This window comes from Streptomyces sp. NPDC091377 (assembly GCF_044757045.1).
Classification (GTDB): Bacteria; Actinomycetota; Actinomycetes; order Streptomycetales; family Streptomycetaceae; genus Streptomyces.
The window spans coordinates 1-40,833 of record NZ_JBIVUE010000032.1 but is presented as its reverse complement, the minus strand read 5'-3'; the positions used below and the strand labels follow the sequence as shown (position 1 = coordinate 40,833).

The 40,833-nt window shown below is 71.7% G+C and carries 36 protein-coding genes, 1 pseudogene and 1 riboswitch; of the genes and pseudogenes, 18 read left to right on the top strand and 19 right to left on the bottom strand.

The features are described from left to right. Window positions 1–417: 417 nt before the first annotated feature. Window positions 418–2,061: a DNA repair helicase XPB gene (locus ACIQNG_RS37710; RefSeq protein WP_401428197.1), complete on the top strand. Its 1,644-nt coding sequence runs from the start codon at window positions 418–420 to the stop codon at window positions 2,059–2,061. Here the strand turns inward: ACIQNG_RS37710 and ACIQNG_RS37705 are convergent. After that, entirely contained in the window at window positions 2,019–3,137 is a 1,119-nt protein-coding gene (locus tag ACIQNG_RS37705; protein WP_401491568.1) for a glycosyltransferase 87 family protein, read from the bottom strand. The two genes, ACIQNG_RS37710 and ACIQNG_RS37705, sit on opposite strands and share 43 nt — an antisense overlap. 101 nt (window positions 3,138–3,238) lie before the next feature. After that, the gene (locus tag ACIQNG_RS37700) at window positions 3,239–3,418 is read right to left on the bottom strand and encodes a hypothetical protein (RefSeq protein WP_401491564.1); all 180 of its coding nucleotides are present in this window, start codon (window positions 3,416–3,418) and stop codon (window positions 3,239–3,241) included. Window positions 3,419–3,728: 310 nt separating this feature from the next. On the opposite strand from ACIQNG_RS37700, the gene ACIQNG_RS37695 reads away from it, so the two are divergent. Further along, window positions 3,729–5,786: a HelD family protein gene (locus ACIQNG_RS37695; RefSeq protein ID WP_401491562.1), complete on the top strand. Its 2,058-nt coding sequence runs from the start codon at window positions 3,729–3,731 to the stop codon at window positions 5,784–5,786. 289 nt (window positions 5,787–6,075) lie between these two features. Here the strand turns inward: ACIQNG_RS37695 and ACIQNG_RS37690 are convergent, their stop codons facing one another. Both ACIQNG_RS37690 and ACIQNG_RS37685 read right to left on the bottom strand, forming a co-directional pair. Continuing rightward, window positions 6,076–6,771: a copper homeostasis protein CutC gene (locus ACIQNG_RS37690; RefSeq protein WP_401491560.1), complete on the bottom strand. Its 696-nt coding sequence runs from the start codon at window positions 6,769–6,771 to the stop codon at window positions 6,076–6,078. Window positions 6,772–7,024: 253 nt separating this feature from the next. Next, window positions 7,025–7,708, bottom strand: a complete 684-nt coding sequence (locus ACIQNG_RS37685; RefSeq protein ID WP_401491558.1) for a maleylpyruvate isomerase family mycothiol-dependent enzyme — start codon at window positions 7,706–7,708, stop codon at window positions 7,025–7,027. A 46-nt stretch (window positions 7,709–7,754) separates the two neighbouring features. On the opposite strand from ACIQNG_RS37685, the gene ACIQNG_RS37680 reads away from it, so the two are divergent. Both ACIQNG_RS37680 and ACIQNG_RS37675 read left to right on the top strand, forming a co-directional pair. Continuing rightward, entirely contained in the window at window positions 7,755–8,429 is a 675-nt protein-coding gene (locus ACIQNG_RS37680; RefSeq protein WP_401491556.1) for a hypothetical protein, read from the top strand. Window positions 8,430–8,438: 9 nt separating this feature from the next. Beyond that, on the top strand, window positions 8,439–9,599 hold the full coding sequence (locus tag ACIQNG_RS37675; RefSeq protein WP_401491554.1) for a GNAT family N-acetyltransferase: 1,161 nt from the start codon (window positions 8,439–8,441) through the stop codon (window positions 9,597–9,599). A 3-nt stretch (window positions 9,600–9,602) separates the two neighbouring features. On the opposite strand, the gene ACIQNG_RS37670 is transcribed toward ACIQNG_RS37675, so the two are convergent. Further along, window positions 9,603–9,872 carry a DUF4031 domain-containing protein gene (locus ACIQNG_RS37670; RefSeq protein ID WP_401428182.1) on the bottom strand — a complete coding sequence of 90 codons (270 nt, stop codon included), beginning with the start codon at window positions 9,870–9,872 and terminating at the stop codon, window positions 9,603–9,605. Window positions 9,873–10,046: 174 nt separating this feature from the next. Continuing rightward, window positions 10,047–10,418: a hypothetical protein gene (locus ACIQNG_RS37665; RefSeq protein WP_401491552.1), complete on the bottom strand. Its 372-nt coding sequence runs from the start codon at window positions 10,416–10,418 to the stop codon at window positions 10,047–10,049. Window positions 10,419–10,472: 54 nt separating this feature from the next. Here ACIQNG_RS37665 and ACIQNG_RS37660 point away from each other — a divergent pair, with 54 nt between their 5' ends. From ACIQNG_RS37660 to ACIQNG_RS37645, 4 genes are all read left to right on the top strand, one after another. Beyond that, window positions 10,473–11,492 (top strand): MurR/RpiR family transcriptional regulator, encoded by a 1,020-nt coding sequence (locus ACIQNG_RS37660; RefSeq protein WP_401491550.1) that lies wholly within the window; start codon window positions 10,473–10,475, stop codon window positions 11,490–11,492. 234 nt (window positions 11,493–11,726) lie between these two features. Next, window positions 11,727–12,662, top strand: coding sequence for an N-acetylmuramic acid 6-phosphate etherase (murQ, locus tag ACIQNG_RS37655; protein WP_401491548.1), 936 nt, complete (start codon window positions 11,727–11,729; stop codon window positions 12,660–12,662). 166 nt (window positions 12,663–12,828) lie between these two features. Then, a complete protein-coding gene (locus ACIQNG_RS37650) occupies window positions 12,829–14,247 on the top strand; it encodes a PTS transporter subunit EIIC (RefSeq protein ID WP_401491566.1) in 1,419 nt (472 codons plus the stop codon). Continuing rightward, on the top strand, window positions 14,244–14,813 hold the full coding sequence (locus tag ACIQNG_RS37645; protein WP_401491546.1) for a hypothetical protein: 570 nt from the start codon (window positions 14,244–14,246) through the stop codon (window positions 14,811–14,813). Before ACIQNG_RS37650 ends, ACIQNG_RS37645 begins: the two co-directional genes overlap by 4 nt. Before the next feature lie 81 nt (window positions 14,814–14,894). Here ACIQNG_RS37645 and ACIQNG_RS37640 read toward each other — a convergent pair whose 3' ends face one another. From ACIQNG_RS37640 to thrC, 6 genes are all read right to left on the bottom strand, one after another. Next, window positions 14,895–16,406 carry an MFS transporter gene (locus tag ACIQNG_RS37640; protein ID WP_401491544.1) on the bottom strand — a complete coding sequence of 504 codons (1,512 nt, stop codon included), beginning with the start codon at window positions 16,404–16,406 and terminating at the stop codon, window positions 14,895–14,897. A 126-nt stretch (window positions 16,407–16,532) separates the two neighbouring features. After that, entirely contained in the window at window positions 16,533–17,417 is an 885-nt protein-coding gene (locus tag ACIQNG_RS37635; protein WP_401491542.1) for a metallophosphoesterase, read from the bottom strand. Between the two features lie 395 nt (window positions 17,418–17,812). After that, window positions 17,813–19,435 (bottom strand): chaperonin GroEL, encoded by a 1,623-nt coding sequence (gene groL / locus ACIQNG_RS37630; RefSeq protein WP_401428167.1) that lies wholly within the window; start codon window positions 19,433–19,435, stop codon window positions 17,813–17,815. Between the two features lie 493 nt (window positions 19,436–19,928). Continuing rightward, the gene (locus ACIQNG_RS37625; protein WP_004986573.1) at window positions 19,929–20,132 is read right to left on the bottom strand and encodes a cold-shock protein; all 204 of its coding nucleotides are present in this window, start codon (window positions 20,130–20,132) and stop codon (window positions 19,929–19,931) included. Window positions 20,133–20,530: 398 nt separating this feature from the next. Beyond that, window positions 20,531–20,806, bottom strand: a complete 276-nt coding sequence (locus ACIQNG_RS37620; RefSeq protein WP_401491539.1) for a MoaD/ThiS family protein — start codon at window positions 20,804–20,806, stop codon at window positions 20,531–20,533. 79 nt (window positions 20,807–20,885) lie between these two features. Continuing rightward, the gene (thrC, locus tag ACIQNG_RS37615; RefSeq protein WP_401491537.1) at window positions 20,886–22,175 is read right to left on the bottom strand and encodes a threonine synthase; all 1,290 of its coding nucleotides are present in this window, start codon (window positions 22,173–22,175) and stop codon (window positions 20,886–20,888) included. A gap of 18 nt (window positions 22,176–22,193) precedes the next feature. After that, window positions 22,194–22,351, bottom strand: a riboswitch (SAM riboswitch). A 193-nt stretch (window positions 22,352–22,544) separates the two neighbouring features. Here thrC and ACIQNG_RS37610 point away from each other — a divergent pair. Both ACIQNG_RS37610 and ACIQNG_RS37605 read left to right on the top strand, forming a co-directional pair. Then, window positions 22,545–23,489 carry a glucosyl-3-phosphoglycerate synthase gene (locus ACIQNG_RS37610; protein ID WP_401428161.1) on the top strand — a complete coding sequence of 315 codons (945 nt, stop codon included), beginning with the start codon at window positions 22,545–22,547 and terminating at the stop codon, window positions 23,487–23,489. 128 nt (window positions 23,490–23,617) lie between these two features. After that, complete coding sequence (locus ACIQNG_RS37605) at window positions 23,618–25,015, top strand: trehalose-6-phosphate synthase (protein WP_401491535.1); 1,398 nt, start codon at window positions 23,618–23,620, stop codon at window positions 25,013–25,015. 617 nt (window positions 25,016–25,632) lie between these two features. On the opposite strand, the gene otsB is transcribed toward ACIQNG_RS37605, so the two are convergent. The 3 genes from otsB to ACIQNG_RS37590 all read right to left on the bottom strand — a co-directional run bounded on the left by otsB (window position 25,633) and on the right by ACIQNG_RS37590 (window position 28,170). Further along, window positions 25,633–26,490: a trehalose-phosphatase gene (gene otsB, locus ACIQNG_RS37600; protein ID WP_401491533.1), complete on the bottom strand. Its 858-nt coding sequence runs from the start codon at window positions 26,488–26,490 to the stop codon at window positions 25,633–25,635. Window positions 26,491–26,545: 55 nt separating this feature from the next. Continuing rightward, window positions 26,546–26,857 (bottom strand): DUF3263 domain-containing protein, encoded by a 312-nt coding sequence (locus ACIQNG_RS37595; protein ID WP_401491531.1) that lies wholly within the window; start codon window positions 26,855–26,857, stop codon window positions 26,546–26,548. Between the two features lie 77 nt (window positions 26,858–26,934). Next, window positions 26,935–28,170, bottom strand: coding sequence for an extracellular solute-binding protein (locus tag ACIQNG_RS37590; RefSeq protein ID WP_401491529.1), 1,236 nt, complete (start codon window positions 28,168–28,170; stop codon window positions 26,935–26,937). A gap of 138 nt (window positions 28,171–28,308) precedes the next feature. Between ACIQNG_RS37590 and ACIQNG_RS37585 the strand changes: the two genes are divergently transcribed. The 3 genes from ACIQNG_RS37585 (at window position 28,309) to ACIQNG_RS37575 (ending at window position 31,519) form a co-directional block, all read left to right on the top strand. After that, entirely contained in the window at window positions 28,309–29,250 is a 942-nt protein-coding gene (locus tag ACIQNG_RS37585; RefSeq protein ID WP_401428151.1) for an ROK family protein, read from the top strand. After that, window positions 29,247–30,491 carry an N-acetylglucosamine-6-phosphate deacetylase gene (gene nagA / locus ACIQNG_RS37580; protein WP_401428149.1) on the top strand — a complete coding sequence of 415 codons (1,245 nt, stop codon included), beginning with the start codon at window positions 29,247–29,249 and terminating at the stop codon, window positions 30,489–30,491. Before ACIQNG_RS37585 ends, nagA begins: the two co-directional genes overlap by 4 nt. A 98-nt stretch (window positions 30,492–30,589) precedes the next feature. After that, window positions 30,590–31,519 carry a 1-phosphofructokinase family hexose kinase gene (locus ACIQNG_RS37575; protein WP_401491526.1) on the top strand — a complete coding sequence of 310 codons (930 nt, stop codon included), beginning with the start codon at window positions 30,590–30,592 and terminating at the stop codon, window positions 31,517–31,519. 126 nt (window positions 31,520–31,645) lie between these two features. Here the strand turns inward: ACIQNG_RS37575 and ACIQNG_RS37570 are convergent, their stop codons facing one another. Both ACIQNG_RS37570 and cdgB read right to left on the bottom strand, forming a co-directional pair. Then, window positions 31,646–32,602 (bottom strand): CBM35 domain-containing protein, encoded by a 957-nt coding sequence (locus tag ACIQNG_RS37570; protein WP_401491524.1) that lies wholly within the window; start codon window positions 32,600–32,602, stop codon window positions 31,646–31,648. 121 nt (window positions 32,603–32,723) lie between these two features. After that, the gene (gene cdgB / locus ACIQNG_RS37565; protein WP_401491522.1) at window positions 32,724–34,388 is read right to left on the bottom strand and encodes a diguanylate cyclase CdgB; all 1,665 of its coding nucleotides are present in this window, start codon (window positions 34,386–34,388) and stop codon (window positions 32,724–32,726) included. Between the two features lie 445 nt (window positions 34,389–34,833). Between cdgB and ACIQNG_RS37560 the strand changes: the two genes are divergently transcribed. Next, on the top strand, window positions 34,834–35,352 hold the full coding sequence (locus tag ACIQNG_RS37560) for a flavin reductase family protein (RefSeq protein ID WP_401428141.1): 519 nt from the start codon (window positions 34,834–34,836) through the stop codon (window positions 35,350–35,352). Between the two features lie 204 nt (window positions 35,353–35,556). Continuing rightward, window positions 35,557–35,991, top strand: a pseudogene (locus ACIQNG_RS37555) (GNAT family N-acetyltransferase); the annotation flags it as partial. Between the two features lie 56 nt (window positions 35,992–36,047). On the opposite strand, the gene ACIQNG_RS37550 reads toward ACIQNG_RS37555, so the two are convergent. Beyond that, a complete protein-coding gene (locus ACIQNG_RS37550; RefSeq protein WP_401491520.1) occupies window positions 36,048–36,947 on the bottom strand; it encodes a sigma-70 family RNA polymerase sigma factor in 900 nt (299 codons plus the stop codon). Window positions 36,948–37,050: 103 nt separating this feature from the next. Further along, complete coding sequence (gene arfB, locus ACIQNG_RS37545; protein WP_401491518.1) at window positions 37,051–37,485, bottom strand: alternative ribosome rescue aminoacyl-tRNA hydrolase ArfB; 435 nt, start codon at window positions 37,483–37,485, stop codon at window positions 37,051–37,053. A gap of 226 nt (window positions 37,486–37,711) precedes the next feature. Here arfB and ACIQNG_RS37540 point away from each other — a divergent pair, with 226 nt between their 5' ends. The 3 genes from ACIQNG_RS37540 to ACIQNG_RS37530 all read left to right on the top strand — a co-directional run bounded on the left by ACIQNG_RS37540 (window position 37,712) and on the right by ACIQNG_RS37530 (window position 40,718). Beyond that, window positions 37,712–38,287 carry a TerD family protein gene (locus ACIQNG_RS37540; protein WP_401428133.1) on the top strand — a complete coding sequence of 192 codons (576 nt, stop codon included), beginning with the start codon at window positions 37,712–37,714 and terminating at the stop codon, window positions 38,285–38,287. 735 nt (window positions 38,288–39,022) lie between these two features. Next, window positions 39,023–40,237 carry a helix-turn-helix domain-containing protein gene (locus ACIQNG_RS37535; protein WP_401428131.1) on the top strand — a complete coding sequence of 405 codons (1,215 nt, stop codon included), beginning with the start codon at window positions 39,023–39,025 and terminating at the stop codon, window positions 40,235–40,237. Window positions 40,238–40,379: 142 nt separating this feature from the next. Further along, window positions 40,380–40,718, top strand: a complete 339-nt coding sequence (locus ACIQNG_RS37530) for a hypothetical protein (RefSeq protein WP_401491515.1) — start codon at window positions 40,380–40,382, stop codon at window positions 40,716–40,718. Window positions 40,719–40,833: the final 115 nt, after the last annotated feature.

Genomic DNA, 40,833 nt, shown 5'->3' with positions numbered 1-40,833 from the left:
CCCCCAGGTCATCCGTTCGACAGGGGGCAAAAGTCATGCCGGGCCCGGAGGCCAGCGGTCCTATTGCAGGACCGCGGAAACCATAACGGGGCGGGCCGGCGCGGCAGGTCGGGGGGCGGATCGGCGGCGCGGTCGGGAGCGGGGCGGTGGCGTAGGTCGGGGGCAGGGCGGCGGGCGCATCGGCGGCGCGGTCGGGAGCGGGGCGGCGGCGCAGGTCGGGGGCAGGGCGGCGGGCGCATCGGCGGCGCGGTCGGGGACGGATCGGCGGCGCAGGTCGGGGCGGATCGGCGGCGCAGGTCGGGGCGGATCGGCGGCGTGGTCGGGGGTGGGGCGGTGGCGTAGGTCGGTCGGGGGCGGGATCAGGCACACTGGACGTTTGGCCGAACCGTCCGGCCGCCGCACGGAAGGGTGCCGCGCGTGAATGGTCCGTTGATCGTCCAGTCCGACAAGACCCTGCTCCTCGAAGTCGACCACGAGCAGGCCGACGACTGCCGTCGGGCCATCGCGCCGTTCGCCGAGCTGGAGCGGGCGCCGGAGCACATCCACACCTATCGGGTGACCCCGCTGGGCCTGTGGAACGCGCGCGCCGCCGGGCACGACGCCGAGCAGGTCGTGGACGCGCTGGTGCAGTACAGCCGGTACCCGGTGCCGCACGCGCTGCTGGTGGACGTCGCCGAGACGATGGACCGCTACGGACGGCTCACCCTGAGCAAGCATCCCGCCCACGGCCTCGTGCTCTCCAGCACCGACCGGCCGGTGCTGGAGGAGGTGCTGCGGTCCAAGCGGATCGCCCCGCTGGTCGGCACCCGGATCGACCCCGACACCGTCGCCGTGCACCCCTCCGAGCGCGGGCAGATCAAGCAGGTGCTGCTGAAGCTGGGCTGGCCGGCCGAGGACCTCGCCGGGTACGTCGACGGCGAGGCGCACGCGATCGCGCTCCACGAGGAGGGCTGGGCGCTGCGCCCGTACCAGCGGCAGGCCGTGGAGAACTTCTGGCACGGCGGCAGCGGAGTCGTCGTCCTGCCCTGCGGCGCGGGCAAGACGCTGGTCGGCGCGGGCGCCATGGCCCAGGCCCAGTCCACGACGCTGATCCTGGTCACCAACACCGTCTCGGCCCGGCAGTGGAAGCACGAACTGGTCAAGCGGACCTCGCTCACCGAGGAGGAGATCGGCGAGTACAGCGGTACGAAGAAGGAGATCCGCCCGGTCACCATCGCCACCTACCAGGTGCTCACGACCCGGCGGAAGGGCGTCTACCCGCACCTGGAGCTGTTCGACTCCCGCGACTGGGGGCTGATCCTCTACGACGAGGTCCATCTGCTGCCCGCGCCCGTCTTCAAGTTCACCGCCGACCTCCAGGCCCGCCGGCGGCTCGGTCTGACCGCCACCCTGGTCCGTGAGGACGGCCGCGAGTCCGACGTCTTCTCCCTGATCGGCCCCAAGCGGTTCGACGCGCCCTGGAAGGAGATCGAGGCCCAGGGCTACATCGCGCCCGCCGACTGCGTCGAGGTCCGCGTCAACCTCACCGACACCGAGCGGCTCGCCTACGCCACCGCCGAGATGGAGGAGAAGTACCGCTTCTGCGCCACGACCGAGACCAAGCGCAAGGTCACCGAGGCGATCGTGCGCCGCTTCGCCGGTCAGCAGATCCTCGTCATCGGCCAGTACATCGACCAGCTCGACGAACTCGGCGAGCACCTCGACGCCCCCGTGATCAAGGGCGAGACCTCCAACGCCCAGCGCGAGCGGCTCTTCGGCGCCTTCCGCGAGGGGGAGATCAGCGTCCTCGTCGTCTCCAAGGTCGCCAACTTCTCCATCGACCTGCCGGAGGCCACCGTCGCCATCCAGGTCTCGGGCACCTTCGGCTCCCGCCAGGAGGAGGCCCAGCGCCTCGGCCGGGTCCTGCGGCCCAAGGCCGACGGCCACCAGGCCCACTTCTACTCCGTCGTCGCCCGCGACACCATCGACCAGGACTTCGCCGCCCACCGCCAGCGCTTCCTGGCCGAACAGGGCTACGCCTACCGGATCATGGACGCCGACGAACTCCTCGCCGAGAGCTGACCGGCCGCCCCCGCCGGCATCAGCACCGCCCCCACGGCCAGCAGGGCCAGCAGTGCGTACGGTGACGCCAGTGGCTGTTGCCACCACGGCAGGCGCAGGTCCAGCGCGCCCTCGTGGGGCACCAGCCACATCGTGCGGGCCGTGAACAGGAGCGTGACGCAGAGGGCGAGCCGCCCGCGGCCCCGCGCCAGGAGCAGGGCGATCAGCGGGACGCACCACACCCAGTGATGGGTCCAGCTGATCGGTGAGACCAGCAGGGCCGTACCGGCGGCGAGCAGCACCCCGGTCCGCTCGTCGGCGGCGCGGCGGGCCGCCCACAGCCCGGCCACCGCGATCAGCCCGGCCGCCCCCAGCCAGGCCGCCCCCGGCCGGGCCTCACCCAGCGCGCGGGCGATCAGACCCTGCACGGACTGGTTGTCGACGATCCACGGCTTTCCCACCCGGTCGGTCTCGAACAGACGGCGGCTCCAGAAGTCCACACTCGCCGCGGGCAGCACCAGCGCCCCGACCGCGACCGTCCCGGCGAACGCCGCCACCGCCGTGGCGGCCTCCCGGTACCGGCCGCGCAGCAGCAGATACGCGATGAACACGGCCGGGGTGAGCTTGACACCCGCCGCGATCCCGAGCGCCACGCCGGTGCCGCGCGCGCCCGGCGGCCGGGTGAGGTCCCACAGCACCAGACAGATCAGGGCCAGATTGATCTGCCCGAAGAGCAGCGTCTGGAAGACGGGTTCGAGCCAGAGGGCGAGGGCGGTGGCCGCGACGAGGGCGGGCGGGGCGAGCGTCCGGCCCGCGAAACGGGCCGAGAGCCGGATGAGGCAGGCCAGCAGAACGAGGTTGCCGACGAGGAACGCGGCCTTCAGGACCGGGACGGGCGGCCAGGCCAGCGGGGTGAACAGCAGCGCCGCGAAGGGGGGATAGGTGGCGGGGAGATGCCACTCGGTGACGGTGAAGCCGTACAGATCACGGCCGTGGAGCACCGCCGCGCCCTCGGCCCGGTAGACCAGGACGTCCGCCATGGGCAGACCGCGCACCGCGCACAGGGCGGCGAACGCCGTCAGGGAGAGCACGGACACGAAGGCAAGGAGGGAGGGGGCGAGGAGAGGTGGGGGTGGGTCGGGGGTGGACCGGGGGGTCACCTGGCGTGAGGTGCTGATCACGTGGTGACACTAGGCGGTCACCTACGGCGTACGCCCGCCTCCTCGCCGTACTCACCGAGGAGGACGATGTCGAACGCCGCGCCCGCGAACACCCGTAGGGCGTGCAGGGCTTCGCCTATGCGATGCCGGTGGCTGCCGGCGACGGCGGTGGCGCCCGAGGGGCGGCCTGGCATGGGGGTGATGGTCGCTGCACTCATGACTCCATGGTGCGTTTCCGGGGGTGAAGGACGCATCGGTCTGCGGATCGAATCCGCGCCCCCGCGCCCTCCGCCCCGGGGTGGACCCGCACCCCCCACCGGAGGATGCCCCGTCCCTTAGGGGACAGCCGGCGAAGACCCGGGGATCGTCCGCCTCCGCCGCCCGCAGCCGCGCGGGAAATCCATTGGTCCCGGACTCCGTCCGTCCCTTAGAATCCCCGCTCTTGCCCGCCTCCCTCATGGAGCGCCGTCGTCCGGACGGAAACCGGTCGGCTTCTTCCTTCCGCTCAGCCATCCCGGAGGCACCGCCTTGTCCACGCCCGCCGCCGACCCCGTCGACCCTGTCGACCCCCTTTCTCACGAGCGCGCCCACCTGGCCTCCTCCCGTGCCGCGCTGCGTTCCATGCGCGAGGACGTCGAGGCGCTCGACATCCGCGACGTCGCCGCGAACCGGGTGAGCGCGGAGGCGCTGGCCCACCAGATCGAACTGCGCGTGAAGGCGCTGGCCGACCTCAGCGACACCCCGCTCTTCTTCGGCCGCCTCGACTATCTGCACGCCCCGGGCGCCGAGCGGGCCGAGGGCGCGGAGGGCGAGCGCTTCTACATCGGGCGGCGGCATGTGCACGACGCCGACGGCGACCCCATGGTCATCGACTGGCGGGCGCCGGTGTCGCAGTCGTTCTACCGGGCGTCCAAGAAGGACCCGATGGATGTCGGGCTGCGCCGCCGCTTCGGCTACACCGGCGGCGACCTCACGGCGTACGAGGACGAACGGCTCTCGGACCCGGCGGAGGCGGCCCGCACCAGCCGGCTGCTCCAGCGGGAGATCGAGCGCCCGCGCGTGGGCCCGATGCGGGACATCGTGGCGACGATCCAGCCCGAGCAGGACGAGATCGTACGGTCCGGGCTGACCGGCACGGTGTGTGTGCAGGGCGGTCCCGGCACCGGGAAGACGGCGGTCGGCCTGCACCGGGTGGCCTATCTGCTGTACGCGCACCGCGAGCGGCTGGCGCGCACCGGGACGCTGGTGATCGGGCCGAACCGTTCCTTCCTGCACTACATCGAGCAGGTGCTGCCCGCGCTCGGCGAGTTGGCGGTCCGGCAGGCGACCGTGGACGACCTGGTCGCACGGGTGGAGGTCCGCGGTACGGACGACGCGGCGGCGGCGATGGTCAAGGGCGACGCGCGGATGGCGCGGGTGCTGCGGCGGGCGTTGTACGCGCAGGTCAGCATGCCGACCGAGCCGGTGATGGTGGTCCGGGGGTCGCGCAGGTGGCGGGTGCCGGCGTACGAACTGGAGGCGATCGTCGGGGAGTTGCTCGACCGGGGCATCCGCTACGGCGCCGCGCGGGAGGCGCTGCCGCAGCGGATCGCGCACGCGGTGCTGGTGCAGATGGAACGCTCGGGCGAGGCGCCGGACGACCGGGTGCAGGACGCGGTGGCGCGCAACAGCGCGGTGAAGGCGGCGGTCAAGGCGGTGTGGCCGGCGGTGGATCCGGCGAAGCTGGTGCTGCGGCTGCTGACCGACGCGGAGTTCCTCGCGGAGCATGCCGAGGGGGTGCTGGACGCGGACGAGCAGAAGACGGTGCTGTGGGCGAAGACCGTACGGTCGGTGAAGTCGGCGAAGTGGTCGGCGGCGGACGCGGTGCTGATCGACGAGGCGACGGATCTGGTGGAGCGGACGCATTCGCTGGGGCATGTGGTGCTGGACGAGGCGCAGGATCTGTCGCCGATGCAGTACCGGGCGGTGGGGCGGCGGTGCACGACCGGGTCGGCGACGGTGCTGGGGGATCTGGCGCAGGGGACGACGCCGTGGGCGACGCGGAGCTGGGCGGAGGCGCTGGAGCATCTGGGGAAGCCGGAGGCGGTGGTCGAGGAGCTGACGGCGGGGTTCCGGGTGCCGACCGATGTCATCGCGTACGCGTCACGGCTGTTGCCGCACATCGCGCCGGGGTTGCGGGCGGTGGCGTCGGTGCGGGAGAACCCCGGGGTGTTCGAGGTGCGGCCGGTCGACGGGGTCGAGGGGGTGATCGACGCCGTGCGGGAGGCGTTGCGGGAGGAGGGGTCGATCGGGCTCATCGCCGCGGACGGGAGGGTGCCGGCGCTGGTGGAGGGGTTGGCGGCGGCCGGGCTGTCCCCTCTCGCGCCGGGTGAGGAGACGACCCGGGAGACGCGGCTGACGGTGGTGCCGGCGTCGTTGGCGAAGGGGCTTGAGTACGACTTCGTGGTGCTGGATGAGCCTGCCGCCGTCGTGGACGGGGAGCCGGATGAGCGGACCGGGTTGCGGCGGCTGTATGTGGCGTTGACCCGGGCGGTTTCGGGGTTGGTGGTGACCCACGGGGTGGCGTTGCCCACGCAGTTGTTGTGACGGGGGGTGGGGTGGGGTGGGGGGTGGTGTTGTTCGCTGCCGGGTGCGGGGTGGTGTGTGGGGTGGGGGCGTGGGGGTGTGGGGGCGGGGTGGTGTGGGGGCGGGGTGGTGCGGTTCGTTGCCGGGTGCGGGTTGTGTGTGGCTGATCGCGCCCACGCGGCGGAGCCGCAGATCGATACAGCCCCGCGCCCCTCAGGGGGGTTGTCGGTTTGTCTGCTGGACAGCAAAAGGTGGGTGAGGCCGGCCTGGTGTGGCTGCCTCACCCACCCTGTGTGCTGCGTGCTGCTGCTTACGGTGTGGTGTCCAGGGCTGTGCGCCACTGGGACACCGCTTCGGCGGACACCGGGCCCTGCCAGCCGGTGGGCCGGGCGGCGCCGCCGATGTGGAAGGCGTCGATGCCCGCGGCGAGGAGGCCCGGTAGGTGGTCGAGGCGGAGGCCGCCGCCGACCATGATGCGGGGCTCGTAGCCGGACTCACCGCTGCGGGCGGTCTCCGTCAGGAGGGTGGACAGGCCGTCGTCCACGCCCGCCGCCGCGCCCGCGGTGAGGTAGGTGTCGAGACCGGGCAGTCCGTCCAACTGCTTGCGGAGGGCGTCCCGGTCGGCGGCGCGGTCGATGGCGCGGTGGAACGTCCACGCACAGCCGTCCAGCTCCCCCACCAGCAGCTTGACGGCGTTCAGGTCCACCCCGCCGTGCGGGTCGAGGAAGCCCAGGACGAACTCGTCGGCCCCGGCCCCCCGCATCCGCCGGGCCGCTTCCGCCAGCCGATCCGTGTCTCCCGCGGCGAACCCGTCCGCGAGGCGCAGCATCACGCGCAGCGGAATGTCCACCGCGGCACGGATCGCCGCGAAGGTGTCGACCGGCGGGGTCAGCCCGTCGGCCGCCATGTCGGCGACCAGCTCAAGTCGATCCGCTCCCCCCGCCTGGGCGGCGACCGCGTCCTCGGCGTCGAGCGCGATCACCTCCAGGACTGCACGCGAACTCATAGGACCCCTTCCCGTTTCCCCTGGCGACTACAGGTCTAGTCCAATAGCAGAGTACGCCGCGAACCCGCAGGCCGCGAGAAGGGGCCCCGGCTCGGCAAGGGCTTGCCAGCGTTGTCACGCGTAAATGTCGAACACGCGCACGGCATCCGTCGACCGTATTTGCCACCTGTTGACATGGTTGTCACGCGTCAGTGATCCCCACCGAGCTTGGCCGGTATTCCGTCCCTCTCCGATCGCTTTACGGACACCCCCGTCACGCGTAGATGTTCAGCTCCCCCGCCTCCACCCCCGCCAGTTCGAACCCCGCGCCGTCCGTCGGGCGTCCCGAGTACAGCCGTACGAGGGTCGGGGCGTCCCCGATGTACCGCGCCGGGGGCCGCTGTCCGTCGGGCTCCCCGAACCGCAGCGGCTCGTCCCTGTCGTCGAGGTCGGCGTGGAGCGGCACCTGGCCCTTCTCCCGGGTGATCCGGGCCAGCAGCGTCAGCGCGAGGGGCAGTCCCGCACCGGCGTACGCCCCCGGCTCGCCCAGCGCCTCCCGGACGTCCCCGGCATGCACCCACTCCCCCAGCGCGATCCCGTCCAGGATCCCCCCGGCCCGGGCGATCTTCGACCCTGCCTCGGTCATCCCGCGCTCCAGCTCGTCCACCACCTGCTGGTCGGTCCAGTCGGCCCGCTCGGCGATGTCCCGCTGGTTGGCGGCGGGCGAGAAGACATCCTTCTCGTACCGGCGCTCCACGACCCGCGTCAGCACGGCCGAACAGTGCGCCAGCACCTCCCGCACCGTCCAGTCCGGACACGCCCGCGTCCGGATCGCGAACCCCTCCGGCGCCGTGGCCCGCAGCAACGGCACCAGCGCGTCCCGCTCCGTCCTCAGCAACAGCCCCGGCAGCTCCGGGTCCCGCTCCACCGGTCCGCCCGCGATCGTCGTATCCGTCATGTGATCCAACCTAAGTGCCGCCTCCCTTTCGCGGGAGAATGCCGACATGGTCGATCCCGGTCCCGACACCCTGCGCACCCGTTTCGCCGCCGCCCTGGAAGGCGCCCGCTCCCCGGGCCGGGGGCAACCCCCCGACCCCCTCCCCTACGCCGATCGTCTCCTCACCCGCTGGCGGGAGCCCCAGCGCCGGTACCACACGCTCGCCCACCTCACCGCCGTGCTCGATCACATCGACACGCTGGCCTCGTACGCCGACGACCTGGACGTCGTACGGCTCGCGGCCTGGTTCCACGACGCCGTGTACCGGCCGGACCGGGAGGAGAACGAGGAGCGGTCGGCACGGCTGGCCGAGCGGGCGCTGGCCGAGGCCGGGGTGCCCGAGGCCAAGGTCGCCGAGGTGGCCCGGCTGGTCCGGCTGACGGTGACCCACGCGCCCGGCGCCGACGACCGCGACGGACAGGTGCTCTGCGACGCGGATCTCGCCGTCCTCGCCGCGCCCCCGTCGGCGTACGCCGCCTACACCGCCGCCGTCCGCGAGGAGTACGGCTTCGTCCCGCAGGACGCCTTCCGCGCCGGCCGCGCCGCCGTGCTGCGCCAGTTGCTCGCGCTGCCCGCCCTTTTCCACACCCCGTACGGCCGGGAGCGGTGGGAGCGGACGGCCCGCTACAACATGACCGCCGAGCTGGAAATGCTGTCGTCGCCCCGATTCGCTCCGCATTAGCCTGCCCGTATGAGTTTTCAGGGTGGGGAACACGCGGCCGGGCAGGTAACGGAATCCGTCGCCGAGGCCGTCGCGGCACTACGGCCCGGCACCTCGAAGGACTGGGCCGGCACCCCCGCCCGGGGGCTGACCTGGAGCTGCCGGGCGACGGCCGAGCACATCGCCAGTGACCTGATCGCCTACGCCGGACAGCTCGCGGGGCGCGCGCAGGACGCGTACGTCCCCTTCCAGATCACCATCGACGGCACCGAGGGCGGCCTCGACCCGGCCGACAACGCCGGGACACTCCAGGTGATCGAGACGACCGGCGCGCTCCTCGCCGCCGCCGTCCGCACCGCGCCCCGCGCCGCCCGCGCCTTCCACCCGTACCCGTTCCGCGGCGCCGGCCGCGAGGGCTTCGCCGCGATGGGCGTCGCCGAGGTGCTGCTGCACACCCACGACCTGACCGAGGCCCTGGCGCTCGCCTACGAACCCTCCCCCGCCCACGCCGAGTTCGTGCTGCGCACGATCTTCCCGCACATCCAGCCGGACGCCGACCCCTGGCGCACCCTGCTGTGGGCCACCGGCCGCGGCGAACTGCCCGGCCGCGCCCCCGTCACCGAGTGGCGCTGGAACAACAACCTGGTCCTTCCCGCGGGCCGCCTCGTCCTGGAGGGACTCACCCCCGCCGCCGCCACCGACCTCACCGCGGGCGGCGACGGCGGCTTCCGCTGGATCGAGGGCGGCCCCATGGACGGCACCCGGGTCGCCGCGGGGCTGCTGCTCAAGGCGTACATCGAGGGGGTGCTCCGCCCGCAGTTCGGCGTCTTCGTCCTGGTCCGCGCCGAGGACGACCTCGCCGTCGGCGGCATCGGCTTCCACAGCGCGCCGGACGAGGACGGCCGGGTGGAGATCGGCTACGACCTGGTCGAGTCGGCCCGCGGCCAGGGGTACGCGACCGAGGCCCTGCGCGCCCTCGCCGACTGGGCGCTGGCCAGGGACGACGTACGCTCCCTCTTCGCCACCGTCGAGCCGGACAACGCCCCGTCCCAAGCGGTCCTCACCCGGGCCGGGTTCCAGCGGGTCAGCACGGACCCGGGCCCCTCCCACGGCCAGGGCGCCGGTGCCGACGACGGCCACGGCGACACGGACGAGCTGTACGCCTACGAGTTGCTCCCGACGACCCGGTGAACCTCAGACCGGCCCCCGCCGCTTGGGCCGGCGCAGTCCCGACCCCGTCAGCAGCCGCACCACCTCACGGCTGCCGACCTCCACCGCCCCGGCCCGGACCGCGTCCGCGTACCGGCGGTCGGGGAGGTCGTAGTGGTCCCGCTCGAAGGCCCGGCGCGGCACCCCGAGCGCCTCGGCGAACCGATGGAGTTCGTCGTAGGACAGGTCACTGATCAGGTGGGACCACAGCCGGCCGTGCCCGGGCCAGGTCGGCGGGTCGATGTAGATCGTCACGGAGCCTCTGCCTCGTCATCCGTCATGCGTCATCCGTCACGCGTCATGCGTCATGCGTCATGCGTCATGCGTCATGCGTCATGCGTCATGCGTCATGCGTCATGCGTCATGCGTCATGCGTCGTGCGTCGTGCAGCGTCTTATGAACCCGCCCGGTGGTACGCCAGGTGGCGCGTCAGCTGGTCCGTGCGCCGCCCAGCGCGCCCAGCGGCGCCACCTTCACGCCCGCCTTGTGGCACACCCAGTGCGGGTCGGGGCCCAGTTCCGGCTCGATGTCCAGCGCGTGCGGGTCGCCCGAGCCGCAGACCGGGCACAGCGGCCAGCGGCCGTAGCGGTCCAGCAGCGCGTCCTGCACATCCTGGGCGACCAGGCCCGCGACGAACGCCGCCCCGTCCGGCCACTGCTCCACCCACCAGCGCCGTTCCGCGACGGACGCCTCCACCAGCGAGACCACGTCCGCCTCGGCCACCTCGCCCGCGACCAGGTCGGCGAGCACCCGCGCGCGTGCCGTGTGCAACGCCTGTTCCAAAGGGCTGAGGACAGTCATGTCTCCATTGTGCGCACTCTTGACCCGACACCGTGCCGAAAATATCTTTCAAGAGTGACCCAGAAAGTGAAGGAAATTTTCGGCGGTACGGCCGCGGCACCCCCGGCGCACCCCGCCCACGCCGCTCCCGCCCCGCCGGCCACGGCCGCGGCGCCCCCCACCGCACCGCCCGCGCCGCCCGCACCGCCCGCGCCCCCCACCGCGCCGCCCGCGCCCGCCGCGCTCGCCGCCAAGGTGCGCACCCTCGCCCCCTCGATGACCCGCTCCATGCAGCGCGTCGCCGAGGCCGTCGCGGGCGACCCGGCCGGCTGCGCGGCCCTCACGGTCACCGGTCTCGCCGAACTCACCGGCACCAGCGAGGCGACCGTCGTACGCACCGCCCGGCTGCTCGGCTACCCCGGCTACCGCGATCTGCGGCTCGCCCTCGCCGGTCTCGCCGCCCAGCAGCAGTCCGGCCGCGCGCCCGCCATCACGACCGACATCGCGGTGGACGACCCCATCGCCGACGTCGTCGCCAAACTGGCCTACGACGAACAGCAGACCCTCGCCGACACCGCGGCCGGGCTGGACACCACCCAGCTCGGCGCCGCCGTCGCCGCCGCCGCGAGCGCCCGCCGCATCGACATCTACGGCATCGCCGCGTCCGGGCTGGTCGCCCAGGATCTCGCCCAGAAGCTGCTGCGCATAGGACTGATAGCCCACGCCCACTCCGACCCCCATCTCGCGGTCACCAACGCCGTGCAGCTCCGGTCCGGGGACCTCGCCATCGCCATCACCCACTCCGGATCGACGGGCGACGTGATCGAGCCGCTGCGGGTCGCCTTCGAGCACGGGGCCACGACCGTGGCGATCACCGGGCGGCCGGACGGGCCGGTCTCCCAGTACGCCGACCTCATCCTCACGACGTCGACCGCCCGCGAGAGCGAGCTGCGCCCGGCGGCGATGTCGTCCCGGACCAGTCAGCTGCTGGTCGTGGACTGTCTGTTCGTGGGAGTGGCCCAGCGGACCTACGAGACGGCGGCACCCGCGCTGTCCGCCTCCTACGAGGCGCTGGCCCACCGCCACCGGAAGTAGCGGCCGGCACCACCGGAAGCAGCAGCCGGCCGACCGGACCGACCACCGGGCCGACCCCGACAAGACGGGCCGACACCCCGACAAGAGGGGCCGACACCCCGACAAGACGGGACCGGCACCCCGACAAGAGGGCGTCAGGGCACCCGGACACCCGGACAACACACCGCTGGGCGGCATAGACAGAAGACAGCTGCCTCGAACCAACCCCCCTCGCTGAAAAGAGCCGTCGGATCCATGACCTCCGTCTCACCGTCCCCTGATCTGCACTCCCAGCTCGCCTCGCTGACCACCGAGGCGTTCCGGCCCGAGCTGGCCGAGATCGACCGACTCTCCACTCTTGAGATCGCCACGCTGATGAACCAGGAGGACGCCACCGTCCCCGGTGCCGTGGCGCGGGAGCTGCCGCGGATCGCCGCCGCGATCGACGCCGTGGCCGAGCGGATGGGCCGCGGCGGGCGGCTCGTGCACATCGGCGCCGGTACGGCCGGACGGCTCGGGGTGCTGGACGCCTCCGAGTGCCCGCCCACCTTCAACACCGGGCCGGGGCAGGTCGTCGGGCTGCTCGCGGGCGGACCCGAGGCCATGGTGACCTCCGTCGAGGGCGCCGAGGACGATCCCGACCTCGCCCGCGCCCAACTGGACGCGCTGAAGCTCACCGCCGACGACACCGTGGTCGGCGTCTCCGCCTCCGGCCGCACCCCCTACGCCGTCGGCGCCGTGCGGTACGCCCGCGGGCTCGGCGCGCTCACCGTCGGCCTCGCCTGCAACGCGCACAGCCCGCTGGCCGCCGCCGCCGAGCACGGCATCGAGGTCGTCGTCGGGCCCGAACTGCTCACCGGCTCCACCCGGCTCAAGTCCGGCACCGCCCAGAAGCTCGTGCTCAACATGATCTCCACGATCACGATGATCCGGCTGGGCAAGACCTACGGGAACCTGATGGTCGACGTCCGCGCCTCCAACGACAAGCTGCGCGCCCGCTCCCGCCGTATCGTCGCGCTCGCCACCGGCGCCGCGGACGAGGAGATCGAGTCGGCCCTCGCGGCCACCGACGGCGAGGTCAAGGACGCGATCCTGACCATCCTGGCCGGGGTCGACGGGGCCACCGCCACCCGCCTTCTGGAGGAGTCCGGCGGCCATCTGCGCGCCGCGCTCGCCGCCGCGTCCCCCTGAGCCGCACGCTCAGCAGGTGCGCACCGACCCTCCCCACACCGACCCGCCCGACGCCGATCCCGCCGACCCCACCCCGCCCGACACCACCCCACCCGACACCAGCCCGCCCGCCGCCGGCCCCCCTCCCACCGGCCCCGCCGCCAACACCGCCACCGCCGCCGCCGCGATCCTCCCGCTCGTCGGCGGCGCGGCGAACATCACCTCCGTCGCCCACTGCATGACCCGGCTGCGCCTCGGTCTCGCCGACCCGTCGGCCGTGGACGAGGCCGCGCTGCGGGCCGTACCCGGGGTGCTCGGGGTCGTCGCCGACGACACGTACCAGATCGTGCTCGGGCCGGGGGTGGTCGGCCGGGTGACGGAGGCGTTCGAGGACCTCCTCCAGCAACAGCGCCCCGCGACGACCGACCGGACCGGGCACCTCGCCGCAGCCGACCTGCCCGCCCCGACCGACCAGCCCCCCACAGCCGAGCGGCTCGCCTCCCACGGGGAGCGGCTGCGGTCCCGGCAGAAGCGGCGCAACGCCACCCCCGCCAAAGCCGCCCTGCGCCGCGTCGCCAACATCTTCGTCCCCCTCATCCCGGCCCTCATCGGCTGCGGCATCCTCGCGGGATTCAACGGACTGCTGGTCAACGCCGGTCTGCTCCCCGGCATCACCCCGGCGCTCGCCGCGATCGCCTCGGCGTTCATGGCGCTGATCGCGGTGTTCGTCGGCTACAACACGGCGAAGGAATTCGGCGGCACGCCCGTGCTGGGCGGCGCGGTCGCGGCGGTCGTCGTCTACCCCGGGGTGGCCGGCGTCACGGCGTTCGGCGTGACGCTCTCCCCCGGCCAGGGCGGGGTGCTCGGCGCGCTGGCGGCGGCGTTGCTGGGGACGTACGTCGAGAAGGGCTGCCGGCGCCGGGTCCCGGCCGCGCTCGACGTCCTGGTCACCCCGACCGTCACGGTGCTGGTCGCGGGCCTGGCCACGCTGTACGGGCTGATGTACGCGGCCGGCGCGGTCTCCTCCGCCATCGGCACCGCCTCCGACTGGCTGCTGACCACGACCGGCGCCTTCGCGGGCCTGATCCTCGGCGGACTGTTCCTGCCTCTGGTGATGCTGGGGCTGCACCAGGCCCTCATCCCCATCCACACCACCCTCATCGAGCAGCAGGGCTACACCGTGCTGCTGCCGATCCTCGCGATGGCGGGCGCGGGCCAGGTCGGCGCGGCGGCGGCCGTGTACGTCCGGCTGCGCGCCGACACCTCCCTCCGTACGACGATCAGGTCCGCGCTCCCGGCCGGACTGCTCGGCGTCGGCGAGCCACTGATCTACGGCGTCTCGCTCCCCCTCGGCCGGCCGTTCCTCACCGCGTGCGTGGGCGGCGCGGCGGGCGGCGCCTTCGTCGGGCTGTTCGCGATGCTCGGCGTGAAGGTCGGCGCCACGGCCATCGGCCCCTCCGGCTGGGCCCTCTTCCCGCTGCTGGCCGGCAACCGCGGCCTGGGCGTGACGGTGGCCGTCTACGGGGGCGGGCTCCTCACCGGCTACCTGGTCGGTTTCGCCGCGACCTACGCCTTCGGGCTCCGGCGTACGACACTGTCCTCATGAACCACGCCCACCTCACCGCCCTGGGCCGTGCCCTCCGACTCCTCGGCGAGCACGGCGAGGCCCTCACCGCGGACACCCCCGACACCAAGCTCCACGAGTTCCGTACGGACCTGCGCCGCGCCCTGGACCTGCTGGAGGAGAGCGTCAGCACGGCGCCGCCGACCACCCGGTGCGCGGAGCACCCGGGCGGGCCGGTCGACGAGAGCGCGCCCGATCTGTGTCTGCTGTGCGAGACCCGGCGCCGCGCGGCCCGCCGGGCGGAGTTCAACGGCCCGGCGGGACCGGCGGGCCCGAACGCCACCGCGCCCTCCCGCTACGGGGTGCGCGGCGACCGGCCGCAGCCCCAGCAGCGCTGGCTGCCGGAGCTGTGGAACGGCCAGGAGTGGCAGTTGTGCGGCACCCCGCGCCGTGACCGCCGGGAGGCCGAGCTGTATCTGGCCGCGCAGCGGCGCGGTTCGCGTCCGGCGACGGCCTACCGGCTGGTCCACGAGTTCACCGACTACGAGGTGCTGCGGGTGTGGGGAACCCCGATCCGCACGGACATCGAGCCGATGGGGAACCTGTAGTACCGGTACTACAGGTAGTACCTCTCGCACCTCTCGTACCTCGCGCACCTCGCGCACCTCTCGCACCTCGCGCACCGGTAGTCACCCCTGGCGCGTGACCGGCGCCGCGGGCTCCGCCACCCCCTCCCCCGAGGCTGCCCGCACCGTCCCCTCCGGGTCCCGGTCGCTCCCGGCATCCCGCTGCCGCGGAATGAACGCGGCGACCGCGAACGCCAGCAGCGCGGCCCCCGCGCCGAGCACGAGCACGGTCCGGAAGCCGTTCTCGGAGGGCAGGACGACCGACCCGAACGGGGTGGTCATCTGGGCGAGGACGACCCCGGCGACGGCGCTGGCGGTCGACGTGCCGATGGACCGCATCAACGTGTTGAAGCTGTTGGCGGCGGCGGTCTCCGACGGCGGCACGGCCCCCATGATCAGCGCGGGCATCGAGCCGTAGGTGAAGCCGATCCCGGCGCCGATGACGCAGGAGACCAGCACGAAGTGCCAGACCTCGGACATCAGGGCGATGTTGAGCCCGTAGCCCGCGGCGACGATCAGCGCGCCGATCATCAGGGTGGTCCGGGGCCCCTTGGTCCTGGAGACGGTGGCGGAGAGCGGGGCGACCGCCATCATCACCAGCCCCGAGGGGGCCATCACCAGACCGGCCGTGAGCATCGACTGCCCGAGCCCGTACCCGGTCCCGGCGGGCATCTGGAGCATCTGCGGAAGGACCAGGGACATCGCGAACATCGCGAAACCGACGGCGATCGAGGCGAGGTTGGTCACCAGCACCTGGCGGCGGGCGGTGGAGCGCAGATCGACCAGCGGCTCCGGGATCCGCAGTTCCCACTGGCCCCAGACCAGCAGCACCGCCGCGGCGACGGCGAACAGCCCCAGCGTGGTCCCGCTCGACCAGCCCCAGTCCGCGCCCTTGGAGATCCCGAGCAGCAGACAGACCAGCCCTACGGTCATCCCGGCCCCGCCGACGAGATCGAACCGCCCGCCGGTCCGCACCCGCGACTCCGGCACCAGCGCCACCACCAGCGCACCGGCGACGACCCCCAGCGCGGCCGAGATCCAGAACAGGGCGTGCCAGTCGAGGTGGTCGGCGATGAGCGCGGCGGCGGGCAGCCCGAGCGCGCCGCCGACGCCGAGCGAGGCGCCCATCAGCGCGGTGGCGGAGCCGAGCCGCTCGGCGGGCAGTTCGTCGCGCATGATGCTGATGCCGAGCGGGATCACCCCGGAGGCCAGCCCCTGGAGCACCCGGCCCACGAGCATCGGCCCCAGGGTGTCGCTGAGCGCGGCGGTGACCGACCCGGCCACCAGCAGCACCACGCTGACCAGCAGCATCCGCCGCTTGCCGTACATGTCCCCGAGCCGTCCCATCACCGGGGTCGCGACGGCGGCGGCGAGCAGGGTGGCGGTGACCGCCCAGGCGGCGTCGGAGGCGGGCGCGTCCAGCAGCCGGGGCAGTTCCGGGACGATCGGGATGACCAGCGTCTGCATCAGCGACACGACGACCCCGCTGAAGGCCAGCACCGCGACCACGGCATGGGGACGGGGCGGCGGCGCCACCGTCCCGGTCTCGGCGGTGGGCGCTGGGGCGTCGGACATGGCGGAGCCTCCGTCAGGGCATCACACGGCGAGTGATTGACTTAGGCAACGATAAGCCGATTGATTGAGTTACTCAAGAAATACGGGTCGGCGCGGGTCGCCGCGGGTCGCCGCGGGTCGCCGCGGTCAGCGGATCCGGCCCCGTGTCTCGATGAACTCCGCCACCTGGTCCTCGTCCATCTCGTACATCGTCTCGTGGGCCCGCGGGTCACGGGCGTGCAGCGTGTGGAAGAGGGCGCCCGCCGCCCCGCCCACCTCGACCAGGGAGGCGGACGCGCCGCGCACCACGCGGTCGGTGCCGGGCGGGGCGGTCAGATCGACCCGGCTGACCACGCCCGGACCGACCCAGACCGGGATACCGGCCAGCAGCCCGAGCAACTGGAGGTGGTAGTGCCCGGTGAGCACGGCCCGTACGTCGCTGCCGCGCAGCACCTCCGCCAGCGCCGGCGAGTTGCGCAGCCCGAAGGCGCGCTGGAGGTCGACGTCCATGGCGATCGGGGGGTGGTGCAGGGCGAGGACCGTGCCGCGGTCGCCGTTGGTGCGCAACAGGTCGTTCAGCCAGTCGAGCTGGGCGTCGGTGAGCCCGCCGTAGATCTCCCCCGGCATCAGCGAGTCCAGGGTGATGATCCGGTATCCGCGCACGACGCTCACGGCGGCGATCTCACCGCCGGGCGAGGAGAGCGCGGCGGTGGCGTACTCCGCGCCGTCGGCCCCCAGATGCCCGCTGCCCAGCACCTTGCCGAAGGAGTCCCGGTCGTCGTGGTTGCCGGTGGTGAAGATCGCCGGCACCCCGAGCCCCGCGGCGAACCCCCCGATCAACTCCCGCGCGACCGCGTACGACTCCACCGCCCCGTCGTCTGCGATGTCCCCGGTGACCAGGACCATGTCGACGCCGCGCTGATGTCGCAGTTCGTCAAGGAAGAGGCGCAACGTCCCGGTGGCGTCCACACCGTGCCGGTTGGGTCCGGGGGTCCGCTCCAGATGGGTGTCGGAAAGTTGGAGGATCCGCATGCCCCGCACGCTAGCGCCAGTCACCCCCCAAACCCACAAGAACCCAAGAAACCCCTGCTTTTAGGGGCCGCCAACCCACCCACACCCAGGCAACCCCCTGCCGTCAGGGGCGCGAGGAACCGCGCACAGAGCCCTATCCCACCCACACCCGAGCAACCCCCCGCCTCCAGGGGCGCGAGGAACCGCGCACAGAGCCCTATCCCACCCACACCCGAGCAACCCCCCGCCGTCAGGGGCGCGAGGAACCGCGCACAGAGCCCTATCCCACCCACACCCAACACCCAACACCCACCCCACCCCACCCCGCCCCCCCCGAACGCCAAAGGGCGGCATCTCCTGGTCCCCCAGAAGACACCGCCCTCGGCACAAGCAGGACGCCGACCGACAGAAGCCGATCAGAAGTCCATGTCACCACCCGGCATCCCGCCACCGGCAGGCGCAGCGGCCTTCTCCGGCTTGTCGGCGATGACAGCCTCGGTGGTCAGGAACAGCGCAGCGATCGACGCGGCGTTCTGCAGCGCGGACCGCGTCACCTTCGCCGGGTCGATGATGCCCTCGGCGATCATGTCCACGTATTCACCGGTCGCGGCGTTCAGACCGTGACCCGGGGTGAGGTTGCGGACCTTCTCCACCACGACGCCACCCTCAAGGCCGGCGTTGACGGAGATCTGCTTCAGCGGGGCCTCCAGGGCGAGCTTCACGGCGGCGGCACCCGTCGCCTCGTCACCCTCCAGCTCCAGCTTCTCGAAGACCGACGACGCCTGGAGCAGGGCCACGCCACCACCGGCGACGATGCCCTCCTCGACGGCCGCCTTGGCGTTGCGCACGGCGTCCTCGATGCGGTGCTTGCGCTCCTTGAGCTCGACCTCGGTCGCGGCACCGGCCTTGATGACCGCCACGCCGCCCGCGAGCTTGGCCAGGCGCTCCTGGAGTTTCTCGCGGTCGTAGTCCGAGTCGGAGTTCTCGATCTCGGCGCGGATCTGGTTGACCCGGCCGGCGACCTGCTCGGAGGAGCCGGCGCCGTCGACGATCGTGGTCTCGTCCTTGGTGATGACGACCTTGCGGGCACGGCCCAGGAGGTCCAGGGTCGTGTTCTCCAGCTTGAGGCCGACCTCCTCGGAGATCACCTCGCCGCCGGTGAGGATCGCGATGTCGTTCAGCATCGCCTTGCGGCGGTCACCGAAGCCCGGCGCCTTGACCGCGACGGACTTGAAGGTGCCGCGGATCTTGTTGACGACCAGGGTCGACAGGGCCTCGCCCTCGACGTCCTCGGCGATGATCAGCAGCGGCTTGCCCGACTGCATGACCTTCTCCAGGAGCGGGAGCAGGTCCTTGACGTTGGAGATCTTGGAGTTCGCGATGAGGATGTACGGGTCCTCCAGCGACGCCTCCATGCGCTCCATGTCGGTGGCGAAGTAGGCGGAGATGTAGCCCTTGTCGAAGCGCATGCCCTCCGTCAGCTCAAGCTCCAGACCGAAGGTCTGGGACTCCTCGACGGTGATGACGCCTTCCTTGCCGACCTTGTCCATGGCCTCGGCGATCAGCTCGCCGATCTGGGTGTCGGCGGCGGAGATGGAGGCCGTGGAGGCGATCTGCTCCTTGGTCTCGACCTCCTTGGCCTGGTCGAGCAGCGCACCGGAGACGGCCTCGACGGCCTTCTCGATACCGCGCTTCAGGGCCATCGGGTTGGCGCCCGCGGCGACGTTGCGCAGACCCTCCTTGACCAGGGCCTGGGCGAGGACGGTGGCCGTCGTCGTACCGTCACCGGCGACGTCGTCCGTCTTCTTCGCCACTTCCTTGACCAGCTCGGCGCCGATCTTCTCGTACGGGTCTTCGAGCTCGATCTCCTTGGCGATGGACACACCATCGTTGGTGATCGTGGGGGCGCCCCACTTCTTCTCGAGGACGACGTTACGGCCCTTGGGGCCGAGGGTGACCTTGACGGCGTCGGCGAGCTGGTTCATCCCGCGCTCAAGGCCGCGCCGCGCCTCCTCGTCGAACGCGATGATCTTGGCCATGTGAAGTGGTCCCTCCAGGACTGGGGGTGATTCTTCGGACCGCGCCCGCGCCCGCGACGGACGGCTCGCCTGCCTCGTGGTTCCTTGCCCCACCCGGCTTGCGGCCTCACCGACCCGGTCCTTCGTTGTCACTCTCACCTTCAGAGTGCTAACGCCAATGATTAGCACTCGACCATGCCGAGTGCAAGCGGCTACCGAAGGTCTCACCCCCGGCTCAGCCGTACGCGAACGACCGGACCCGCCCGGGTCCGCCCGGCCCCCACCGGTGCGGACCTGCACGGACCGAGCCGGACGGAGCCGGACGGAGCCGGACCGAGGCCGGTGGGGCCGGCCCGGGGCAGCCGGAGCCGAAGGAGGCGACCCGATCCGGACGGAGCCCGCAGCCCGCAGCCCGAAGCGCGAAGCCCGGAGCCCGGAGCCCGGTGGAGACGGCCCGGGACAGATGGAAGGGCCCGCACCCCCGAGAGGGTGCGGGCCCTTCCTGTAGAAATGTTCAGGCGGTGACGCGAACCATGTCGGCCTGCGGGCCTTTCTGGCCCTGCGAGATCTCGAACTCGACCCGCTGGCCCTCTTCCAGGGTGCGGTAGCCGTCCATCTGAATCGCGCTGTAGTGGACGAAGACGTCCGCACCACCGTCGACCGCGATGAAGCCGTACCCCTTCTCCGCGTTGAACCACTTGACGGTGCCCTGAGCCATGCCTAACTCCCCTATTACTGGCCCTTGCACAGATCCACACTTCGCGGACCCGGGTCAGACCTCACCCCCCGATCGGTGGGGGCGTGCGCCGGAACGCGTCGACCGCGGCTGAATGTATCTGTCCAACTGCCGTCTGCAACAGGTCAATCGGACGAGAAATCCAGGCAGCACCGGTCGGGAATATACGGAGAATTCAGAGGACTTCGGGGCAAGTCGGGCCGGGCAAAGGGCGCATAAGGCATAAAAGGGCCGCCGACTTTGGCTACTTCTCGTTGCTTCCCGACCGCATGCAGATGCGAAGACGCTCCGCGCTTCCCCAACTCTACCGTGCTCAACCATGCAGAATTGCCCCCTCCGTTTCTCTTACGGAGGGGGCAATTCACAGCACGCTCGGTGACTCAGCCACCGGCGACGGCGGGAATGATCGAGACGCCGGCGCCGTCCGGGGTGGCGGTCTCCAGGCCCTGCTCGAAGCGGACGTCGTCGTCGTTGACGTAGACGTTCACGAAGCGCCGGAGCTTGCCCTGGTCGTCCAGGACCCGGGCGGCGATCCCGGTGTGGTTCTTCTCCAGGTCCGCGATGACCTCACCGAGGTTGGCCCCGGCGGCGGAGACCTCGGCCTTCCCGTCGGTGTAGGTCCGCAGGATGGTAGGGATACGAACGGTGACGCTCACGATGTGACCTCCGGTCAGGGTGCTCGCCCCCGGCAGGGGCGCGGGACGGATGAAGGCAGGGCCCGAGGGCCCGTCGGCCCTAGCCCAGTCCGGCCTCGCGGAACGAGTCCAGGCTGGGCCGGATGGTCGCGGTCAGCCCGGTGTCGGCGACGGCGTCCAGCGTCTTGAGTCCGTCCCCGGTGTTCAGCACGACCGTGGTCAGCGAGGGGTCGAGCAGACCGTTCTCGATCAGCTTCCTCGTCACACCGACCGTCACCCCGCCCGCCGTCTCGGCGAAGATCCCCTCGGTCCGGGCGAGCAGCCGGATCGCGTCCACGACCTGCTCGTCCGTCACGTCCTCCACCGCGCCACCGGTACGGCGGGCGATGTCCAGGACGTAGGGGCCGTCCGCCGGGTTGCCGATGGCCAGCGACTTGGCGATGGTGTTCGGCTTCTGCGGGCGCACCACGTCGTGCCCGGCCTTGAACGCGGCCGACACCGGTGAGCAGCCCTCGGCCTGCGCGCCGAAGATCTTGTAGGGCCGGTCCTCGACCAGACCCAGGGCGATCAGCTCCTTGAGCCCCTTGTCGATCTTCGTGAGCTGGGAGCCGGAGGCGATCGGCACCACGAGCTGGTCGGGCAGCCGCCAGCCGAGCTGCTCGCAGATCTCGTACGCCAGGGTCTTGGAACCCTCGGCGTAGTAGGGCCGCAGATTGACGTTGACGAAGCCCCAGCCCTCGCCGGCCGGGTCGCCGATCAGCTCGGAGCAGAAGCGGTTGACGTCGTCGTAGTTGCCCTCGATGCCGACCAGCTCGCCGCCGTAGACCGCGGCCATGACGACCTTGCCCTGCTCCAGGTCGTGCGGGATGAACACACAGGAGCGCAGCCCGGCGCGCGCGGCGGCGGCGCCGACGGCGCCGGCGAGGTTGCCGGTGGAGGAGCAGGACAGGGTGGTGAAGCCGAAGGCGCGGGCCGCTTCCAGGGCCTGCGCGACGACCCGGTCCTTGAAGGAGTGGGTCGGGTTGCCGGAGTCGTCCTTGACGAAGAGGCCGCCGGTGACACCCAGCTCACGGGCGAGGTTGTCGGCCTTGACCAGCTTGGTCCAGCCGGGGTTGAGGTTCGGCTTGTCGGCGACGTCCGCCGGGACCGGGAGCAGCGGGGCGTACCGCCAGATGTTCGCGGGGCCGGCCTCGATCCGCCGGCGCAGTGCCTCGGTGTCGTAGCCCGAGAAATCGTATGCGGTCTCCAGCGGGCCGAAACACTCCTCGCAGGCGAAGACCGGGCCGAGCGGGACGCGGTGGCCGCATTCCCGGCAGGACAGGCCGGAGGCGGGTCCGAGATCGACGGTGGGGGCGGAAGTGCCGTGGTTCGCGACAGTCTGCACAGCCATGTGAGGCGAGGCCCTTTCTCCTCATCTTCCTCACGACGCATCTCGTCGTGAGACGGATTTGGCACCTTCCCGAGCCGGGAGCCTCGCGACGACGATCGTCAGTGATCGGTACGAGACCGGCTGGAGGGTTGCCGGGGCTTCATCGGGCCGTTTCCCTCTGCCCCTCTGGATGAGCTGTATGCGGTTATATGAGCGGTTGTGGATGCTGCGGACCTCCGACATGCGATGGTCATCAGCGTTGTTCAAGACTGTAACCGAAGGCCAGGACAGTTGAGATAGCCGTCCGAACCGCGAGATGGATCACATCCCGCGGTGAGATCCCTGTCATGCGTCCGAGCAGTGATCCGAAACAGTGAGGAGCCACGGACCGTGCTGGAAGAAGTCGAGCGCTGGCTGAGGACCCGCACCTGGTCGTCGTCCGACCGCCCGCTCCACCGTGTTCTGGCCGCCAAGCGCGCGACGGGCCAGACGGTCAGTGTGGTGCTGCCCGCGCTGAACGAGGCGGCGACCGTCGGTGACATCGTCGCCGTGATCCGCCGGGACCTGATGGTCCAGGTGCCGCTCGTGGACGAGATCGTGGTCGTGGACTCGGGCTCCACCGACCGCACCGCCGAGGTGGCCGCCGCCGCGGGGGCCCGGGTGGTGCACCGGGACGCGATCCTGCCGAGGATCCCGGCCGTGCCCGGCAAGGGCGAGGTGCTGTGGCGCTCGCTGCTGGTCACCTCCGGCGACATCGTCTGTTTCATCGACGCCGACCTCAGGGACTTCACCTCCGGATTCGTCTCCGGGATCGTCGGCCCGCTGCTCACCGAGCCCGGGGTCCAGCTGGTCAAGGGGATGTACGACCGTCCGCTCGCCGGCGCGGCCGGGCAGGGCGGCCGGGTCACCGAGCTGATGGCCCGCCCGCTGCTGAATCTGCACTGGCCCCAGCTGGCCGGCTTCGTCCAGCCGCTCGGCGGCGAGTACGCGGCCCGGCGCGCGCTGCTGGAGCGGCTGCCGTTCCCGGTGGGGTACGGGGTGGAGCTGGGCATGCTGGTGGACGCGCTGCACCTGGTCGGTCTGGACGCGCTCGCCCAGGTGGACGTGGGGGTGCGCAAGCACCGGCACCAGGACGGGCAGGCCCTGGGCCGGATGGCCGCCGCGATCTACCGCACCGCCCAGCTCAGGCTGGCCCGCGGCCATCTGGTGCGCCCGGCGATCACCCAGTTCGAGCGGGGCGAGGAGGGCTTCGAGCCGCGGACGTACTCCGTGGACACCGAGGAGCGGCCACCGATGGCCGAGATCGCGGAGTACGCGGCGCGGAAGGTGGCGTGAGGCGGGGCGCCCCGTGCGGGATGCGGCGCTGCGGGTTCCGGTTCCGGTTCCGTTTGCGGCCGGATGCCACGGCGCATGTGCCGGAACCGTACGTTTGAGCGTTTCCGGGGTGGGCTAGGTTCAGGCGTATGGCTGCAACCCTCGGTGCTGCTCGGGTCCTGGTCGCCTCCAACCGCGGCCCCGTCTCCTACGACGTCCGCGACGACGGGACGCTGCACGCCAGACGCGGCGGCGGCGGACTGGTGTCCGGGCTGTCCGCGATCGGGCCGGACACGGAAGCCCTGTGGGTGTGCTCGGCCCTCGGCGAGGGCGACCGGCAGGCCGTACGGCAGGGCGTCGGCGAACCGGGTGTCCGGATGCTGGACATCCCGGCCGAGGTGCACGCCGACGCCTACAACGGCATCGCCAACTCGGTCCTCTGGTTCGTCCACCACATGCTGTACCAGACCCCGCTGGAGCCCGTCTTCGACGCGGAGTTCCGGCGGCAGTGGGCGGCGTACGAGACCTACAACCGGGCCTTCGCCGAGGCGCTCGCGGCGGAGGCGGCCGAGGGCGCGGCGGTCCTGGTCCAGGACTACCACCTGGCGCTGGTGCCGGGCCTGCTGCGCGCGCTCCGCCCCGACCTGCGCATTTCTCACTTCTCCCACACCCCGTGGGCGCCGCCGGAGTACTTCCGGATGCTGCCGCGGGACATCGCCGGGCAACTGCTGCGCGGCATGCTGGGCGCGGACCGGCTGGGCTTTCTGACCCGGCGCTGGGCGGACGCGTTCCGGGCGTGCTGCGAGGAGTTCGCGGGCGGTGCCGGGGAGACCGTGATCGCGGTGCACGGGCTCGGCGCGGACGCCGACTTCCTGCGCCGTCGCGCCCACGAGCCGGACGTGGCCGAGCGCATCACGACCCTGCGCGAGGACATCGGGGCGGGCCGCCGCACGATCGTCCGGGTGGACCGCACCGAACTGTCGAAGAACATCGTGCGCGGGCTGCTCGCCTACGAGGCGCTGCTGGAGTCCCGTCCCGAGTGGCGCGAGCGGGTCGTCCATATGGCGTTCGCCTACCCGTCCCGCCACGATCTCGCGGTGTACCGGGACTACACGGCACAGGTGCGGCGCCGGGCGGAGGCGATCAACGCCCGCTTCGGCACCCCGGGCTGGACGCCGGTGCTCCTGCATGTCGAGGACGACTTCGCCCGCTCCCTCGCCGCGTACCGGCTGGCCGATGTCGCCCTGGTCAACCCCATCCGCGACGGGATGAACCTGGTCGCCAAGGAGGTCCCCGTCGTCTCCGACGAGGGCTGCGTCCTCGTCCTCTCCCAGGAGGCCGGCGCCTGGGAGGAACTCTCCGAGGACGCGCTGGGCGTCAACCCGTACGACGTCGTCGAGACGGCGGAAGCCCTGCACGAGGCCCTGACCATGGGCCGGGATGAGCGGGCGGAACGGACCAAACGCCTCGCGGCAGCGGCCACGGCCCTCCCCCCGGAACGCTGGTTCCTGGACCAACTGGAAGCCCTCACACCACCCAGCACCTGAGCCCGGGCCGGGGGTGACACGACCCGGCGGGGCGGGATGCGGCCCGGCGGGGCGGGGTGCCGCCCGGCGGGGCGGGATGCGGCCCGGCCCGGGCTCAGGTGCCGCCCGGCAGGGCGGGGTGCGGCGGGGTGCCGCCCTGCCCGGCAGGGCGCCGCCCGATACGGCGGGGGTGCCGCCCAGCGCGGCAGGATGCCACCCGGCGCGGCGGGGTGCCTCTCGGCAGGGCAGGGGGTGCCACCCGCCCAGTACGGCGGGATGCGAACCGGCACGGCAGGATGCCGCCCAGCAGGGCGGGATGCCGCCCGGCACGGCGAGATGCGGACCGGCACGGCGGGATGCGGGCCGGTGCGGCGGGGGTGCCGCCCGGCACGGCGGGGGTGCCACCCGCCCAGTACGGCGAGATGCGGACCGGCGCGGCGGGGGTGCCGCCCAGCAGGGCGGGATGCCGCCCGGTGCGGCGGGGTGCCGCCCGATACGGCGAGGGCGCCGCCCGGCGCGGCGGGGATGCCGCCCGGCGCGGCGCGAGGCCGCCCGGCGCGGCAGGGTGCCGCCGTGGCCCGCCCATGCGCCCACCCGTGCCGCCCCGCGGCGCGACCGCCCAGACCCGCCGCGCCCCCTCAGCCGCCGCCGACGCTCTCCGCCAGTCCCGTGAGCAGTCGGACCACTCCCTCCGGTCCTTCCACCACCACATCCGCCTGTTCCCGCAGCCGCGTGACCTCGTCGCTCCCGCTGCACACCAGCACCCCCGGCACCCCTTCGCCGCGCAGTGTCTCCACCGCCGCGTAGGCGGGAAGGTCTCCGAGGTCGTCCCCGGCGTACAGCACGGACCCGGCGCCCACCCCGCGGACGTACTCGCGCAGGGCCACTCCCTTGTCCATCCCGGGAGGGCGCAGCTCAAGGACGTAGCGCCCCGGCTCCACGATCAGCCCGTGCCGTGTGGCGAGGTCGCCCAGCGGTTCCCGCAGCGCCTCGAACGCCCCCTGCGGATCGGCCGCCCGCCGGGTGTGGACGGCCACCGCGCGCCCCTTGTCCTCGACCCACGCGCCGTCCACGTCCCGCACCAGTACGGGCAGTTCGGCCCGGGCCGCCGCCACTCCGGGGGGCGGGGGCGGTGCCGTGACCTCTCCGCTGGCCGCGTCCCAGCGTTCGGCGCCGTAGTGGCCGAGAACCACCAGATGACCAAGACCGGCCACTCCCGCGAAGCCTCCGTACCGCACCGCGACCTCGGCCGGACGTCCGGTGATCACCACCACGGACGCCACCTTCGGGGCCAGCGCGGCCAGCGCCGGCACCGCGTCCGGATGCGCCCGCGCCTGCTCGGGGTCCGGCACGATCGGCGCGAGCGTGCCGTCGAAGTCGAGCGCGATCACCGCCTTCCCGGGCCCGGCGAGCAGAGCCTCAAGTCCGTCGCGACCGGCCTGTGTCACCGGTGTCGGCACGTGGTTCGCGTACGCGTCACTCCCGTGGCTGCCCATGCCAGGACCCTATCCACATCCACGGCACCGCACCCCCGCCACAACCGCCGTGCCGTCAGCGCTCCGCGCGCCGGGACTGCCGGACCCGTCTGAGCCGGTTCACCGTTACCGGGTCGTGCTCCAGTGCCCGCTCGTCGTCCAGCAGCGCGTTCAGCACTTGGTAGTAGCGGACCGGGGACATGCCCAGCTCCTCCCGTATCGCCCGCTCCTTCGCGCCCGGTCCGGGAAAACCCCGGCGCTCCAGGGCCAGGATCCCGCGCTCCCGGCTCCCCAGCGGCTCCCGTCCCCGTTCCTGCCCCCGTCCCTGTTCCTGCCCCCGTTCCCGTCCCTGTTCCTCTTCCCGTCCCTGTTCCTGTTTCCCTTCCATGGAAAAACCGTAGCCGCCACCACTGACAACGGGTCCGGGCACACCGCCCGGACCCGCCCCGCCGAAGCCGCTCTCCGCTACCGCGTCGTCCCGCTCTCGGCGTTCGTCGCCGTCGCCTGGAGATCGCCCAGCACCGTCGACGGGCTGCCGCCCGACGCCACCGCCGCGCCGATCTTCTCCTTGACCCCGGCGCTGACCGTCGCCCAGGAGGTCTTGTCCACCGGGTACAGCTCGGACAGGACCAGTTCGTCGAGGAACGGCTTGAGGTCGGCGTCCTCCTCGGCGCCGCTCATCGTCTCGGAGGCGGAGTTGGTCACCGGCAGCAGGTTGTACTGGCGGGAGAAACCGAGCACGTTCTGCTCGCTGTAGACGAAGTCGAGGAACTCCCCGGACTCGTCGCGGTTGCCGTTCTCCTTGAAGGCCATCATCCAGTCGGCGACGCCCATGGTGGCCTTGGCCTTCCCGTTGACTCCGGGCACCGGGACCATCCCGAAGTCGACGTCCTTCTCGGACGCCATGGTCATCAGCGAGGGATGGCCGTTGAGCATCCCGACCTCGCCCGCCGCGAACGCCTCGAACGCGTCCGCGCGGTCGAGGTCGCCCGGCGCGACCGGTCCGGTGAGGCCCTCGCCGACGAGTTCGTCGCGCAGCCAGGTGAAGGTCTCGACGTTCTGCGGGGCGTCGATGCCGTAGGTGCCGACGTTGTCGAGATAGCCGCCGCCCCCGCTGAGCAGCCACTGCATGGTCTCGGCCTGGGCCTCCTCGGCGCCCAGGGGCAGCGCGTACGGGTACTTCACCCCCGCGGTCTTCAGCGCCTTCGCGGCCTCGGCCAGCTCCGCCCAGGTGGTGGGCGGGGTGACGCCGGCCTCCTCGAAGAGGGTCTTGTTGTAGAAGAGCAGCCGGGTGGAGGCGGCGAAGGGCATCCCGTACTGGACGCCGTTGACCTGTCCGGCGGAGGCGAGCTGGTCGGCGAAGTCGGCCTGGGCGGATATGGAGATGAGGTCGCCGGCCTCGTAGAGCAGTTCCTTGTCGGCGTAGTCGGCGTACGCGCCGATCTGCGCGAGGTCCGGGGCGTTCCCGGCGTCGACCATCTCCTTGACCTCGCGGTCGACGTCGGTCCAGGGCAGGACGGTGACCTCGACCTGGACGTCGGGGTGGTCGGCCTCGTAGCGTTCGACCAGATCCGTCCAGTACTTCTTGGAGCTGTTGGCCTCGCTGTCGCCGTAGTCGGCGGCGACGAGTCTCAGGGTGACGTCCCCGGAGTCGCCGGCCCCGCAGCCGCTGAGGGCCGCTGTCAGGCCGAGGGCTGACATCACCGCGATCATTGCCGTTCTGCGTCGTCGCACCGCTCCGGCCCCGCCCTCTCGTTTGCTCGTTAGGTTAACGAATTATGGTCTACACCACGTGAATGGACTAGACCTCTCTTGGGTCAACGGGTCACACTGTCCCACGTGAGACACGTCATCGCCCTCGATGTGGGCGGCACCGGGATGAAAGCCGCCCTGGTCGGCGCGGACGGCACGCTTCTGCACCGGGCCCGCCGGGCGACAGGGCGCGAGCGGGGACCGGACGCGGTCGTCGAGGACATCCTCGACTTCGCCGCCGAACTGCGCGCGCACGGCGAGGAGCGGTACGGCGAACCCGCCCGCGCCGCCGGGGTCGTAGTGCCCGGCATCGTCGACGAGGCGGAGGGCATCGCCGCCTACGCGGCCAACCTCGGCTGGCGTGACGTCCCCCTGCGGGCCCTGCTCCATGACCGGCTCGGGGTCCCCGTCGCCCTCGGCCACGACGTGCGCACCGGCGGACTCGCCGAGGGCCGGATCGGCGCGGGGCGCGGTGCGGACCGTTTCCTCTTCGTACCGCTCGGCACCGGGATAGCGGGCGCCATCGGCATCGACGGCCGGGTGGAGGCCGGCGCCCACGGCTTCGCGGGCGAGATCGGCCATGTCGTCGTACGCCCCGGCGGCACCCCCTGCCCGTGCGGGCAGCGCGGCTGTCTGGAGCGGTACGCGTCCGCGTCGGCGGTCAGCGAGGCATGGGCGACGACCGGCGGCGACCCGGAGGCGGACGCCGCCGACTGCGCCAAGGCCGTCGAGTCCGGCGACCCACGGGCCACCGCCGTCTGGCAGGAGGCGGTCGACGCGCTCGCCGACGGCCTGGTCACCGCGCTGACCCTGCTGGATCCGCGCACCCTGATCATCGGTGGCGGGCTCGCCGAGGCCGGGGAAACGTTGTTCTCACCGCTGCGGGACGCCGTCGCGCAGCGGGTCACTTTCCAGAGACTGCCGTCGATCGTCCCGGCGGCGCTGGGCGACACGGCCGGGTGCCTGGGCGCCGGTCTGCTGGCCTGGGATCTCCTCAACCACACGGACCGTACGGAGGAACCGACGTGACGGCATCTCCCGCAGGGGCGCGGGACACTGCGCGACCCGCCCCCACCCACCCGCAGCCGCCGCACGGCGACTCGGTCCTCACCGGTGCCCGTGTCGTGCTGCCGACCGGGGTGGTCGACGCCGGCGAGGTGACCGTCCGGGGTGAGCGCATCGCCGCGAGCGGACCGCGGACCCCGGGCGGTCCGGAGGGCCGGGTGCACCCGGAGGGCGCGCACGTCGTCGACGTGAGCGGCCACTGGCTGGTCCCCGGCTTCGTGGACCTTCACAACCACGGTGGCGGCGGCGCCTCCTTCACCTCCGGCACGGTCGAGGACGTCCTCCGGGGCATCCACACCCACCGGCTGCACGGCACCACCACCCTGGTCGCCTCCACCGTCACCGGCGAGATGGACTTCCTCGCCCACCGCGCGGGCCTGCTGTCCGAACTGGCCGAGCAGGGCGATATCGCCGGCATCCACTTCGAGGGCCCCTTCATCTCGCCGTGCCGCAAGGGCGCGCACTCCGAGGAACTGCTGCGCGACCCCGACCCGGCGGACGTGCGCAAGCTGATCGACGCCGCGCGCGGCCGGGCCAGGATGGTCACCCTCGCCACCGAACTGCCGGGCGGTCTGGACTCCGTACGACTGCTCGCCGAGCACGGGGTGATCGCGGCGATCGGGCACACCGACGCGACGTACGAGCAGACCGTCGAGGCCATCGACGCGGGCGCCACCGTCGCCACCCACCTCTTCAACGCCATGCCCGTGCTCGGCCACCGCTCCCCCGGCCCGATCGCGGCGCTCCTGGAGGACGACCGGGTCACCGTCGAGCTGATCAACGACGGCACCCATCTGCACCCGGCCGCCCTGGAACTGGCATTCCGTCACGCGGGCGCGGACCGGGTCGCGTTCATCACCGACGCGATGGACGCGGCCGGCTTCGGCGACGGCCGCTACATGCTCGGCCCGCTGGAGGTCGAGGTCAGCGAGGGCGTGGCCCGGCTGGTCGAGGGCGGCTCCATCGCCGGCTCCACCCTCACCCTGGACCGCGCCTTCAAACGCTCGGTGACGGTCGACCGTCTCTCCGTCGAGGACACCGTCCAGGCCCTGTCCGCCAACCCGGCCCGCCTCCTCGGCCTGTCCGACACCATCGGCTCCCTGGAACCGGGCAAGTACGCCGACCTGGTCCTCCTGGACGACCACTTCGACGTCCGCGGGGTCATGCGCCGGGGCACCTGGGTGACCGCCCCCGAACTCCCCTGAACCGAGCGACAGACCCTAGGCCACGCCCTCGCTCTTTGGCATGATCGTGTCCAGTAGGACAGGGCGAAGCGTGTCGACGGCGGGGGAGGTCGGGCCAGGTGATGGTGACGGTCACCCTGAACACCGCTCTCGACATCACCTACCACGTCCGGTCCCTGCGGGCCCGCGGCTCGCACCGGGTCTCGCGGGTGACCGAGCGGCCGGGCGGCAAGGGCGTCAACGTCGCCCGGGTCCTCGCCGCCCTCGGCCACCCGGTGACGGTCACCGGGTTCGTGGGCGGCCCGACCGGACGCGAGGTGCGCGAACGGCTCGCCGCGACACCCGGGGTGAGCGACGCGCTGGTCCCGGTCGCCGCCGCCACCCGGCGCACCGTCGCCGTCGTGGACGAGAGCACCGGCGACACCACCCGGCTCGACGAACCCGGCCCGCCCATCACACCCCCGGAGTGGTCCGCCTTCCAGCAGACCTACGGGGATCTCCTCGCGTCGGCCTCGGCGGTCGCCCTGTGCGGCAGCCTGCCGCCCGGCGTCCCCGTCGGCGCGTACGCGGGCCTGGTGCGCACGGCGCACGCCGCCGGGGTGCCCGTGCTCCTGGACACCGGCGGCGAACCGTTGCGGCGCGGGGTCGCGGCCCGTCCGGACCTCGTCAAGCCCAACGCGGAGGAACTGGCGGAGCTGACCGGCTCCCACGAACCGCTGCGCGCCACGCAGGACGCCCGCAGACGCGGCGCCCACGCGGTGGTCGCCTCGCTCGGCGCGGAGGGGCTGCTCGCCGTCACCCCGGAGGGCCGCTGGCGGTCCGTCCCGCCGGCCCGGGTCCGGGGCAACCCCACCGGCGCCGGTGACTCGGTGGTCGCGGGACTCCTGTCCGGCCTGGTGGACCGGCTCCCCTGGCCCGAGCGGCTGACCCGCGCGACCGCCCTGGCGGCGGCGACGGTCCTGTCCCCGGCCGCGGGCGAGTTCGATCACACGGCCTACGAGGAGCTGCGCGGCCGGGTGACGGTGACGACGGACGTCAGCGCGGCCTGACCAGGGCACTCAGGGCACTCAGGGCACTCAGGCCACCCCTGGCACCCCCGGCACCCCCGGCACCCCCGGCACCCATGCCGCCGTTACTGCCTCGTGCGGGCTGCCGACGCCCCCCTGCCGGGCGGGCTATCCCTTCCACCCCTCGACCAGCCACACCTGGTCGATCAAGGCGTCGCACTGGTCGCCCTGCTCACAGGAGAGGCGGATGTTGTTCGTGCCCTTGTTCAGCTCGATGTAGTTGTACGTCTTCGTCCAGCCCTTGGTGTAGTCACCCTCGTCGGCACCCGTCCAGTTCTTCAGCTTGACGGGCGCCGAGGACGCCGTGCCGTTCACGGCGAGAGTGGCGCTGCCGTCCTTGCCGGGGACGCTGTAGCCGACGTAGAGGGTGTACTTGCCCTTCTTCGGGATGCCGTTGACCGCCCAGGTGACCGAGGAGCCCACCTGGTTGAAGCCGGTCACATAGACGCCGCCGTCCGCCTGGGCGCCCTCGACGTCCGAGGCGAGCGCGGCCGAGCCGCCGAGCTGGAGGGCCTTGGCGTCGATGGTCGGAAGGTCCGCCTCCGCGTCCTCGCTCTTCTCCGCCGACGGACTGGGCTCGCCGGGCTCCTGCTCCTGCGTCGGCGCGGAGTCGGCCTGGTTCTCGTCGCCCGACTGGTCGTCGCCCCCGCCCAGCATGGCCACGCCGATACCGATCACCACGGCCGCGACGACCGCGACGGCGCCGATCAGCAGGCCCTTGGTGTTGGGGCCGCGCCCCCGGCCGCCACCGTCCGCGCCGCGCGCCGACTGCTGCGGGGCCGTCGGGGCGCCTCCGCTGCCCGGAAAGGTCTCGGGGGCCGCGTAGTGGGCGCTGGGCTGCCCGTAGGCGCCCTGCTGCTGGGGGACCTGACCGTAGGCCGGGGCGGCGGGCGGCGCCTGCTGACCGTACTGGCGCTCGCCGACCGCACGCATTCTGTTGACCGAGTTCGGATAGCCATAGCCACCGGACGGCGGCTGGGCGCCGTTCGCCTGCCCGTCGGCGTAGAGGTAGCCGAACGGGTCGTCGTCCTCGGGCGTGCTCGCGCCGTTGTTGCCGGGCGTCATCCCTTGGTACTCCTCAACAGGTGCGAAAGGAAAGCGGTGTACGGGGTCAGAAGGGCGAGCCTACCCCCATCACCTGGCCCAAACAGGTGACTCCCACCGCATCTGCTCGCTGACCTGCGGATCAGCCCGCCCGTCGATGTTGTTTGGGACGAGATCGTTTCTCGACGTACATCCGTTCGTCAGCCGACTTCAGGACTTCGTCCGCCGTCATCCCGCAGTGGGCCCAGCCGATGCCGAAACTGGCCCCCACCCGGACGGCCCGGCCCTCGGCCCGGATCGGCTGGATGATCTCGTTGCGCAGCCGTACGGCGAGATCCTGGGCGTCGGCGCGGCCGAGCCCGTCGGCGAGGATCACGAACTCGTCCCCGCCGAGCCGGGCCACCGTGTCCCCGTCCCGCACCCCCCGGCTGAGCCGGCGCGCGACCTCGATGAGAACGGCGTCGCCCGCGTTGTGCCCGAACCTGTCGTTGATCGACTTGAAGCCGTCGAGGTCGCAGAAGAGCACCGCGAGGCCCTTGGTGCCGTCGTCCTGCTCGCTCTCCGGGGCGGACGTGTGCACATGGTGGTCGTAGGCGTCGTAGGTCTCGGCCGCGTCCGGCCGGTAGTCGAATCCATGGCCGTTGGCGTCGTGGGCGGCCTGGCCGTAGGCGGCGTCCATCGCGTCGACCGCGCCCGGGTGGGTGGACTGCGGGCGGCTGCACAGCCGGGCGGAGAGCCGGGAGCGCAGCTCGGCGGAGTTCGGCAGCCCGGTCAGCGCGTCGTGGGAGGCGCGGTGGGCGAGCTGCAGCTCGCGGCGCTTGCGCTCCTCTATGTCCTCGACATGGGTCAGCAGGAAGCGCGGCCCGTCGGCGGCGTCCGCGACCACGCTGTTGCGCAGCGAGACCCAGACGAACGAGCCGTCGCGGCGGCCCAGCCGCAGTTCCGCGCGCCCGCCCTCGGCGGAGGTCCGCAGCAGGGTGCCGATGTCCTCGGGGTGGACCAGGTCGGAGAAGGAGTAGCGGCGCATCGCGGACGCCTGGCGGCTGAGCAGCCGACACAGGGCGTCATTGCTGCGCAGGATGCGTCCGTGCTGGTCACCGCCCATCTCGGCGATGGCCATCCCGGACGGGGCGTACTCGAACGCCTGCCGGAAACTCTCCTCGCTGGCCCGCAGCGCCTGCTGCTCGCGCTCCAGCCGGACCAGTGCCCGCTGCATATTCGCGCGTAGACGTGCGTTGCTGATGGCGATGGCCGCCTGGAACGCGTACATCTGGAGCGCCTCGCGGCCCCAGGCGCCGGGCCGGCGGCCGTTGCGCGGGCGGTCCACGGACAGGACGCCGATCAGCTCGCCGGAGGAACGGCCGCCCTGGGCGCCCGGCGCGTACATCGGGGCGAAGAGGCGGTCGGCCGGGTGCCACTCGTCCTCGAAGCGGGGCTCCGGGCCCTCGGTGTACCACTGGGGGACGTCGTCGTCGTCCAGCACCCAGCCCTCGGTGTGCGGTATGAACACCAGGTTGCCCCAGGTCTCGCCCATGTTCAGCCGGCGCTCCCAGGAGACGCGGGAGCCGACCCGGCCGGTGATCAGGGCCTCGGCGGCGGGATTGCCGGAGAAGGCGGCGACGACGAGGTCGCCGTCGGGGCGGACCAGGTTCACACACGCCAGTTCGTACCCCAGAGCGCTGACGACTCCGTCCGCGACCGTCTGCAGGGTGTCCGCCAGGCTGCGGGCCGTGTTCATGTCGGCCATGACCTGGTGCAGTTGTCGCAGGGACGCGAGACGGACGTAGGGCTCCGACTCGGTCTCCATGCTCGCCCTCCCCCCGAGACCTCGAAGCGATTCAAGGGCTGTCTTCGGCTACTCCTTCAGCTTCCGCCACTGAATCACAGCGCGCTGCCCACCCGGTACACAGGGTCAACAATTAGTCGGCCTTGTGACTCAAGTCACAGCGAAACCTGAACAATTGCGTGAGGTTTCCCGCGTTTACCTGTGGTTTTACCGAACGCAAACTTTGTGACCGTGTGGGCATATGCGCAGGTCCTAGGACCTGACCTCGGTCCCCTCTCGGGCCGAGGTCCGATGCGGGGGCCGTCCGCCGGAGGCTAGCGTGCTCGTCGTGCAGAACTCCGCTCCCTCCGCCTCCCCGGCCGTGTCCCCGCCCCCGTCCACGACCGCTCGCGCGGCAGCGCCCGCGGCCCCGGCGGCGCCCTCCCGCGGCCCCGTTACGACGGGTGACGGCGGGCATGCTGAGGGGGTGAGCAACGACGAGTTCCGCGCCGCCATGGCCCGGTTCGCGGCCGGGGTGGTCCTGGTGACCGCCCAGGAGCCGCCGCTGGACCCGGACGATCCGCAGGCCCCGATCGGCGAGGACGTCGGCATGACGGCCACCGCCTTCATGTCCGTCTCGCTGGATCCGCCGCTGGTGCTGGTGAGCCTGCGCGAGGGCTCCCGCATGGACGACCTGCTCGCCGAACAGCCCCTGTGGGCGGTCTCCGTCCTCGCCGAGAGCCAGCGGCACATCGCCGGCCGCTTCGCGATGAAGGGCCGCATCAGCGACCGCCTGCTCTTCGAGGACATCCCCTACGTCCGCGGCGGGGCGTCCGGCGCCCCGCTGGTCGGCGGCGCGCTCGCCACGCTGGAGTGCCGGACGGAGGAGCGGGTGACGGCGGGCGATCACACCCTGGTCATCGGCCGGGTCCTGACCGCGGATCTGCCGAGCGCGGAGGGCAGGCCGTTGGCGTACTTCCGGGGGCGGTACCGGAATCTGGGGTGAGGTGGGGGGTGCAGGGGTGTGGGGGCGGTGCTTGAGGGGGGCGGGCGCGGTGGGCGGGGAGGGCGCGGAGAATCGTTTCACCGATGGGCTGGGGCCGCCTGGCGTGCGCGGGTGAGCACCTCCGGCGACGACGCCCCGACGGCGAACGCCCCTGACCCGACCTCCGATCGGGTACCCGCCCTCGTCCCCGAACCGGCCCTCGAAGTGATAACACCCGCGAACATCGAGGCCGCGACGGCCCTCAAGGTCCGCCCGGACCAGGAACACGCGGTCTCGCCGGTCGCGGAGTCCCTCGCGCAGGCGTACGTCCGTCCCGAGGTCGCCCGGCCCCGGCTGATCGTGGACGGCGGCCGGCCCGTGGGCTTCCTCATGGCCTTCCCGGACATCGACTGGCACGGCGACGGCACCCTGTACCGCTCCGGCCTGTGGCGGCTGAACATCGCGGCCGGGGAGCAGGGCCGGGGCTACGGGAGGTTCGCGGTGGAGTCCGTCGCCGCCGAACTGCGCCGCCGCGGCACCGACCGGCTGTACGTCACCTGGCACCCCGGTCCGACCGGCCCCGGCGCCTTCTGCACCCGGCTCGGCTTCGAGGCGACCGACGAGACGAGCGGCGGCGAGACGGTGGGGGTGCTGAACCTGAGGCACCCGTTGCCTGACGCCTCACGCCTCACGCCTCACGTCGGACGTCCGACGTCTCAGACCAGTTCCACGGCAAGGGCCGCCAGCCGTTCGGGCTCGCTGACGATCTCGATGACGGCGATGCGGTCGCCGACGAAGGTGAAGGAGAGGGTCCGCAGCGGCTGTCCGGAGTCGGAGAGGACGGCGATGCCGGTGGCTCCGTCGACGTAGGCGTGCCGGATGATCCCCGCGGCGGGGCCCGCGCTGGAGGCGCCGCGGGCGACCGCCACGGCACCGGCGTTGACGCCGGTCCCGGTGCGGGCCACCACGTCCGGGTCGAGTACGGCGAGCAGCCCGTCGAAGTCGCCCTCCCGCGCGGCGGTCAGGAACGCCTGGACGACCGCCCGCTGCCGTACGAGGTCGCCGTCCGGCTCCGGCGCGCCCCGTACCCGGCGCCGGGCGCGGCTGGCGAGTTGCCGTACGGCCGTCGGCGTACGGTCCACGATGACGGCGACGTCGTCGTACGGCACGGCGAACATGTCGTGCAGCACGAACGCCAGCCGCTCGGCCGGGGTGAGGGTCTCCAGGACGACGAGCAGCGCGGCGCCCACCGAGTCGGCGAGCAGGGCGTCCTGCTCCGGGTCGGTGGGCGCGGCGGGTGCGGGCATCCCGGCGTCGAGGGAGGCGTCGAGGGAGTCCTCGGCGCGGGAGTTGCGGGAGCGCAGCATGTCCAGGCAGAGCCGTCCGGTGACGGTGGTCAGCCAGCCGCCGAGGTTGTCGATGCGGGCGGTGTCGCTACGGCTGTAGCGCAGCCAGGTCTCCTGGACCGCGTCGTCGGCTTCGGCGAGCGAGCCGAGGATGCGGTGGGCGACGGAGCGCAGGCGTCCGCGGTGCGCTTCGAAGCGCTGGGCCCGTTCGGCGAGGTGGGTGTGGTCGGCGGGGTGGGTGTGGTCGGCGGGGTGGGCGTGGTCGGCCATGCGCGGTGCCACCGTCCTTGTGCGTTGCCAGGTCTCACCTGGGTGACGTACGGGCGGCGCGGGATGTGACAGGCGGGTGGCGGTGCGGCGGGGGGAGGGGGGCTCAGCCCCAGCCCTGGCCGGAGCGTCCGCGCTTGGTGTCGGAGCGCTGCTTCTTCTCCCGGAGCCGGCGTTCGTTGATCCTGCGGGGGACGCGGGTGGGGCGGCGGGGCTTGGGCGGGGGCGCGGTGGCCTCGGCGAGGAGTGCGGCGAGCCGTACGGCGGCGGTCTCGCGGTTGCGCCACTGGGAGCGGTGCTCGGAGGCGCGTACGGAGACGACACCGTCGATGAGCCGCCCGGTGTCGGCGAGCCGTTCCAGGGCGCGTCGCTTCCAGACGTCGGGGAGGGCGTCGGTGGCGGCGAGGTCGAAGCGGAGTTCGACCTGGGTGTCGGTGGTGTTGACGTGCTGCCCGCCGGGCCCGGAGGACCTGGAGAATCGCCAGACCAGCTCGGCCTCGGGCAGCGAGACGGAGCCACGGATGACGTAGGGACCGGACATGACTCCTATGTTCCCGGTGATGAGGGGTTCACGTCATGCGAATTTCGGCGGTTCCGGGGGAGGCGGACGGATGGGTCGGGCGCGGTACGGCCAGGCGGAGGGTAAAGAAAGTAAAGCGGTGGGGAACCTGTGGCACCCCTCTCCGCGTTCATAGGGGTACATGTAGCTTCGTGCTTACGAAGCCGCAGAGGCATAGCGCACGTATCGAGGGAAGGAACTCCCGACCATGGCTGTAAGCCTGTCCAAGGGTGGCAACGTCTCGCTCACCAAGGAGGCACCGGGCCTGACGGCCGTCACCGTGGGCCTCGGCTGGGACGTCCGTACCACCACCGGTACCGACTTCGACCTCGACGCGTCCGCGATCGCGGTCAACCCGCAGAGCAAGGTCTACTCGGACGCCCACTTCGTCTTCTTCAACAACAAGCAGACCCCGGACAACACGATCGTCCACACGGGCGACAACCTGACGGGTGAGGGCGAGGGCGACGACGAGCAGATCAACGTCAACCTGGCCGCGCTCCCGGCCGACGTCGACAAGATCGTCTTCCCGGTCTCGATCTACGACGCGGAGAACCGCTCGCAGAACTTCGGCCAGGTCCGGAACGCGTACATCCGCATCCTGAACCAGGCCGGCGGCACGGAGATCGCCCGCTACGACCTCTCGGAGGACGCGGCCACCGAGACCGCCATGGTCTTCGGCGAGCTGTACCGCAACGGCGCCGAGTGGAAGTTCCGCGCCGTGGGCCAGGGCTACGCCTCGGGCCTCGCGGGCATCGCCCAGGACTTCGGCGTCAACGTCTGACACCGACTTCCGGCCTGACGAACCGGACGACACCGGCAACCCGCCTGTCACCCGGCTCAGCCGAGCACCGCCAAGGACCCCCTGACTACGGTCGGGGGGTCCTTGGCGTGGGGGCGAGGTGGGGGGGAGGCTGGGGGTGAGGTTGTCGGGGCGGGTGACGGGTGCGCGGGGACTATGCCCCGATCAGTGGGGCCGACGAGGGCTGAGGGGGTACCCCGGCGGGCGCGGGCGATCGCGACCCCGGGGACCACCCCCGCGTGCGCGGGGACCACGTGACGGACCTGGGGAAGATCTCGCGCGACTGGGGACCACCCCCGCGTGCGCGGGGACCACAGGAGTTGACCTGGGGGTTTGCCCGTGGGAAGGGTCGATTTTACCTGCTTTACCAAACTCCGACCTGACGGGTATTTGGGGTGTATCACCTTCGGTTGTCCTCACGGGCAACGACCGTTGGTGCGAGTGCACTCCCTTCCATGTGTCAAGTTGCACTAGACACCCCTTAGTGCGGTAGGGCGTTTACGCAGGTCAGGCACCTGCCATGCACTCAAGGGGTGGTTGTATTCGCACAGCAGGGCCCGACCGGCGCGTTGTGGCCGCACGAGCCGGCGGCACCGTGCGGGCGGCGGCTACCGGGATGTGCGAGCGCGACGGCCCAGCCGGACCGAGGACAAGTGCCGTTCCTGCCACCTTCGTTGGGGGTACCGTTCTATTGGGCGGGAAGAACGGAGGGCTCGAATGGTTCACGGTACCGATGATCGGATCGGCGCACGCATCGCGTCATATCGGAAATTGGCTGGATACACCCAGCGAGAGTTCGCCGAAATAGCGTATCTGTCTCTCGGTTCGGTCCGGAAGGTCGAGCGCGGCGAACGGCTACCCACTCACGGATATCTGATCGCGTCAGCTCGAACTCTCGGCGTTTCGGTAGAAGAACTCAGCGGTCAACCCTTTCGCGGCGAGAGTCAACCAAACGAGCGCGTACATGCCCCAATTCAAGGAATCCGCGCGGCGGTGCGGCATTACGATTTGCCCGCCGACTGGTATTCACGGTCAAGGTCGTTGCGTGAATTGACATCAGATGTCCGTACCGCTTCAGAACATCGCGCCGCAGCTCGATACGCGCGGCTAGGTGCAATGCTGCCGGGGCTTCTTGAAGAGCTTGCGTCAGCCGTGCATTTGACCACAGGAAGTGAAAAGAAGTGCGCCGCCCGACTCCTGGCCTCTTCGTATTATATGGCACACGGTCTCGCCTTGCGGCTGGGTTATCGAGATCTCATTGGCCAACTGGAAGACCGAATGCGTTGGGCCGCTGACCTTTCGCATGACCCACTCATGCGCGCCCTTGCAGAGTGGACCCGTTCATACTCCTTCGACGCGTTCGGTGATTACAACGGAGGGTTGCGCGTTCTTGCTGCCGCACGACAGGAACTAATGGAGGCGCAACCGGCACCCACACCAGAACGCCTCACACTCATAGGGAGTCTTCACCTCCGAGAGTCAACCATTGCATCTCTGGCGAGAAACAAAGACGCAATGAAGTATCACATCATCAAGGCTTCAGGAATCGCCGAAGAACTCCCAGGGAGGGAAGATCACCTGCACTATCACATGACATTTGGGTCGGTGAATGTCGTGGTACATGATGTGGCCGCATTGGTGGAACTCAAGAGACCTGCTGAAGCAGTCAAGAAGGCTGAGGGGCTGCAATTCCCCAAAGGTATGGCGCGGACCAGGCAAGGGCATCACTATGTGGCGGTGGCTCGCGCATATCTGGACCTAGACCGCAAGGACGAATCTCTACGGCACTTGAAGAAAGCGCGAAAAATCGCTCCCGAGCAAACAAAATTTCACCCAACTGCGCGCGAGACCGCGAGACTGCTCACAACGAAGTACAGGCGAACCACAGAGGAATTGCGTTCCATGAGTTCCTGGTTCGGCGTCGGCACCTGAGTCAAGCAGATCTGCAACCGGAGGTACCCCAGCATGGGGTACTTCCGGTTTGTCGTTGTCGGCACTCTGAGGTGAGGACCAAGGACCCCCGCGACCGTGCAACCGGTCCGGGGGCGTGGCCAACCTGAGAGAGCAGGTCAACATGGTGAAGCTTATCCACACGTTCGTACGGCTGCTGCTGGACCTCTTAGCGCCCGGTACGGGCAAGCGGCGGGCGTCCGTTCGTCCGGCCCTCGACGCCCCCGTGCGGTGGCTGGACGCGCCGCGTCCGGATGCCGCACGGGTTCGTGTGCCCCGTTCGCCCTACGGTCTGCACGAGCCGCTCGACGGCACGGGTACGGCCCTCATCCGCCCCTACCTGATCGCCGCCGAACGAGAGCGCGAGCAGCGGCAACGACGGCGGACTGTCCTCGTACTCGCCACTGACTTCGGCATCGACCTGGACCTCCACGTCATCGGCGCGAGGGGGGCCGTGCGATGAGCGGGCCCACCGGAGAGGGACACCGGTCGGCGGAGTGCGCGCTGGCTGCCGCGCGGCCGGAGTACGAGCGCCTGCATGACGACTGCCGACAGACGAAGGACGTGCCGCTGCCCCA

Excerpts from the sequence above, each read along its gene's own strand:
- ACIQNG_RS37700 (WP_401491564.1), bottom strand. The coding sequence starts at position 3,418 with ATGAGTGCAGCGACCATCACCCCCATGCCAGGCCGCCCCTCGGGCGCC.
- ACIQNG_RS37690 (WP_401491560.1), bottom strand. The coding sequence starts at position 6,771 with ATGAGTTCGCGTGCAGTCCTGGAGGTGATCGCGCTCGACGCCGAGGAC.
- ACIQNG_RS37685 (WP_401491558.1), bottom strand. The coding sequence starts at position 7,708 with ATGACGGATACGACGATCGCGGGCGGACCGGTGGAGCGGGACCCGGAG.
- ACIQNG_RS37680 (WP_401491556.1), top strand. The coding sequence starts at position 7,755 with ATGGTCGATCCCGGTCCCGACACCCTGCGCACCCGTTTCGCCGCCGCC.
- ACIQNG_RS37675 (WP_401491554.1), top strand. The coding sequence starts at position 8,439 with ATGAGTTTTCAGGGTGGGGAACACGCGGCCGGGCAGGTAACGGAATCC.
- ACIQNG_RS37665 (WP_401491552.1), bottom strand. The coding sequence starts at position 10,418 with ATGACTGTCCTCAGCCCTTTGGAACAGGCGTTGCACACGGCACGCGCG.
- murQ (WP_401491548.1), top strand. The coding sequence starts at position 11,727 with ATGACCTCCGTCTCACCGTCCCCTGATCTGCACTCCCAGCTCGCCTCG.
- ACIQNG_RS37645 (WP_401491546.1), top strand. The coding sequence starts at position 14,244 with ATGAACCACGCCCACCTCACCGCCCTGGGCCGTGCCCTCCGACTCCTC.
- ACIQNG_RS37640 (WP_401491544.1), bottom strand. The coding sequence starts at position 16,406 with ATGTCCGACGCCCCAGCGCCCACCGCCGAGACCGGGACGGTGGCGCCG.
- ACIQNG_RS37635 (WP_401491542.1), bottom strand. The coding sequence starts at position 17,417 with ATGCGGATCCTCCAACTTTCCGACACCCATCTGGAGCGGACCCCCGGA.
- groL (WP_401428167.1), bottom strand. The coding sequence starts at position 19,435 with ATGGCCAAGATCATCGCGTTCGACGAGGAGGCGCGGCGCGGCCTTGAG.
- ACIQNG_RS37625 (WP_004986573.1), bottom strand. The coding sequence starts at position 20,132 with ATGGCTCAGGGCACCGTCAAGTGGTTCAACGCGGAGAAGGGGTACGGC.
- thrC (WP_401491537.1), bottom strand. The coding sequence starts at position 22,175 with ATGGCTGTGCAGACTGTCGCGAACCACGGCACTTCCGCCCCCACCGTC.
- ACIQNG_RS37605 (WP_401491535.1), top strand. The coding sequence starts at position 23,618 with ATGGCTGCAACCCTCGGTGCTGCTCGGGTCCTGGTCGCCTCCAACCGC.
- otsB (WP_401491533.1), bottom strand. The coding sequence starts at position 26,490 with ATGGGCAGCCACGGGAGTGACGCGTACGCGAACCACGTGCCGACACCG.
- ACIQNG_RS37595 (WP_401491531.1), bottom strand. The coding sequence starts at position 26,857 with ATGGAAGGGAAACAGGAACAGGGACGGGAAGAGGAACAGGGACGGGAA.
- ACIQNG_RS37590 (WP_401491529.1), bottom strand. The coding sequence starts at position 28,170 with ATGTCAGCCCTCGGCCTGACAGCGGCCCTCAGCGGCTGCGGGGCCGGC.
- ACIQNG_RS37570 (WP_401491524.1), bottom strand. The coding sequence starts at position 32,602 with ATGACGCCCGGCAACAACGGCGCGAGCACGCCCGAGGACGACGACCCG.
- cdgB (WP_401491522.1), bottom strand. The coding sequence starts at position 34,388 with ATGGAGACCGAGTCGGAGCCCTACGTCCGTCTCGCGTCCCTGCGACAA.
- ACIQNG_RS37550 (WP_401491520.1), bottom strand. The coding sequence starts at position 36,947 with ATGGCCGACCACGCCCACCCCGCCGACCACACCCACCCCGCCGACCAC.
- arfB (WP_401491518.1), bottom strand. The coding sequence starts at position 37,485 with ATGTCCGGTCCCTACGTCATCCGTGGCTCCGTCTCGCTGCCCGAGGCC.
- ACIQNG_RS37540 (WP_401428133.1), top strand. The coding sequence starts at position 37,712 with ATGGCTGTAAGCCTGTCCAAGGGTGGCAACGTCTCGCTCACCAAGGAG.
- ACIQNG_RS37535 (WP_401428131.1), top strand. The coding sequence starts at position 39,023 with ATGGTTCACGGTACCGATGATCGGATCGGCGCACGCATCGCGTCATAT.
- ACIQNG_RS37530 (WP_401491515.1), top strand. The coding sequence starts at position 40,380 with ATGGTGAAGCTTATCCACACGTTCGTACGGCTGCTGCTGGACCTCTTA.